Source organism: Pseudomonas lactucae, assembly GCF_016937615.1.
Taxonomy (GTDB): Bacteria; Pseudomonadota; Gammaproteobacteria; order Pseudomonadales; family Pseudomonadaceae; genus Aquipseudomonas; species Aquipseudomonas lactucae.
This window is the reverse complement of the sequence record NZ_JAFHKI010000038.1, coordinates 1-57,536: the sequence shown is the minus strand read 5'-3', so window position 1 is coordinate 57,536 and position 57,536 is coordinate 1. Positions and strand designations below refer to the sequence as shown.

General features: G+C 61.2%; 46 protein-coding genes, 4 tRNA genes and 3 pseudogenes. 20 read left to right on the top strand and 33 right to left on the bottom strand.

Features of this window, described 5'->3' with window-relative positions:
* Positions 1-120: 120 nt before the first annotated feature.
* A complete protein-coding gene (locus tag JWR98_RS08320; protein ID WP_205489733.1) occupies positions 121-1,104 on the bottom strand; it encodes a LysR family transcriptional regulator in 984 nt (327 codons plus the stop codon).
* 89 nt (positions 1,105-1,193) lie between these two features.
* Here JWR98_RS08320 and JWR98_RS08315 point away from each other — a divergent pair, with 89 nt between their 5' ends.
* On the top strand, positions 1,194-1,820 hold the full coding sequence (locus tag JWR98_RS08315; RefSeq protein ID WP_078732356.1) for an alanyl-tRNA editing protein: 627 nt from the start codon (positions 1,194-1,196) through the stop codon (positions 1,818-1,820).
* A gap of 27 nt (positions 1,821-1,847) precedes the next feature.
* Here JWR98_RS08315 and JWR98_RS08310 read toward each other — a convergent pair whose 3' ends face one another.
* Both JWR98_RS08310 and JWR98_RS08305 read right to left on the bottom strand, forming a co-directional pair.
* Entirely contained in the window at positions 1,848-3,422 is a 1,575-nt protein-coding gene (locus JWR98_RS08310; RefSeq protein ID WP_205489732.1) for an alkaline phosphatase D family protein, read from the bottom strand.
* Positions 3,419-3,973, bottom strand: coding sequence for a GNAT family N-acetyltransferase (locus JWR98_RS08305; RefSeq protein ID WP_078732354.1), 555 nt, complete (start codon positions 3,971-3,973; stop codon positions 3,419-3,421). The genes JWR98_RS08310 and JWR98_RS08305 overlap by 4 nt, the downstream gene beginning before the upstream one ends.
* A 190-nt stretch (positions 3,974-4,163) precedes the next feature.
* On the opposite strand from JWR98_RS08305, the gene JWR98_RS08300 reads away from it, so the two are divergent.
* The 6 genes from JWR98_RS08300 to JWR98_RS08275 all read left to right on the top strand — a co-directional run bounded on the left by JWR98_RS08300 (position 4,164) and on the right by JWR98_RS08275 (position 11,371).
* Positions 4,164-4,571: an ExbD/TolR family protein gene (locus tag JWR98_RS08300; protein ID WP_003172867.1), complete on the top strand. Its 408-nt coding sequence runs from the start codon at positions 4,164-4,166 to the stop codon at positions 4,569-4,571.
* 2 nt (positions 4,572-4,573) lie between these two features.
* Positions 4,574-5,299 carry an energy transducer TonB family protein gene (locus tag JWR98_RS08295; protein WP_205489731.1) on the top strand — a complete coding sequence of 242 codons (726 nt, stop codon included), beginning with the start codon at positions 4,574-4,576 and terminating at the stop codon, positions 5,297-5,299.
* Positions 5,300-5,323: 24 nt separating this feature from the next.
* Positions 5,324-7,603 carry a TonB-dependent receptor gene (locus JWR98_RS08290; RefSeq protein ID WP_078732352.1) on the top strand — a complete coding sequence of 760 codons (2,280 nt, stop codon included), beginning with the start codon at positions 5,324-5,326 and terminating at the stop codon, positions 7,601-7,603.
* Positions 7,604-7,621: 18 nt separating this feature from the next.
* Positions 7,622-8,269, top strand: a complete 648-nt coding sequence (locus tag JWR98_RS08285; protein WP_205489730.1) for a MotA/TolQ/ExbB proton channel family protein — start codon at positions 7,622-7,624, stop codon at positions 8,267-8,269.
* A gap of 50 nt (positions 8,270-8,319) precedes the next feature.
* On the top strand, positions 8,320-9,537 hold the full coding sequence (locus JWR98_RS08280; protein ID WP_205489728.1) for a phospholipase D-like domain-containing protein: 1,218 nt from the start codon (positions 8,320-8,322) through the stop codon (positions 9,535-9,537).
* A 94-nt stretch (positions 9,538-9,631) separates the two neighbouring features.
* Entirely contained in the window at positions 9,632-11,371 is a 1,740-nt protein-coding gene (locus JWR98_RS08275; protein WP_078732349.1) for a dipeptidase, read from the top strand.
* Here the strand turns inward: JWR98_RS08275 and JWR98_RS08270 are convergent, their stop codons facing one another.
* Complete coding sequence (locus tag JWR98_RS08270; protein WP_205489726.1) at positions 11,372-11,614, bottom strand: hypothetical protein; 243 nt, start codon at positions 11,612-11,614, stop codon at positions 11,372-11,374. It lies immediately after the preceding gene.
* Between the two features lie 76 nt (positions 11,615-11,690).
* Between JWR98_RS08270 and JWR98_RS29960 the strand changes: the two are divergent.
* A pseudogene (locus tag JWR98_RS29960) lies at positions 11,691-13,265 on the top strand (dermonecrotic toxin domain-containing protein); the annotation flags it as partial.
* A 2,841-nt stretch (positions 13,266-16,106) separates the two neighbouring features.
* On the opposite strand, the pseudogene JWR98_RS08265 reads toward JWR98_RS29960, so the two are convergent.
* The 14 genes and pseudogenes from JWR98_RS08265 to JWR98_RS08200 form a co-directional block, all read right to left on the bottom strand.
* Positions 16,107-16,372, bottom strand: a pseudogene (locus JWR98_RS08265) (type VI secretion system baseplate subunit TssG); the annotation flags it as partial.
* On the bottom strand, positions 16,336-18,105 hold the full coding sequence (tssF, locus tag JWR98_RS08260; RefSeq protein WP_205489725.1) for a type VI secretion system baseplate subunit TssF: 1,770 nt from the start codon (positions 18,103-18,105) through the stop codon (positions 16,336-16,338). The gene tssF and the pseudogene JWR98_RS08265, both read right to left, overlap by 37 nt.
* Positions 18,106-18,129: 24 nt before the next feature.
* Positions 18,130-18,855 (bottom strand): annotated as a pseudogene (locus tag JWR98_RS30130) (type VI secretion system domain-containing protein); the annotation flags it as partial.
* A complete protein-coding gene (gene tssH, locus JWR98_RS08250; RefSeq protein ID WP_425273167.1) occupies positions 18,822-21,119 on the bottom strand; it encodes a type VI secretion system ATPase TssH in 2,298 nt (765 codons plus the stop codon). The gene tssH and the pseudogene JWR98_RS30130, both read right to left, overlap by 34 nt.
* A 150-nt stretch (positions 21,120-21,269) precedes the next feature.
* Positions 21,270-21,761, bottom strand: coding sequence for an Hcp family type VI secretion system effector (locus JWR98_RS08245; RefSeq protein WP_073525664.1), 492 nt, complete (start codon positions 21,759-21,761; stop codon positions 21,270-21,272).
* 23 nt (positions 21,762-21,784) lie between these two features.
* Positions 21,785-23,503 carry an OmpA family protein gene (locus tag JWR98_RS08240; RefSeq protein ID WP_078732332.1) on the bottom strand — a complete coding sequence of 573 codons (1,719 nt, stop codon included), beginning with the start codon at positions 23,501-23,503 and terminating at the stop codon, positions 21,785-21,787.
* A gap of 7 nt (positions 23,504-23,510) precedes the next feature.
* A complete protein-coding gene (gene tssL, locus JWR98_RS08235) occupies positions 23,511-24,194 on the bottom strand; it encodes a type VI secretion system protein TssL, short form (protein ID WP_078732331.1) in 684 nt (227 codons plus the stop codon).
* Positions 24,191-25,546 (bottom strand): type VI secretion system baseplate subunit TssK, encoded by a 1,356-nt coding sequence (tssK, locus tag JWR98_RS08230; protein ID WP_078732330.1) that lies wholly within the window; start codon positions 25,544-25,546, stop codon positions 24,191-24,193. Before tssK ends, tssL begins: the two co-directional genes overlap by 4 nt.
* A gap of 23 nt (positions 25,547-25,569) precedes the next feature.
* The gene (gene tssC, locus JWR98_RS08225) at positions 25,570-27,108 is read right to left on the bottom strand and encodes a type VI secretion system contractile sheath large subunit (protein WP_078732329.1); all 1,539 of its coding nucleotides are present in this window, start codon (positions 27,106-27,108) and stop codon (positions 25,570-25,572) included.
* 33 nt (positions 27,109-27,141) lie between these two features.
* The gene (gene tssB, locus JWR98_RS08220; protein ID WP_078732328.1) at positions 27,142-27,645 is read right to left on the bottom strand and encodes a type VI secretion system contractile sheath small subunit; all 504 of its coding nucleotides are present in this window, start codon (positions 27,643-27,645) and stop codon (positions 27,142-27,144) included.
* A gap of 1,128 nt (positions 27,646-28,773) precedes the next feature.
* A tRNA-Gly gene (locus JWR98_RS08215) sits at positions 28,774-28,849 on the bottom strand.
* Between the two features lie 3 nt (positions 28,850-28,852).
* Positions 28,853-28,928 (bottom strand) — tRNA-Glu (locus JWR98_RS08210).
* A gap of 105 nt (positions 28,929-29,033) precedes the next feature.
* Positions 29,034-29,109 (bottom strand) — tRNA-Gly (locus JWR98_RS08205).
* Positions 29,110-29,112: 3 nt separating this feature from the next.
* A tRNA-Glu gene (locus JWR98_RS08200) sits at positions 29,113-29,188 on the bottom strand.
* A 356-nt stretch (positions 29,189-29,544) separates the two neighbouring features.
* Between JWR98_RS08200 and JWR98_RS08195 the strand changes: the two genes are divergently transcribed.
* Together JWR98_RS08195 and JWR98_RS08190 are read left to right on the top strand one after the other, a co-directional pair.
* Positions 29,545-30,315 carry a hypothetical protein gene (locus tag JWR98_RS08195; RefSeq protein WP_078732327.1) on the top strand — a complete coding sequence of 257 codons (771 nt, stop codon included), beginning with the start codon at positions 29,545-29,547 and terminating at the stop codon, positions 30,313-30,315.
* A gap of 131 nt (positions 30,316-30,446) precedes the next feature.
* Positions 30,447-31,265, top strand: a complete 819-nt coding sequence (locus tag JWR98_RS08190; protein WP_078732326.1) for an alpha/beta fold hydrolase — start codon at positions 30,447-30,449, stop codon at positions 31,263-31,265.
* Between the two features lie 36 nt (positions 31,266-31,301).
* On the opposite strand, the gene JWR98_RS30125 is transcribed toward JWR98_RS08190, so the two are convergent.
* The 4 genes from JWR98_RS30125 to JWR98_RS08175 form a co-directional block, all read right to left on the bottom strand.
* Positions 31,302-32,006: a methyl-accepting chemotaxis protein gene (locus tag JWR98_RS30125; RefSeq protein WP_425273168.1), complete on the bottom strand. Its 705-nt coding sequence runs from the start codon at positions 32,004-32,006 to the stop codon at positions 31,302-31,304.
* 221 nt (positions 32,007-32,227) lie between these two features.
* Entirely contained in the window at positions 32,228-33,256 is a 1,029-nt protein-coding gene (locus tag JWR98_RS30120) for a hypothetical protein (protein ID WP_425273165.1), read from the bottom strand.
* Positions 33,257-33,382: 126 nt separating this feature from the next.
* The gene (locus JWR98_RS08180) at positions 33,383-34,795 is read right to left on the bottom strand and encodes an aminotransferase-like domain-containing protein (RefSeq protein WP_078732324.1); all 1,413 of its coding nucleotides are present in this window, start codon (positions 34,793-34,795) and stop codon (positions 33,383-33,385) included.
* 195 nt (positions 34,796-34,990) lie between these two features.
* Entirely contained in the window at positions 34,991-35,752 is a 762-nt protein-coding gene (locus JWR98_RS08175) for an SDR family oxidoreductase (protein ID WP_205489722.1), read from the bottom strand.
* 227 nt (positions 35,753-35,979) lie between these two features.
* Between JWR98_RS08175 and JWR98_RS08170 the strand changes: the two genes are divergently transcribed.
* Positions 35,980-36,987, top strand: a complete 1,008-nt coding sequence (locus JWR98_RS08170) for an NADP-dependent oxidoreductase (RefSeq protein WP_205489720.1) — start codon at positions 35,980-35,982, stop codon at positions 36,985-36,987.
* 73 nt (positions 36,988-37,060) lie between these two features.
* Here the strand turns inward: JWR98_RS08170 and pyrF are convergent, their stop codons facing one another.
* Complete coding sequence (gene pyrF / locus JWR98_RS08165; protein WP_003172851.1) at positions 37,061-37,759, bottom strand: orotidine-5'-phosphate decarboxylase; 699 nt, start codon at positions 37,757-37,759, stop codon at positions 37,061-37,063.
* A gap of 259 nt (positions 37,760-38,018) precedes the next feature.
* Between pyrF and JWR98_RS08160 the strand changes: the two genes are divergently transcribed.
* Positions 38,019-38,783: a winged helix-turn-helix domain-containing protein gene (locus JWR98_RS08160; RefSeq protein ID WP_078732425.1), complete on the top strand. Its 765-nt coding sequence runs from the start codon at positions 38,019-38,021 to the stop codon at positions 38,781-38,783.
* Positions 38,783-39,820 (top strand): sensor histidine kinase, encoded by a 1,038-nt coding sequence (locus JWR98_RS08155; protein ID WP_205489718.1) that lies wholly within the window; start codon positions 38,783-38,785, stop codon positions 39,818-39,820. The genes JWR98_RS08160 and JWR98_RS08155 overlap by 1 nt, the downstream gene beginning before the upstream one ends.
* Here the strand turns inward: JWR98_RS08155 and JWR98_RS08150 are convergent.
* The 9 genes from JWR98_RS08150 to JWR98_RS08110 all read right to left on the bottom strand — a co-directional run bounded on the left by JWR98_RS08150 (position 39,817) and on the right by JWR98_RS08110 (position 47,661).
* Positions 39,817-40,878: an AI-2E family transporter gene (locus JWR98_RS08150; RefSeq protein ID WP_078732320.1), complete on the bottom strand. Its 1,062-nt coding sequence runs from the start codon at positions 40,876-40,878 to the stop codon at positions 39,817-39,819. The genes JWR98_RS08155 and JWR98_RS08150 overlap by 4 nt on opposite strands.
* A gap of 71 nt (positions 40,879-40,949) precedes the next feature.
* A complete protein-coding gene (locus tag JWR98_RS08145; protein ID WP_078732319.1) occupies positions 40,950-41,768 on the bottom strand; it encodes a DUF4892 domain-containing protein in 819 nt (272 codons plus the stop codon).
* Between the two features lie 102 nt (positions 41,769-41,870).
* Positions 41,871-42,725, bottom strand: a complete 855-nt coding sequence (locus JWR98_RS08140) for an alpha/beta hydrolase (protein ID WP_205489739.1) — start codon at positions 42,723-42,725, stop codon at positions 41,871-41,873.
* A complete protein-coding gene (locus JWR98_RS08135) occupies positions 42,722-43,525 on the bottom strand; it encodes an alpha/beta fold hydrolase (RefSeq protein ID WP_078732318.1) in 804 nt (267 codons plus the stop codon). The genes JWR98_RS08140 and JWR98_RS08135 overlap by 4 nt, the downstream gene beginning before the upstream one ends.
* Before the next feature lie 97 nt (positions 43,526-43,622).
* Entirely contained in the window at positions 43,623-44,066 is a 444-nt protein-coding gene (locus JWR98_RS08130; protein WP_003172843.1) for a hotdog fold thioesterase, read from the bottom strand.
* Positions 44,067-44,096: 30 nt separating this feature from the next.
* Positions 44,097-45,746 carry an AMP-binding protein gene (locus JWR98_RS08125; RefSeq protein WP_205489716.1) on the bottom strand — a complete coding sequence of 550 codons (1,650 nt, stop codon included), beginning with the start codon at positions 45,744-45,746 and terminating at the stop codon, positions 44,097-44,099.
* A gap of 85 nt (positions 45,747-45,831) precedes the next feature.
* Positions 45,832-46,281: a phosphohistidine phosphatase SixA gene (gene sixA / locus JWR98_RS08120; RefSeq protein ID WP_078732316.1), complete on the bottom strand. Its 450-nt coding sequence runs from the start codon at positions 46,279-46,281 to the stop codon at positions 45,832-45,834.
* On the bottom strand, positions 46,278-46,625 hold the full coding sequence (locus tag JWR98_RS08115; RefSeq protein ID WP_003172838.1) for a DUF4389 domain-containing protein: 348 nt from the start codon (positions 46,623-46,625) through the stop codon (positions 46,278-46,280). Before JWR98_RS08115 ends, sixA begins: the two co-directional genes overlap by 4 nt.
* Before the next feature lie 10 nt (positions 46,626-46,635).
* Positions 46,636-47,661 (bottom strand): NAD(P)H-dependent glycerol-3-phosphate dehydrogenase, encoded by a 1,026-nt coding sequence (locus JWR98_RS08110; RefSeq protein WP_078732315.1) that lies wholly within the window; start codon positions 47,659-47,661, stop codon positions 46,636-46,638.
* A 195-nt stretch (positions 47,662-47,856) separates the two neighbouring features.
* Here JWR98_RS08110 and JWR98_RS08105 point away from each other — a divergent pair, with 195 nt between their 5' ends.
* The 5 genes from JWR98_RS08105 to fabB all read left to right on the top strand — a co-directional run bounded on the left by JWR98_RS08105 (position 47,857) and on the right by fabB (position 54,805).
* Entirely contained in the window at positions 47,857-49,977 is a 2,121-nt protein-coding gene (locus tag JWR98_RS08105) for a TonB-dependent receptor plug domain-containing protein (RefSeq protein WP_341869763.1), read from the top strand.
* Between the two features lies 1 nt (position 49,978).
* Positions 49,979-50,908, top strand: a complete 930-nt coding sequence (locus tag JWR98_RS08100; RefSeq protein WP_205489712.1) for an ABC transporter substrate-binding protein — start codon at positions 49,979-49,981, stop codon at positions 50,906-50,908.
* Complete coding sequence (locus tag JWR98_RS08095; RefSeq protein ID WP_078732293.1) at positions 50,905-52,806, top strand: ATP-binding protein; 1,902 nt, start codon at positions 50,905-50,907, stop codon at positions 52,804-52,806. Before JWR98_RS08100 ends, JWR98_RS08095 begins: the two co-directional genes overlap by 4 nt.
* 250 nt (positions 52,807-53,056) lie before the next feature.
* Positions 53,057-53,572: a 3-hydroxyacyl-[acyl-carrier-protein] dehydratase FabA gene (gene fabA / locus JWR98_RS08090; RefSeq protein WP_003172830.1), complete on the top strand. Its 516-nt coding sequence runs from the start codon at positions 53,057-53,059 to the stop codon at positions 53,570-53,572.
* A gap of 12 nt (positions 53,573-53,584) precedes the next feature.
* Positions 53,585-54,805, top strand: a complete 1,221-nt coding sequence (gene fabB, locus JWR98_RS08085; RefSeq protein ID WP_003172829.1) for a beta-ketoacyl-ACP synthase I — start codon at positions 53,585-53,587, stop codon at positions 54,803-54,805.
* 139 nt (positions 54,806-54,944) lie between these two features.
* On the opposite strand, the gene JWR98_RS08080 is transcribed toward fabB, so the two are convergent.
* Positions 54,945-55,967, bottom strand: coding sequence for an amidohydrolase family protein (locus tag JWR98_RS08080; protein WP_205489711.1), 1,023 nt, complete (start codon positions 55,965-55,967; stop codon positions 54,945-54,947).
* 139 nt (positions 55,968-56,106) lie between these two features.
* Here JWR98_RS08080 and JWR98_RS08075 point away from each other — a divergent pair, with 139 nt between their 5' ends.
* Both JWR98_RS08075 and JWR98_RS08070 read left to right on the top strand, forming a co-directional pair.
* Positions 56,107-56,523, top strand: a complete 417-nt coding sequence (locus JWR98_RS08075; RefSeq protein ID WP_078732291.1) for an OsmC family protein — start codon at positions 56,107-56,109, stop codon at positions 56,521-56,523.
* Positions 56,524-56,587: 64 nt separating this feature from the next.
* On the top strand, positions 56,588-57,454 hold the full coding sequence (locus tag JWR98_RS08070) for a pirin family protein (RefSeq protein WP_078732290.1): 867 nt from the start codon (positions 56,588-56,590) through the stop codon (positions 57,452-57,454).
* The last annotated feature ends 82 nt before the right edge of the window (positions 57,455-57,536 follow it).

The following is a 57,536-nucleotide window of genomic DNA, read 5'->3' as shown; positions in this document are numbered from 1 at the left end:
GCCAGAGCAACAGCAACAGCGCAAGATCAGGCAGTCGTGTAGATACCTATGTCCGCTCTGGGCTGCGTAGCAGCCCGTTGCAAAAACCCTGTTCCTCCAATCAGGTCTCGGTAACTTGTTTTAGGGCCGCTTCGCAGCCCAGCGCGGGCGGTGCGACGATTCGACAAGCCCGCTCACCACACGCAATGTCGGCTCCTTCGCCATGCACGCCACCAGATAATCAATAAACACCCGCAACTTCGGCGGCAGGTAACGCGTGGGCGAGTGCAGCAACCACGCCTCGCCATGGTACGACGCAATAAAATCCCACTCCGGCAACACCTGCACCAACCGCCCCTCCTCCAGGGCATGGCGCGCGGTAAAGTACGGCAAGCTGGCAATTCCCACGTGCTGCAACACTGCGTCCAGCCGCACACCGGTGTGATTCGCCGCATAACGCCCGCGCACGCCGACCGTCACCGTCTTGCCGGCCTGACGAAATTTCCAGCGTGAGTCGCCAGGGGTTTCGCCGAGGTAGATACAGCTGTGCTCCAGCAAATCGTGGGGGTGCGCGGGCGCGCCCTGTTCGGCCAGGTATTGCGGCGTCGCACACACCAAATGTTCGATCGGCAGTAACTGGCGCCCCACCAGCCCCGGCGGTGGGCTGTCGGTGATACGGATGCTGAGGTCGACGTTGTCATCGATCAGGTCCACCTGCCGGTCCTCAAGGATCAGTTGCACGTCCACCTTGGGGTAACGCCGCAGAAATTCCGGCATATGCGGGTGCACCACAAACCGCCCGACCGCCTTGGGCACGCTGACCCGCACCAGGCCCTCGGCTTCGTGGGTGAACTGGCCGCCGACCTCCATCACCGAACGCGCTGCGTTGACCATCTCCTGACAGCGCTTGAACACCTCTTCACCGCCCTCGCTCAAGCACAATTTGCGCGTGGTGCGCTGCAACAAGCGGGTGGCCAGGGCCTTTTCCAAGCGCGAAATACTGCGGCTCACCGCCGACGGCGAAACGCTCAGTTGCCGTGCCGCTTCGGAAAAGCTGCCGGCTTCCACCACCTTGACGAAAATCGCCATTTCACCCAGCAGCGGCAAGGGAAGATTGATGCTCATGATGCACAGGTCCATTGATAATTGAGCGGATTATCACCCATCCAAGCACTATTTATACTGCCCGTAAAACCCTGATGCGGAGGTAAAGAATGACCGAGCGCCTGTTTTTCACCCACGACCACCTGACCGCCGAACTTGAAGTGCTCAGCTGCACGCCTCACGAGGACCAGTTTGCAGTGGTCCTGCAATCGACGATTTTCCACCCTCAGGGCGGCGGCCAGCCGTTCGACACCGGCACACTCGGCGATAGCAACGTGCTGCGCGTCATCCAGGAGGCTGATCGCGTGGTGCATTACCTCGACAGGCCCGTGCAACCGGGACCGATCAGCGCGCGCGTCGATGCCCAGCGCCGCGCCCTGCACACCCGCCTGCATTCGGCCGGGCACCTGATCGGCAATGTCGGCGAAATCCTGGGCTGGATGCCGATCAAGGCGCACCACTGGCCGGGCGAAGGCAAGATCACCTTTATCCGCGGCGAAACCGCTCAAGCGATGGACGCCGAGGCGATGCAGCAGCAGATCAACCAGTGGATCGCCGCTGACTGCCCACGCCACATGACCCTGGAAGACGGCAGCCGCGAAGTGGGCTTCGGTGACTTGCCCGCGTATGCCTGCGGTGGCACCCATGTGCAGACGCTGGGCGAGTTGGGACGGGTGACCATCCTGGCCCTGTCGGAGAAAAAGGGCGCGCTGTCGGTGCGTTACAGTCTCGACTGAATCACCGCTTGCTCACTCCCACAGGTATCAAACCGCAACCGCCCCCGCCCGCCCCGACTCCACCACAAACGACTTCAACGTCGACACCCCGGCCGCCGGATCACGCGGATCGCTGATCACCCGAAAGTGCGTGAGCATCTGCTGCTCTTTCAATTCCACCGACATATACCCGCGCTGGCGGCTGTCAAAAAACTTCACATGCGGGTTGAGCGGCAGGATCTTGTTGAACGCTTCATAGGGCGGGCCGTCGGACGTCACCGAGCTGCCGACGAACTCGGTGGCGACCACCGGCGAGTCCGGTTTGTCGGCGTCGGCGTGCAGGTCCGTCACCCAGAACGAATGGATATCGCCCGCCCAGAACACCGGGTTCTTCACGCGATTGCGCTCGATCGACGCGAGCATGCGCGTGCGGTTGGCCATGTAACCATCCCAGCCATCGGTCCAGCGTCCCGGTTTGTGGTTAGTCAGGTCACGCTGCGCCAGCGGGGCGACCAGCAGGTCCTGGGCGATCAGGTTCCACTGCGCCTTCGACTGGGCAAAGCCCTGGTCCAGCCAGGCCTCCTGCTGCCAACCGAGCATGGTGCGAGCGGGGTCGCGCAAGTCGCTGCACAGATTGGTGGCGATATGTCCTTGATGGCTGCCATTGGGCAGGACGCAGGGTTGCTCGGAGCGGTATTGGCGACCGTCGAGCACATGCAAGCGTGCAAGCCAGCCGTAGTCCAGACGCCGGTAGATGCGCATATCCGGGCCTCTCGGCAAGCTGCTGGCACGCAGTGGCATATGCTCGTAATAGGCTTGGTAGGCCGCTGTGCGTTGCTGAAGAAATTGCGCCACCGCGATCTTCGGGTCCTGGGACCAGCGGTTGGCATAGTCGTTCTGTACCTCGTGATCGTCCCAGGTTGCCACGCAAGGCGCGGCGGCGTGCAAGGCTTGCAAGTCGGGATCGGTCTTGTACAGCGCGTAGCGGTTGCGGTAATCACTCAGGCTCACCGCATTGCCGGCGCCGTGAGCACGCACGACCTTGCCGGAGTCGGCGGCAAAAGAGTTGTCGTAGATATAGTCGCCCAGGAAAAACACCAGGTCGGGTTGTTCCGCGGCGAGATGCCGATAGGCGCTGAAATAACCGCGCTCCCAGTGGGAACAGGAAACAAAACCCAGGCGCGCGGATGCCATGGCGTGCGCGGCGGGCGCCGTGCGTGACTGCCCCACCGGGCTCTGGGCGCCAAGCCCCTCGAACTGATACCAGTACGGCCGGCCCGCCTCCAACCCGGCGACCTCCACATGCACCGAATGCGCAAACCGCTCGCTGGCCGTGACCTCGCCGTGGCGTACCACCCGCGTCATCGCCGCATCAGTGGCCACCCGCCAACGCACCGGCACCGCGCGACGCAAGCCGCCGCGACCGTCAGCGGCATTGAACAACGGCGCCAGGCGCGTCCAGATCACAAAGCCATCCGGCAACGGATCGCCCGAGGCCACACCAAGGGTGAACGGATAATCCACCCCGGCGCTGCGGGCGAAGGGGCTGAGCAGCGAAAAAGTGGTGGCAACGGCCAGTCCGGCGAGTACGCGTCGACGGCTGTGGTCGATGTCGCCGCTCATGAGCGCAACGCCCAGTCTTTGCGCAGGGTGGCAAACACCAGCATGTCTTCATGCACCCCATTCTTTAGAAAAGCACCGCGCAGGCAGCCTTCATACCGCAGGCCGATTTTTTCCATGACCCGCGCCGACGCCTTGTTGCGGCTGAAGCACTGGCTGCCCACGCGGTACAGTCCCAACTCCGTGAAGCCGTAGTCCATCAACGCGCTCGCCGCTTCTGCCGCATACCCTTGATTGCGTGCCTGCGCCGCCACCCAGCCACCCAAGTTCCCGTAGAGATGGTCAGCCTTGACCCGCAGGCTGAGCACGCCGATCAATTCACCGCTGTCGCGACGATGCATACCCAGACTCAACACCCCCTCGGCGCGAAATTTTTCCTGCATACCTTCGATAAAATCCAACGCGACTTGCAGGGTGTAAGGCGACGGAATGCTCGCGGTATCGTCGGCAATCTTCGGGCCGTTGGCGAGGGTGGACAACGTCTCGGCCTGGTGCTTTTCAAGCGCACGCAATAGCAGTCGCGGGGTGGACAAACATGGCAATTCGCTACTCATTCCCGGGGGCCCTCGATGTAAAGTTTTCGAGAATGCCCCCTCCGAGTTGCAGTTCTGTGACACCCGAAAAATGACCGGTAAGTCGTCTGTAATACCCGTCCTAGAGCGCTCAAAACGTCAATTAAAGTTAACCAATCGGTCATTTTTCGTTGTTAGCGTGTTGCCCCTAATTCAATAACGGGGCAACGGAATGAGAACCTGGGACGAACCGAAAAAACGCAAGGCGCACATCGAACTCATCCCGATGATCGACGTGATGATGTTCCTTCTGGTGTTTTTTGTACTCGTGAGCCTGAACGTCATTCCGGCGCTCGGCATGAAGACCCAACTGCCCAGCGCCAGCAGTTCGCAACAGCTCAAACCGCAGAACAAATTCATCCTGACCCTGGGCCTTGCAGGGCAACTGCAGCTGGATGGCAAGGACCTTACGGTCGACGCCCTGGTGCCGGCGCTCAAGGCCGCTGAAAAGCCCGACGCCAAGTCGACCATCATCGTTAACAGCGACAAGGGCGTGGAGGTGTCACGCCTGGTGGAGGTGATGGATACCCTGCGCCTGGGTGGCTTTACCTCCGTGTCCATCGCCACGCGCAAGTCTTGATCATGTACGTCCTGTTTCGTGCGCGTCAGTTGCTGGGCGGTGTCCCGGCCGTGATCGCTCTGGTGCTGATTGCACTGGGTATCCAGTCACAGACGCTGAAAGTCGAGCCGGTGTACGACGAGTCGGCGGTCGAATTGGCATTGGTTGAGCCAGAGCCGGAAGTGGTCCCTGAGCCAGCGGTGGAGCAGGAGCCGCCACCGCCGGTGATCGAAGATCAAGAGGCTGAACCTGCGCCACCACCGCCACCGCCACCGCCCAAGCCGGTGCCAAAACCCGAGCCCAAGCCCAAGCCGGTGCCCAAGCCAGCAGTGGCCAAAACCGCGCCCACCCCGCCACCGGTGGCCGCGACCAAACCGGCACCGCCCGTGGCCGCCCCGGTCGCCCCGACGCCCGCATCACCCGCGCCGCCCAAGGTCGATGGCCAAGCGCTGGAGGGCGGCTATCTCAAGGGATTGCGCAACGAACTGGACACCTACAAGCAATACCCCACCGGCCGCCAGGCGTCTCTGGAACGCCCGACCGGCGAGGTGGTGGTGTGGCTGCTGGTGGACCGCCAGGGCCGGGTACTCGACTCCGGCCTGCAGACCCAGGCGTCGAGCATGTTACTCAACCGGGCCGCGACCAACAGCCTGCGTCGCATCAAGCAAGTCAAGCCGTTCCCCGAGCAAGCCTTCGGGGGCCGCAATGAGCAGCGCTTCACCGCCACCTTCAACTACAGCGTGCAATAAGCACCCGACACCAGGACGACACTGATGAGGCTCACAAGGATTCAGCTGGCACTCGTTGCCGCAAGCATGGGGCACGGCATGGCCATGGCCGACACCGGCGAAAGCGATGTCGGCACCATTGGCGTACAAGGCAAGGCCACCGCGGGTGGCGGCTACATGGTGCAGGAAGAAAGCATCAAAGGCCGCTCCACGGTGACCAAGGAAGCGCTGGATAAACAGAGCGCCACCGGCAACGCCATCGACAAGCTCAAGTACACGCCAGGGCTGAACATTTCCAGCGAAGACAACACCGGCTTGTCGGGTTTTCGCTTCACCATGCGCGGGCTCAACTCCGACCAGGTGGGGATGTCGGTGGACGGCATGCCGATCAACGACTCGGGCAACTACGCGCTGTATTCCAACCTGCTGGGCGACCCGGAAAACATTGACCAGATCTTCGTCACCCAAGGCTCCGCCGAGTCCGACGGCCCACACATTGGCTCCAGCGGCGGCAATATCGGCATCGTGACCCTTCGCCCGACCAAGGAAACCGGCGCGTTCGTCAAACAGATCATGGGCAGCAACGCCACGCGCAAGACCTTCGCGCGGCTCAATACGGGTGAAGTCAACGGCCTGAGCAACTGGTTGTCGGCATCCCACACCGAAGGTCAGATGTGGCGCGGTTCGGGCGCCGTGCGCGCGGACAAGGTGGAGTGGAACAGCTTCTTCGACGCCGGCAACGGCAACACGGCCAATCTGATCCTCAAGTATCACGAGCAGGACAACAACAGTTACAGCCAATTGACCAAGGGCCAGTTCCAACAGAACGGCCGCAAGTTCGACCCCTACCCCGCCACGCCGACCGTGGGCGGCAACGGCAAGCTCAACAGCTATTACGCCCTGGCACAGAACCCGTTCCAGACCTTTACGGGCGTGCTCAATACCCAGTTCAAACTGGCTGACAATCTGGCCCTGTCGGTGATTCCGTATTACTTCTGGGGTAACGGCAGCGGCGTCGGCTCGTCCAGCTACGCCCTCAACAGCGGCTCCAACGCAGGCGGTGTGTTCGACTTGAGCAACCTGCCCTCCGCCGCCCAGTACAACGCCGACGGCTCGTCCACCACCGGCGTCTACTACCGCCCTTCGCGCACGCAGACCTGGCGCCCGGGCATCACCACCAAGCTGAACTGGGACCTGGAAGAACACAGCCTGCAATTTGGCTATTGGTACGAGCGCGCGCGCCAAAGCCAGACCCAGCCGTTCATTGCCCTGAAGAACAGCGGCAAGCCCACCGATACCTGGCCCGATGGCGATGCCGTGGTCGATGCCAACGGTAACACCGTGCAGGGCCGTGACCGCTTCACCGTGACCCCGGCGCAGAAGGTCTGGGCACAGGACACGTGGTACATCAACCCTGACTGGACCCTGGTCGCGGGCCTGGCCTACATGAACGTCAAGCGCGACGGCACCAACCACGGCAGCCTCACCGAACAGGCGGAAAAACGCAGCCAGACCTACAACAAGCTGCTGCCCAACGTCGGCCTCAAGTACCAGTTGGATGAGCGCGATCAGCTGTTCTACAGCCTGTCGCGCAACATGCGCATCCCGCAGAACTACGTGCTGTACGACAAGGGCGCCGGCTCCATCGACGCCAAGCCGGAAACCAGCTGGAACCACGAACTGGGCTGGCGCTACACCGATGACGACATGACCGTGGCGGCCACTTTGTTTTATATGCAGTTCAAGGATCGTCAGGTTTCGTCCAAGGACATCAACGGCGACTTCGCCGACATCAACGCCGGTTCCGTCAACAACAGCGGCCTGGAGCTGGAGTGGAGCGGCCTGCTGCCCAACCACTTCAACTACTACACCTCCTACACCTACACCAAGGCCGAGCAGCAGGACGACCTGACCGTCTACAACGCAGGCCAGGCCATCCTGTTGCCCACCAGCGGCAAGCAGTTCGCCAACGTGCCGAAAAACATGCTGGCGGCCAACATCGGCTACGACGACGGGCGCTTCTACGGCACGTTCGGCGGCAAGTACACCAGCAAGCTCTATGGCGACCTGACCAACGATGAAGCTATCTCGGGACGCACCGTGTTCAACGCCGGCGCCGGTATTTACCTGCCCGTGGACAAGAAGGTGGTCAAGGACGCGACGCTGCGCCTGAACGTCGACAACCTGTTCGACAAGAAGTACCTGGACGGCGTCTATACCACCAAGACCAACGCGGCCAGCTACAGCGGTTTTCGCGACGGCGACCCGGCCTATATCGTCGGCCTGGAACGCACCGTGACGGTGTCCCTGGAAGCCAATTTCTAACCTGCGAGGTAATTGAACATGGACATGAACCTGCTCCACGACGTCACCTTCTATGTGATGTATGCGGCGATGGCCATCGCCGTCTTTATCGCCATCGAACGCGGCATTTACTTCGCCTATGTGCGCCGTCAGGCGCGCGCGCTGGCCGAGGTGCTCAGCGCCAACGTGCACAGCGAGCGCGACTTGCCCCAGGCACTGACGCGCCGTGACAGCCTGGCGCTGAACATGGTGTTGCCGGTGCTCGCACAGAAGGCCTCCCATGGTTCGCGCAAAGACCTGGATGACGTGATCGAGACCCAGTACCTGAGCACCCGCGCGCCGTTGGCCCGTAGCCTGTGGATCATTGAAACCATCACCACCGCCGCGCCACTGCTAGGCTTGCTGGGGACCATCCTCGGTATCATCGATACCTTCAAGGCGCTGGCCACCGCGGGCGTTTCCGACCCGGGGCAGATTTCCGGCGGCATCGGCACGGCATTGTTTGCGACCGGTCTGGGGATCGCCATTGCGCTGTTTTGCGTGGTGTTCCATAACTTCTTCCAGGACAGCCTGGAGCGTATCAACGACCAGTTGAAGATCCTGCTGATTCGCGCCGCCAGCGGTGCCCGTGAGCAAAGCGAAGTACCGCAACGGGTGCCGACGCCGTTGCACACCCGCACCGCGTGACCGTTTGGCGGCGCACAGGGCGCCCGCCACTTCTGCAATGAAGGGAAGCTATGTCCGTCTCGTTGAAAGTGTGCATCGCAGGCCTGGCAGGCTTGCTCATGAGTCCGCTGGTCCAGGCGGATTTTTCAATCCCGGGGTTTGAACTGGTGCATACCGTACCGGTGGATAGCGCGCTGGGCACCGACGATTTGCGCCAGCCGGGTCCGGTATGGATCGAGTTGTTCGATGCGGCCAAAAGCACGATCGATATCGGCCAGTTCTATGCGGTCGACCATCCGGGATCACGCATGGACGCTGTCCTCGAGCGCCTTGCGGCGGCGGGTAAACGCGGTGTGAAAATTCGTTTTCTGCTCGAAGAAAAAGGCCTGAAACTGTCGGAGCCTGCCACCCTTGAGCGCTTGCGCGCGATCCCCAACCTGACCTTTCGCGTACTGCCCTATGCGCGCGTAAGCGGCGGGATTATCCACGCCAAATACATGGTGGTGGATGGCAAGCAGGCGTTTATCGGCAGCCAGAATTTCGACTGGCGATCCCTCGAACACATCCACGAGACCGGCTTGCGCATCAGCGACCCAACGGTGGTAAGCCAGGTGCAGGCGATCTTCAACCAGGACTGGCAAGCCCAGGCGGCGCTTGGCGCCAACAAACCCGTGCCCCTGCCCGCCAAAGGCCAGGCCCCTGCACGCACCGGCAACTACCTGGTCGCCAGCCCGCAACGTTACAACCCGCCGGGCGTCGGTGATTCACAGCAGGAATTGCCGCGTCTGCTCAACGACGCCAAACACGAAGTCCGCGTGCAACTGCTCGACTACGCACCGCTGTCCTATGGACCGGACAACGCCCGGCCCTATTACGCGGTGATCGACAACGCGGTGCGCGCCGCTGCGGCGCGTGGTGTGTCAATCAAGTTGATGGTGTCCAACTGGAACACCGACGCGCTTGAACTGCCCTACCTGAAAAGCCTGGCCGTGTTGCCCAACGTGCAGATCAAAATCGTCACCCTGCCCCAGGCCAGGCAAGGTTTTATCCCGTATGCACGGGTGATCCACAGCAAGACGATGGAAATCGATGGGCAAGTGGCGTGGGTAGGCACCAGCAATTGGCTGGGTGGTTACCTGGATAATTCGCGCAACCTGGAGGTGGTGATGCGCAGTGAAGCGATGGCCAAGCGTGTAGGAGAGTTGCATGAACAGCTATGGGACGGACCCTACGCCAAAGCCCTGAACCTGACCGATGAGTACGCAGTGCCACACCCTGGCCAGCCTTGACCATGGCCACCTGAGTAATGGTAATGTGTGGAAATATTTCTGACATATCGATCAGAAATCTCCCACTTCATTTTGCAAAGGAATGCCTTCAGCGATGCACCTTCCATTCAAGCAATTGGCGGCGGCCACCCTGTTCGCAGCCGGCCTCTCGATCCTGACAACGCCCGCGTTCGCCAACATCACTCCAGAGCAAAGTACGGCGATTCTAAAGCAGTTCAATGAAACGTCCGTCACGGATTTCCGCGGTTTCCTCGGCACGTTGGCGAAAGGCGAGCTGGGCAAAACCACGGGCGCAGGCCCGGCGATTAACGCCTTTCTCGACAACAAAACCCTGGACGCCGAACAGCAGAACGAAATCCACCGCCTGCTGGGCATTTATACGCGGGTGAAATACGGCAAAGCCGCCCTCGATACTTTGCGCGAACTGGTGGAAATCCCGACCTTCAACGTGGACGGTGTGCCGCAGTATAAAAACCCTGAATTCATCAAGATCGCCGGCAAGATCGAGGCGCTGGCGAAGGCCTTCGACTTGAACTTTCGCAACATCGACAACCGCGTCTACGAAATCTCCCTGCAAGGCAGCGGCGACGAGGTGGTCGGCATTCATGCCCACGCCGATGTGGTGCCGGTGACGCCGGAAAATTGGGTATTGAAGGACGGCACCAAACTCGACCCGTTCAAGGTCACGCTGATCGGTGACCGCATGTACGGTCGCGGCACCGAGGATGACAAAAACGGCATCGTGGTGGCGATGTACGCGATGAAGGTGATCAAGGACGAAAAACTGCCGCTGGCGCGCAACTTCAAGCTGCTGATCGACACCACCGAGGAAACCTCCGGCGACGCGATCCCCTATTACTTCGAACGCAACCCGACGCCGCAGTACAACCTGGCGCTGGACGGCGGCTACCCGGTGGTGATTGCCGAGAAAGGCTACGGTACGGTGATGGCCACTTTCCCGCGCCGCAAGGGTGAAGGCGAAGGCGCAGAAATCGTCGCGATGACCGGTGGCATGGCCACCAACCAGATTCCATCGGCATCGGTGGCTACTTTCGTCAGCGATAAACCAGCCGAACTGGCCGCCAGCCTGCAAAAGGCCGGCGACGGCTACGCCAAGCGCAACGGCGGTGACTTTACCGTCGTGTCGAAGGTCGAGGGCAAGGACGTCAAACTGACCGTCACCGGCGTGTCGGCGCACTCGTCCGAACCGGAGTCGGGCATCAACCCGGTGGCGCGCATGCTGGAGCTGATTCACAGCGTCGACGGCAAGATCGCTCTCAAGCACAACCACATCACCGACGCCGCGCGTTACGCCGCCGACAACTGGGGCCTGGACTACCTGGGCAGCAAATTGGGCGTGGGCTTCGCCGACGATTTCATGGGCCCGCTGACCACTTCGTTGACCTTTGTCGGCCAGGATGACAAGGCCTTCAAATTGGCGGTGAACCTGCGTGTGCCCAAGGGCAAGTCGCCGGAAACCCTCAAGGCCCAAATCGCCGACAAACTCAGCGCCTGGGACAAGCAGACCCAGGTCGACGTGAATTTCACCTACTCCATCGCCGAACCGATGTACCGCAACCCGGAAGGCGAGTGGGTGAAGGCGCTGCTGGCGGTGGCCACGGAGAACCTGGGCATGGAACATAAGTTCGGCACCTCGGCCGGCGCAACGTCGGTGCACGAATTGCCCAACGGCGTGCAATTCGGCCTGGCGCGTCCGGAAGTGAAGTACACCGGGCATACCGACAACGAGTTCAAGACCGTCGACCAGTTCCTGTTAGACCTGCAGATCGTCACCGAGATGATGGGCCGTATCGGACAGTTGCCGAAGCTCTGATTAGTGGAGGTTATTGTTTACCGCCGGGGCGGGCGTTCGTTGCTCTAGGTTGCGGTCTTTGCCCGAGAAGACCCCACCATGAACGCCCACCCCGCGCCCGCCGATCAACGCGTCCTGTCGCAGGCTTACCTGCAAAAAGTATTCGCTGACAGACCCGGCCTGGAAGACGTCGCCAATGCCCTGCTTCAGCAGGGTTTGAACCAACGCTTCGCCTCCCAGGCGTTGCGCCGCCAACCTGGCCATTGGGCAACCCATCAAAGACAGCACCGGCGGCTACACGCAGATCCGCTCGGCGGCGGATGCGCTGATCAAACGCGTCATGCGGGGCGAAGCGGTCCACTACGCGCCCGACCGTCACGTTGTCCTCAATGTCAGCGGCACAATTCCCAAGGCGCTGAGCAGCGCGATGACGATCAATGACCTGGCGCAATTGATCAACCAGACCGGACCGTTGTTGGTCGCGCGTTTTCAGCAGCGCCTGGCCGATTATTGGAGTGAACCGGCCACACTGGTCGACCCCTTGAGCAGTCGCTGGCGCAGCGTGTCCAAACACCTGAACCTGTGCCTGAAAAAAGCGCCACAGGTGCCGCCGCTCAGCATCGAACACTCGCGGCGTGTGCTCGGCGACCTGTATCCCACGCGGGAAGAACGTGATACTGCTGCCGGACCCGACCAGTACCCCGTGTTCCTGATACACGCCGTGAGCGGTCCGGGACCGGGAGAATGGCTGACCCTGTTACTGCTCAAACGCCGCTGGCAAGGCCGTGAAGCCTACTACCTCTATAGCCCGGACGGGAGTTTGCTCAGCCTCGATTCGCTCAATAACGTGGCACCTTTGCTACCGCGCTACATGAGCGATCACCGCTCCGGCGAGGGCATACGCTGGGCGGTGTTCGAACCGGACGGTGATGTGTTCGACCGGCTGGCCCAAACGCTGCTGGAAAAGCAATTGCGCGACGTGGCGCAGATCAGTTGGTCCAGCTTCCCTTCGGTGGGCTATTACAAACAACTGTTCAATACCTTGACGGCGCCCGATGCTTGGTTCTCACCGCCCGACTCACCCCATGCCGAGCTTGACGAGTCCCGCTTACCGGCCTGGTTGCAGGGCGCCAGGCCAGAATTACGCCGGATCTACAGCCAGTGGCTGGATAAATTGGCCGAAGTGGAACGCGCGTCAGCCGGGGCCGATTACCTCGATGGCGTGGACACGATCAGCGTCTACACACGCAAAGCCCTGCAAAAACAGATGGCGCGGGACTACCCACAGGAAGTGGCGATCAATCCGGACGATTACGCGGTTGCAATCACCCGCACCCAGGGCGGAACCGTCGGCTGGACACACATCACCGAACGCAGTCTGACGGAGTGGGCGCTGGATAATCCCTTTACGTCGTCCTACGCCCACGCCGAGATCAAGAACCTCAAGGAGCCCGGCTATGTGCCGGATTGGTGGCTTACGACTGATTACCTCAAGACCTTGATCGAACAGGTCGATATCGGCCAACACTACCCGGCTTTTCTTGAGCAAACCCTCACCGGTGACAGCACCGACGTGCGCCGCCGGCAGCAGCTGTTTCATGACCATGCCCGTGTGCAGCTCCCATTGCTGGCGTTGGAACACCTGCTGCGCGGGCGCGCCGGGTTCACTTGGGAGAGCTTCAAAACGCTGCGCGCGTTGCTGGACCCGCAGACGGCCGCGCAACGGGTCAGCGACCACCGCCCCGTCGTCGCCCGGCCATTGGCCTTTCTGTTGCACGCCGGTGCCCGCGCGCGCGTGGCCGCCAATATGTTCCTGATCGGTGCGGCCAATGCGGCCAACTCGCCGCATATTCTCTATCGCCCCGGCGGGCCGCAGATCCTTCAAGCATTCGCCTCCCGGCAAGGCGTGCTGGACGCCATCGCACAAACGGGGACACCGTTGAATATCGCGGTACTGAACAGCCTTGATGAACCTTCGCGCGTGCTGTTTGGCAACGGCGGCTTTCTCAGTCCTCATACTCAGCGCCAACTGCAAGGCGATGAACACAGCCCGTCTACCGCTTCATCCCCGGCACTGCTCAGTGATGAACAGGTGGCCGGGGACTTTCTGCAGCATGTGTTCAAGGAAAATGCCAAGGCGCTGGTGGCCAAGGCCAGGCAACAAGCAGTGTCGACCCAGGCACAGCGCTGGGCCGCGTTTCGCAACGATCTCTGGCAGGTGTTCAATACCGTGCTGCCGCTGCTGCGAGGGCCACTGGCGACCACCGGGTGGCTGGTCCAACTGATGCGCAGCACCCAGGCGCTGGTGTCGGGCCAGGCACAGGATGCGGCCGCCACCAGCGCAGAGTTTATTTCGTCACTGGCCGGCCTGTTGCTGCACCACGTCGCCACGCTGGACGAACGCCTGGGCATCGCGCCGGCCAAGCCGCACCGGGTGTCGGCAGAGATCGGAGCGGTGCCGGCGCACAATACGCTGCAGTTGGAGGGCAATGCGTTGATGCGCGCGGTACCGCCGAAGGAGATCAGCCCGATCTGCACGCCTTCCTGGTCCAGTGCCACGGCCACGTTGTCGAAGTCCCAGCGCGAAAACCTGGCAACCTTCCGTTGGCGTGCGGAAAACGCGATGGCGTTTCAACGCAACCCGGTGCAGCCCGCTTTTGTCGAGACAAAAGGCCCAACCAAGGGCCTGTACCGAGTGTTCACCCGTGAGCAGCGGTATTACCTGCACGCGCACATCGATAAGGAGTTGTATCCGGTCACAGCGGTGGAAGACGGCTTTCGTGTCATCGATATTCACCAACACGCGCGCCTGGGGCCTTGGGTCAAAAGCGATGGCAACGGGGTGTGGTCGTTCGATCTGCGCCTGCGCTTGCTCGGCGGCATGCGCCGAAGCAGACAGCTGCCCAGTCGCGCCGATATCCAGCGCCGCAATCAGATGCTGGACCAGGACTATCAGCGTGCCCGCGCCGAGCTGGTCCAGTCTGAACGCAGCCTGGAGGCCGCTTTCAAGGTTTACAGCGCGATCCGCGATAACCCCGAGCATCCACGCTTCGGCTACGGCTTCCAACGCTACGAACAGGCACAGCAGGAGCAGGAGCGCTGCCAGGTCACGCTATTGGAGGCGCTCAAGCGTAAACATGAAAACCAGCCGATCAACCAATTCAACACCGAACTGATCGAACAACTGGATGACATGGTGAGCAACCTGCGCCAGCAAATCGCCCTGCAGGTGATCGCGCGCAACGCCGCCAGGGCCTCCAAGGAGGTGTTCGAAGGCTGGATAAACGATCTGGCGGCCACTGACGATGCCGTCGTCCTGCCTGCTCACCAGGCCATCTTCGAACATACGAACACCGCAGCCCGGTTCAACCGGCAACTGCTTGAATTGAGTCTTAAGGAACAGGCGCGTCTGCATGAACGGTCGTCGATTCCCAGCTACGACCCCGCCGCCTATCCGCCGGATGAAATGGCAAAAATGATCGGAACGCCGATGAATTGGCGCACCAAGTTGATCGAAAACTATCAGATCCTGATGCTCAAGCGGCCTCCGATCGGCGCCGAATATGAAAACTACGACCCTCTCTCAAAGACGTTGGACTTGTTGATCCGCGAAGTACTGACGCACGGCAATCTGTTGGCGGCAGACGAGCTGCCACGCGACAAGCGCATCGAACTGCTGGGAGAGGTGATCAAACAGTACACCGCCATCCAGGACCGCCTCGACTTTGTCGGCGCGCCGTCCTCCGACCTGTTCGACCTCAACGTTTTCGAGCAGTTGGAGCGCTTGATCACCGACGTGCGCGAGGAAGCCGAACAGGCACAGGCACAACTGCTCAAAGAGCAAGCCCAGGAACCCACTGCCAAGGCACCCACCCGGCGCCCTTCAGGCTCGCGGCAACGCTTGATCGTGACCCGTAACAAACAAGTGTTCAGGGGACAGGTACGCGAGCGCACACCGGAGCAGGACGCAGACATCGTCGACGTCGAAGAGCCCATTGACCATCAGCGACTGGGAACCTTCAAAGCCAGCGAAGAGACCGGAGTATGGGAAGAAATTTGCGCGCAAGCGCCACGCCCCCATGCACCTGCGCGCAGTGTAAAAAGCCTGATGGGCGATGCCGATATTCTGTTGGAACGCGCTCGGGACGCGATCAATGAGGCCGGCAGGATAGCCCTGGCCTCCAATTCGCCCATTACGGTCGAAGAAGAATTGACCCGGATTGCCGCAAACGCACGCGAGAAGGCCAGCAAACTGCGCCAAGCCATTGATCAACGCGGAAAACCCGCCAGCGCCCGGGAAGCGAGCCAGCTCAATGACCTGGAAACCACGGCAACCGCCTTGACGGAAGAAGGCCGCCTTCTGCGCATTGAAATCATCAAGCGAAACCCGCCGCAAGCTTCGCGAATTCAGTACCTCAAGGAGCAAGGCGAAATCGAAATCGTAAAGATCGAAGGCCGGGTCAAACTGCGCCGCGACGGCGACTACCTGCAGGAATACCTGATCCGCGACAACGACCGCACGCCGCTGGCCTACGCGCACTTTCACTACCGCACGGAACAGGCGCCCCTCGCGGAATTCACCGCCGGGCACCTGAAACGAACCGACCAACGTTATGTGGGCTTTGTCTCAACCGAAGGGCAACCGGCGCAGAATCTGTTGCAGGTGCATCGCAGCGTGATCGGGTCGCGTCTGGCCGAGGCGCTGTTTTTCGGCGTAACACGCACCGTGCCTCGCACTGGCAGGGGCAAGTATTGGTATCGTCGCCGGCTGTTCCGGATGAGCCTCATCGGTTTCAATCGACTTCAACTCGCTGGCCGGAAAGCCCATGCCCGGATCGGGCCGAAAGCGCACGGCGTCATCGGCCGGGTGCGCGGTACTGCCCAAGGGCGGGTGATCGGGCAATGCCTGTTCCAGCAACTGGCAAAAGCGGTACAGGTTGCCTCGGCCACCTGGCCCTGCAGGGCGTCGAGCAGACCGCCGGCTTTCAGCCGGGAATTCGCTGACTGTGGTTCTCGTTCCATCGCAGGCACTTTCCAGTAGGTTGCAGGATCAGCGTGAGCTGGGTGTACAAATGAATGTCGGCATACAAGGAGAAGAAGCGATTGAGCATCTCGCCGAACAGGCTGATGTCGCCCTCCCCTGAGAAGCCATTGGCATCCAGGGTGATTTCGATATCCACCCCGCGCAGCAGAAAGCCTTTCTCAAAACGCTGCACCAAATAATGTTTGACCTCGACAACCGCCGCCAGACGCCGGCGATTGAGTTCGCTGCCGGTCCAGTCGTACAGCGCCAAGGTGCCGCGCAGCACCTCGGCATTGTCGAGCATCGGCAGGAAGTTCGAGCCCAGGTGACTGAGCACCCGCCAGTGAAAGCGGTCGCGGTTCGGCGGGTAGCACGGCAAGGTCGGCGCACACAGGTTGCGCACGCGCAAACCGGACTGGGTGGACTGCACCAGCGTATCGAGCAAGGTGCTTTGCAGCGCCTTGCGCGGCAACTGGCCGTGGGTGCCGGTCAAGCGCAAGGAAAGACTTTCACGTTCGCGCAGGCGGTCCTTGTCGAAGCCCTCGCCGCCCAGAATCAGCCAGGTGTCATGCAGGCCATTCGCCGCGCGCTTCAGGCGCGTATGAAAGTAACGTTCCGGGGCCTCGTCGCGCAGCATGCCGCCCTTGTGGCGAAAGCTGGTGAACGGCACGTAGTCCTGGCGCTCGGCATTCCTCGACGCGGTGACCCGGTCCACCGAATAGATCTCCGTATGGCCGTCCTGCAGGCGCATGGGGCGCAGCAAGTAGTCGGTTTGCAAGGGCGCCAGGGTCAGCGGGTCGGCCTCCAGCGCAAACAAATTAATCACCGGTACCGCGTGCAGGCGGATGTGTTCGCTGTTCAAGTCGAAATTGGTCGGCCAAGGCTCCCGCAACACCACTTCAAGCTCGAACCAGGCGGTACCGGGTGCAATCTTCAACTGCTCCAAGCCACACAAGGTCACGAACATGAATTTTTCACGAAAGCTGAAATACTCCAGCAACAGTTGGTAACCGCTGAAGGCACTGTCACCCTTGGGCCACAGCCGGTCTTCATCGGCAAACCCCTTGGGCGCAAAATGCGCGGTCAGTGGCTGACGTTCGGTCTGTCCGGACCAGCGCACATACATCGCTTGCGCATTCAGGGTCAGCGCCTGATGCAACGCGCTGGCCAGCGGCGCATCGGCATTCAGGTACAGCGGCAAACGGCTGAGATCGATCAGGCTCCAGTCCGTCAACGCCCCACAGGCAAAGCGCAGGCGCAACACTGAGCGACCATCCATTTCATGACCGCGCCCCACCGACTCCAACGCCAGCGGTCGCAGGGTCACGTCCTGGGTGGTGGTGTAACGGCAACGGGTGCGTTGCGAGCCGATGGGTTGCGACAGCACCTCAAAGCCCTGGGCGATCAACTCGCTGCGCTTCATCTGCGCAAGGTCGGGCATCAGCTCAACGACCGACAGCGATGGGATCGTGCGCAGGTAATGCGGCCACAACAGGCTGACCAGCCCCTCGGTCAGCTCCGGCAGGTCATCATCGAGTTTCTCCCGCAGACGGCCCATCAGAAAGGCGAAACCCTCGAACAGGCGCTCCACATAGGGATCCTGCGCGCCCGGTTTGTCCAGGTTGAGCTGCGCGGCCCGATCCGGGAACGCGTCCGCGAACTCCTTGCCGGCCTCGCGCAGATAGCGCATTTCGGAATCGAAGTAGCGCAGTGTCAGATTGTCCATGCTCACAGAAAGAATCCTGATATTGGAGGGTTAGCCGCAGAGCACTGCGGCGCGTACCGGATCGATGGCCACCAATGCCGCCAGCAGGGCTTCCATGCGCCGCGCCAGAGTGGGTTTGTCGGCGTCGTTGCGCTGGGCTTTCACCCGCAGCAGTTTGAGCAGGCGCGCCTTGACCTCGAAATTCAGCTCGGGCTCCCACTCGGCCAAGGCCTGGCGTTGTGCGGTAGCGTCCAGCTCTGCCAACAGATGGATGGCCAGATCGCTTTTGGCATATTGCTCGGCAACGCGCGCCATCAGCAGGCGCAGCAGCCAGCGTTGGCGCCCGGTATGAATACCCGGACGCGCGGCCAGCCAAGCCAGCGCCTGGTCCACGCCGTCGCTGTCGGCCTGGGCGACGGCCTCGCCTTCCAGGGACAGGATGTCGGTATCGCCAGTGGGCGCTGTCATTGCAGGCACGGGTAACCATTGCTGGGGTTGGTTGCCGCTGACGTGCTGGGCAATCCACTCGCGGGTGGTCTCATCGGCGAAGGGGCTGCCGTCACTCCAGCACAGCACTTCCAGGCCCGGCAGGCGCTCAAGGAACATGCCCAGGTCACGCTTGGCGATATCGGCCCAGCGATCCTGCGGCGCGGGCTGCTTGCTCAGGGCCTGATACAGGTACCACTGCAGGTCGAGCCAGAAATGGTTCACCCCCTCGGCATAAATCCGCTCGACCTGCTCGATCAACTCCGACCAGTTCTGTTGCAGGTAAGGACGCATCGCTGGCAGTGGCTGTAAACGGGTAGCGGCTGTTCCTGCAAACAGGTTTGCAGCAGGTCGCTGCCGAGGTTGGAGGTCATGAGAATGACGGTATTGCAAAAGTCGATTTCGCGCCCTTCGCCATCGCGCATAAAGCCGCGATCGAAGACCTGGTAAAACAAACTGAGTACGTCGCGATGGGCCTTTTCCACCTCGTCGAGCAGCACAACGCTGTAGGGCCGTTGGCGCACGGCTTCGGTGAGCACACCGCCCTGGCCGTAACCGACATAGCCGGGCGGTGAGCCTTTGAGTTGGCTGACGGTGTGGGCTTCCTGGTATTCGGAAAAGTTGAGGGTGATCAGCGATTTTTCGCCACCGAACAGGCTGTCGGCCAGGGCCAAGGCGGTTTCGGTTTTGCCCACGCCACTGGTGCCGACCAGCAGGAACACGCCCAGCGGTGCCTTGTCATCGGTGAGGCCGGTCTTGGCTGCGCGTAGGCGCTGGGCCATGGCGCTCAGGGCCGGCGCCTGCCCGATGACACGCTCGCCTAACTGCTGCTCCAGCATCAGCAGATTGGTCTGTTCGTCCTTGAGCAAGCTGCCCAGGGGCACCCCGGTCCAATCGGCAATGACTTCGGCCACGCTACGCGCGTCGACATCCAGCGACAGCAGCGGCTGGTTGCCCTGGACATCGCTCAACTGCCGTTGCAACTGCGCGCAGGTCTCGCGTTGCGGCGGCTGCGCCTGACGCGCATCGATCAGTTGCTGGGTCAGGTCAAGTTCTTGCCGGTATTGCTGCTCCAGAGCGATATATTGGCGTTGCAGTTCGGCGTGTTGTTCGGCGATCACCGCCAGACGCTCATCGGCGCCGTGGCCGCCGAGGCGCTGATCCTGTTCCAGCGCCTGGCCCTCCAGTGCCAGGGCCACTTGCCGGGCACTCAGGCGGATCAACGCCTGCGGTTCGCAGTCCAGGCTCATACGCACGCGGGCGCTGGCGGTGTCCAGCAGGTCGACGGCTTTGTCGGGCAGTTGGCGACCGGTGAGGTAGCGCCGCGACAGGCTGACCGCAGCCTGCACGGCCGCATCTTGAATGTGCACGCCGTGATGGGTGGCGTAGCGCCCTTTGAGGCCGCGCAACATCAGGCTGGCGTTGGCATCGTCCGGCTCATCGACCTTAACCATCTGGAAGCGCCTTTCCAAAGCCGCGTCGCGCTCAAAATACTGTTTGTACTCGCTCCAAGTGGTCGCAGCGATGGTGCGCAGCTCACCGCGGGCCAAGGCGGGCTTGAGCAGGTTGGCTGCGTCGGCGCCACCAGCCTGGTTGCCGGCGCCGATCAGAGTGTGGGCCTCGTCAATGAACAACAGCACGGGTTGTTCGGACTGCTGCACGGCGTCGATCACGTTTTTCAGCCGTTGTTCGAACTCGCCTTTGACGCCAGCACCCGCTTGCAACAATCCCAGGTCAAGGGTACGTACGCTGACCGATTTGAGACTGTCCGGCACCGCGCCGTGGGCGATGCTCAACGCCAGGCCTTCGACCAGTGCTGTTTTGCCGACACCGGGCTCGCCCACCAGAATTGGGTTGTTTTTGCGACGGCGGCTGAGGACGTCGATGACCTGGCGGATTTCGTCGTCACGGCCAAACACCGGGTCGATCTGCCCTTGCGCTGCCTTGGCTGTGAGGTCATGGGTGAACCTATCCAGCACCGCCTGCAACGCCTCCACTTTTTTCGTTGCGCTGGGTGGGAATATGACGGGTTCACCTGAAGACGTTGCGGGGCTGTCCGACGCGGCTGAAGCTTGCACCTCGGGGCGCTCTTCGGACGATTGATCCAATAACACCAAGAGGCGCTGCAACTGAACCTCACTGAGGCTGAGCAAAGGCCAGGCGGCTTCACACACCAGTAAGCTGGGCGTTTCCATCAACGCGCTCAGCAGGTGGACAGAGCGCAGGCTGTCATTGTTGTCGTCCAGCGAGGCACGCAACCAGGCGTTCTTGATCAATTGCTGCAACGGCTCCGACAGCTGCGGCTTGCTCTGTACGCTTCGTGGCAGACGGTCGATATGCTCTAGCAACCCGTACCACAGCGTCTCCATATTCCACTCGTAACGACGCGCGATCACGGTCAGGTCACCGTCTCCCTGCCCCAGCAACTTGAGCAGCCAGTGTTCAATGGTGATCTGTGCATGCGCACGGTTTTGGCACAGCGAGGCCGCTGCACTCAATGCCTGGGCGCAGTAGGGGTTGAGGCGGCGAAGCAAGCGAGTGGAATTGGGTGCCATACGGTTACATCCTTGTTCGGGGATCTGGGTGTGTCGTCGATAGAGCCATGAATTTGAAACTCAATGTGTTTGGCTGAACGCCCGCAAACGGACGCTCAACCCAGCACACCGGGAGCCGAAGGCAAAAGACCACCTGCGGCTCCACACGCATCAGGCGCTCTGACGTTCATTCCACGAGTCGGAGTGGATGATGTTGCCGTCCTTGTAGGTCCAGGTGACCTTCTCGTAACGCAACTCAATCTGCTCAAGGTGGTTGTGCTTCTCTTTGCCTGGGTCTTTGACGTCGTGCATTTTCGGCGCGACTTTCACCACCTTGACGTTTTCCAGCTTGGTGACGAAGTACTCGACTTCCTGCCCGGCGTCGTCGATGCGGTACCACTTGAATTCAGCACTTTTGAGGGTTTGCCCGGTGGTCACGGCCTTGTAAAGGTAAGGGCTGGACGCATCGATTTCCTTGGAAAACAGAAACGGCGTGTGTACGCGCGTACCGGTCAACTTGCCGGTGTTGTTGTCGGTGGGGATGTACAGGCTGTGGTCCTGGGCCACCACTTCGATGCTGCCTTCGCGCTTTTGCACATCCACCGAACCCTTGATGTTTGCGCCGCCGTCGTCTTGCAGCCAGAGGTAAACGGGAATTGCCATGTGAAGCTCCTTTTCTCGGAAATTTAACTGTCGCGGGATGCGACTGGGGGTTGCCTGTCCGGCCCGGCGGTAGAGAGCGCACACGCCCCTGCCTCGGGTACCAGACGGATATCGACGCGGCGATTGGCTGCACGCCCCGCCTCGGTGTCGTTACGGGCGATCGGTTGGCTGGCGCCAAAGCCCTGCACGGCAAAACAGCTGTCGGGAATGCCGCCCATCTGCTGCATCCAGGCATGCACGGCCGCGGCGCGGGCGCGGGATAGGCGAAGGTTGTTCTGCGGATCGCCGGTGGCGTCGGTATGCCCGGCGATCACAATTAGCCAGCCGGGCTGCGCCTTGATATCGACCAGCGCATTGATCAGGATCTTGGTCGAGCCCGGCTTGAGTTGGGCGCTGCCGGTGGCGAACAGCGACAGACTGTCCAGCCGCACCGGATTGAAATTTCGGGTGGGCGGTGTGGCCGACGGTGGCTCAACGTGCGCGGCCAGCACCGCCAGCAGCGGCGCGCGCAAGCGTTCGCCACGGTACAGGCCCAAGCCGAACGCCAAGGGCACACCGTGGCGGTAGTAGGCGTCCAGGCGCTGGGCGTCCTGACGAAGGATGGTCACGGCGTCTTCACGCCAAAGGAATTGCCGCTGCTCACGCTGGGTCGGTTGGGGAATGGCCGCATAGCGCCGCAGATCGTCACTGACCTGGCGCACCAACAGGGTGTTCTGCCACGCCGAACTGGCGAGTGCGACTACACCTGCGACGGCGAACAACCACAGGGCAATGACGCTTGCACGGTGTACTGGGGAGCGCAGCGGGCCGAGGGGCAGCAGGCTGAGCACAGGGTCCGGGAATGGCAAAACCGCATCCATCACCACCGGTCTGTTGTCAACCACCGCCACTCTGCTGCGTAACCATTGCTGCCACAGGCTACCTTTCACGGCATGAGGCAATGCCGGTACCAACTTGACTGCACAGATCGTCGCCAAACCTGGAGAACTGCGGGTGCAGAGGTGTGGCAGCACGGCGTCATGCAGCCAGGCCACAATGCTGTTCAGCTGTATGCTCGCGTGCATCCGAGCCGCCTGTATGGACGAGCCAGTGGTTTGCTGCTGCCACTCATCCAAACCGACGCAGGCACCCGCATCACGCACACGGACGTGGGCCTGACCATTGTTCCAACTGAACCAAGGCGCCTCGCCGTGCAAGGTTTGCAGGTAGCTCACCAGCAACAGCGGCAGCGCAATGCCACGCTTGCGTGCCAAGGCCACCTGGTGTTTGAAGGCGCGCACTTGACCGGCGAGTACGGCGCCATCGCTATGGGCACCAGGGTTAACGGCGAACATTACGCCCAGTTGCCCGCCCCAGCCTGGGCGCAAGGCCAGGACGCTATCGGTGACGGTCGGCAGTTGCTCCAGGCTTGGCACGCGCACATAACAACCTTGCTCGGTGACACGCAGGGTCAACTGTTCGGTTGGAACTGCGCCGAACAGCCCCTCCAGGCCATCACCGCAGACCAGTACGACGGGGTGACGAAACGAAGCCGCAGGCAAGGCCATGTTATCGGCCATCCGTACCAACCCGCGCAGCCGCTCGACACGGCGGCGCAGTGATATCCAGGCCCATGCAACACAATACACCGCGATCAACACGCCGAAGACACGTACCCACATCGCGAGCGGAAGGATGGCCAGCAAGGCCAGGACCAGTGCCCCTGCCCACAGGCATAGAATTCGATGCAAGTTAAAGGTCATCTGGCCCTCACCCCTGATCAGGCAAGAGCGAAGCAATGGCATCGCTCAACAGGTGATCCAATCCCCACCATGTGGCCGTAAGCAACATCCCCACGGCCACTACATGAACCAGAGGTGATCGAAGCCAAGCCAGACCGGCGATCAGCTCACTGCAACCTACGTGCGTTATCAGGCTTTGATTGACCTGAAGTGGAGTGGTCCGTGCACTGAGGTCAACCAGTAGCTGCTCCCGCTCGGGGTCACTCACATCACGGTAGCGCCCACGGAAACCCAACATCAATACCCGTTGAAAGGCCGTCAGCACATGTCGATCGGGCGCAGGCTCGCGCAAGACTTCGCGCATGTCCTCGTACAGAAACTCACCCGCTTGATGGCGATTGAAAAACTTGGTCTGCAACGGCTCGCTGGCCCAAGAGGCGTGCGCGTCACCTTCGGCGCAAGTGAGGACGGTTTCATCGAGCAACGCGCATTGCGCATGACTGATGTGATCGATGCTGCGCTGGCTCAGGCCCGCGAGTTTGAGTCGCTGACGCACCTGTTCGACCTGTGCTACGCAAAGCTGCGACAACGCATCTCCACTCGGCACGGCTGCCCCCTGGCGCAACTCGACCACCAACAGGTAGGTGTCCTGCAACAGCACATCGATATCCATAGCCGCCGCTGTGTGTTCTTTGGAAGCCGTCAGGTTCATGAGCGCAGCACCGCAAACAGTTCAAGCTTCACGTCGGCCAAGGTACTTGGCACATAGAAAGCGCATACCCCTTCGTCCAGCACCGCCTGCCCCTTGGAGTGATCAAGGTCCAGCGCGAAATACTGGTTTTCCAGGCGCAATGGAATCGCCGCCGGCACATGGCTGAGAGATTGCAGTGGAACGCCGTCGAGTGCGGCGTTGACCAGGTAATTGACCTCGTCGGGCGTGCCGATCTTGCACAGGCGTGGGAACTGGTCCTGCAACTGCGCGGCGGGCAACCGGCACCGCACCGAGAGATAGAAATCAGCACCCTCACGCTCGCGCAGGCGGGGGTCGTTCAGCGTGACCTGCCAGCGATTGGCGCCCTGTTCTTCCAGTTCCAGGGCAATGACCCGCGACGGCAGGCTGGCTTCCAGCAGCAAGGAAATGGTGTGCATCAATGGCGGGAACACCGCCTCCAAAGACTCGTGCCGGTAGGCTGGAATCTTGTCGATATCGTGTTCCAAGGAGAACGTCAGCAGGCTGCCGGCCAGCTTTATCAGTTGCTGATAGACCTGCTCGGGGTGCCGTGCGGGAAACGCCTGAAGGTCCGCCAAGATGGGCTGATAGGTATTCAAGGCATTCAGCAACCAGAACAGCGACACATCGGCCACGGCAAAATCAGCCATGCGCTGATTGCTTTCCCGACGCATGCCCATCAGCCGTTGCCGCTTGGCCGATAATTGCGTCAACAGGTTGTCCAACTGGCTCACCAACCCCGCATGCGCAGCGAAGCTCAGCAACGGTGGCACATAGGCCGGGTCGAGGCTCCAGGCGCCCTGCCCGTCACGCACCAGACGCGCAATCGGGCAGGTCAGGTAATCGGCGTTGTCATCGCGATTCAGGCGCAGGCTCAGTACGTGCTCCATCACACCGATTGACTGAACCTCATCCGCATAGATGTCTTGTACCTCGCGCCATGCCTGACGGTAGCGCATCGGTCGATCAACTCTGCCCCCCTCAAACAGGCAGTTGTTGCCGTTGGCCTGCTCCAGTGGCAAGGCCAAGTGCAGCAACGCTTGCTGATCGTCGTCAGCCAACGACTGCGCCAGCTCCAAAGCGGGAGGCAGGCGGTCCACCTGCTCCGTGTCGATCCAGGTGCCATCCGGCATTCGTACACGCAGTTGAGTCACCTTGAGTTTGCCCAGCCGCAAAGCCTCCGGGTCAAACTTAACAACCTGGACACCCCAAGGATGGGCCAAGGTCAGACGAGCGAGCTGCTCGTTGGCCCAGGCCTCCCAGCGCGCCTGCTGCTGGAATTGCTGCGGGCACAGCAACGCCCCGGCAGCCCATAGAGGGCGATCGATCTTCATGGCATCGTTTCCCTACGACTGAATCAGGCTTTGGCCTTGGGCATCTGTGAAACCAGCGACAGATTCACGTCCATACCTTCGACCTGGAAGTGCGGTACGGCGTACAACTTGATGCGGAAGAAACCCGGGTTGTCCTCGATATCTTCCACCGTGACCTTCGCGTCCCGCAGGGGGTGTGAGGCTTGAAGGTCATCGCCGGGGTCGGTCATTTCGGTCACCAGCCCACCGATCCATTTGTTGAGCTCCAACTCCAGCAAACGACGGTCCTTGGTGGTGCCGATGTTTTCGCGCTGGATCACCTTCAAGTAATGAGCGATGCGCGATAACAGGAAGACGTAGGGTAAGCGTGCGTTAATGCGGCTGTTGGCGGTGGCGTCAGGGGTGTCGTACAACGCCGGTTTCTGGACCGAATTGGCCGAAAAGAAGCACGCGTAGTCACGGTTTTTATAGTACGAAAGCGGAATGAAGCCATGGTTGGCGAATTCGAACTCGCGAGTTTCCGGAATCATCACCTCAGAAGGGATCTTGACCTGATTGCCGGTGCCCAAGTCGTACAGGTGAATCGGTAGGTCCGTGACCGCGCCACCGGACTGAGGTCCACGAATCTGCACACACCAGCCATTGGCGATAAAGCTCTTGACCATGTTTGCGGCAAAGGAGAAGGCTGCGCTCACCCACAGGTACTTCTCATGATCAGGCCCTTTAACACTCTCGCCATAGTTGAAACTGCGCACAGGAGCAGTGTCCGGCCCGTAAGGCAAACGGCCCAGCACCCGTGGCGCGAGCAGACCGAGATAGCGCGCATCATCGCTCGCAGTCAAACTGTGCCACTTGATATATTCAGCACGATCCAGGTAGTTTCCAATGTCCTTGATGGCGGCAACTTCCTCCATGGTTTTCTTGCCGAAGAATGCCGGCCCGACGGAACCAATGAACGGCATATGTGCAGCGGCAGCCACTTTGGAAATATTGCGCAACAGGGTGATGTCCTGCGGCTGGTTATCGAACTCATAGTTGGAAATGGCTGCGGCAATCGGCTCACCACCTGGCGTGTCGTATTCCTGGGTGTACGTATGCGCATAGAGACCGCTCTGGGCAATTTCCGGCGCATCGTCGAAGTCCTGCACCAAGTGATCTTTACTGACGTCCAACAACTCAATTTTCACGTTCTGGCGAAAATCAGTCTGATCAATCAGCGACTTTGTGCCACGCCAGATAGACTCAACGCGCTGAAAATCCGGGTGATGCATCACTGCATCCAATTGTCGACTGATCTGCGCATCCAAAGATGCAATGTGCTCATCCAGCAGCGTCTTGTCCAAACGCTCAACCTTCTGCGACGACTCCTTAAGCACCTTCAAGAATACGCTGACCGCAGCGGTCACCCGCTCATCGGCAGAAGCCTCGGACAACGCCTCCGCACACTGAAACATGTCAATGTCACCTAGTTCTGAAACCGGGCTCAAGTTGATCTTACTAAACAGTGAACTGTAGACACCGTGACTTTCTTCAGGTAACACAATAGCGTCGCGCGATTGCACGTTAGAGCTTTCAACAGACATTTGATAACTTCCTTTTAAACGAACCGAGATAAATTAACGATCTTCGCTTAGCGCCAGCGCGGCCAGCTCAGCGCGCAGTTCATCGCTCAATGCGTCATCCTTCACAATGCTCTCCAACTCGTGACGGAAGGTTGCGTTATCCAGCAGGTTGGACTTGAGATCACGAAGCAGGTTGCGCATGGCCAGCAGGGCACGCAACTGCGGGATCTGCCGCACTACCTGCTCCGGTTCAAAATCTTTCATGCGCTGAAATTTCAGCTCGACAGAGGCTTCTGAATCGTCATGAGCCAGGGTGTTCACCACCACGAACTTCACACCAGGAGAAAACTCAGCCATTACACTGTCGAAGTTGTTTTTATTGATGTTGACCTTGCTTCTTTCGGACAGCGAGCGTTGTTCTTTGCCGTTGCTGTAGTCACCCAACACCATCAACTTAAGTGGCAGTTCAACTTTTCTCTGCGCTCCGCCCGTGTGCAGATCCAGCTTGATATTAACCCGTGCTTTAGGCACTTCATTCTGAAAGCTATTTGAAGCCATGACCCCACCCCTCCGGCTGCTGCTGCAAGTAAAGCAAGACTGAAACCTGTACTTTCAACCGGCTCGCTAGCAACCCAACCGGCCACAGTACATAAATTCCATTTCATGAGGTCAAAGTGCTACGTGCCGCGCACCTCTTTCCTTCCCCTTTACAATGAAGTATCTCAATCAACCTTGACCAGCCCCCAAAGTACGAGAGGGAAGTTTCGACAACGCATTAGCGATATTTCCTACATACGGCCCGGATTCACTTGATTCTGCCTATCACCACAACGTGCGCAGACGCACCGGAACATTCCCCGCTGACAGCTCGAACGGACCTTAACCTCAGCCCTACACGCGGCTCATGCCCCCTACCGCCAATCTAAAAGATGAAGGTTAGATTGACCGACCAACTTTGAACGACTACCTCTTACACCTTTGCCGACTATTTCTGACAGTCCCGCCTGAAAAACCTAACAGTCACGAAAAATGACAAGCCTATTTCTAAAATAAACGTTATTTATTCAATTGTTTTGGGCAAAACGCCCATGTCTCCATTCACACCATGAAGATCCAGGATCATGCCAAGCACTACACACTCTCCCCCACTGCGTACTGCCTCCGGTACATCCCTGCGACCTCGCCAGTTCAATGGAGAGGAAGCGCGGCTGGTACGCTACTACCGTTCATTATCGGATCAGGATCGTGAGGCGGCGCGCTGCCTGCTGTTTGCCTTCAAGGAGACCAGTCGATCCGAACGCCCTCCCCCATAAAGAGTGACGCCGTTATCTGTAAGCGAACAATGAAGAAACATTAGGGTTGGGACACGTTGCCGAGGGTGCAACCTTTGCCAGCAGATTTGACCTGCCGGACGGCAGCATCTGAAAGAACCATGCTTCCAGCCTCCTGAACGTGGGAATTCAGGGCTGGATGCTCAGCAAATGACTCGTCGGACTCCTGTAACAATCCGTTCTCGAAGCCCACCATTTTTATGGACTGGCTTCTGGACTAAAAACCTCCGGATACCCGTGGCTTTCGGTGGATTCTGACGGAACGAAAAAAGCCGTCGGCGCTTTCAAGCGCTGGAAACAAAAAACACGCACACACAAAAACGCGATCATCTCTGATCGGCGTTTTTGTTAAATATGGAGCGGGAAACGAGACTCGAACTCGCGACCCCGACCTTGGCAAGGTCGTGCTCTACCAACTGAGCTATTCCCGCAAATGGCGTCCCCTAGGGGACTCGAACCCCTGTTACCGCCGTGAAAGGGCGGTGTCCTAGGCCACTAGACGAAGGGGACACGCTACTGAAACACATGGTGTGTATTTCAGTGCCCAGAGGCCTGGTCCGAAGACCGGGTCCTGGTTTCACTCAGTGCCGCCCGAAAGCCACACTGTTTGTAAATTGGAGCGGGAAACGAGACTCGAACTCGCGACCCCGACCTTGGCAAGGTCGTGCTCTACCAACTGAGCTATTCCCGCATATGGCGTCCCCTAGGGGACTCGAACCCCTGTTACCGCCGTGAAAGGGCGGTGTCCTAGGCCACTAGACGAAGGGGACACACGTACAACCACTCCCTACCGCGTTTCGCTGTGTGCTTTACGCTGTAAGTGGCGCGCATTCTATGGATGGATTGAAAGGTCGTCAACCCCCAAGGATAAATTTATTTAAATCAATGACTTCGCCCCCGTTTACCGCTCCATGAGGGCATTCTGCCTGTCCAGACCCTGGCGCCTATATTCTGGCGCCCGACAAGACGCTATAGTTCACCCGAGCAAATGATGGCAATGTGCATCCATGCAGGGAGGCTACTTATATAGATAGAAGAAACTACCTGGCAATTGGTCGATCTATCCTATCCGACAGCCAGCGCAGTCACTACACTCCACTGTAAACCCTATAAAGAGGTCACACCGGTGACACCACTCATGATCACCCTGCTGGTAATAGCCGGGATCGCAATACTGATCGCCATTGGCTATATGAACCACGTGGTGGAAAACAACAAGCTGGAAAAGCAGCGCACCGAAATCGAGCTTAACGATCGCCTGCGTCGCTGCGGTGAAATCACCGAGACTTTCCCCGGCCAGTTCATGACCCCGACGCTCAAGCTGTTGTTGACCCGCCTGGAGCTCAACGTCAACCAGCGGCTGGCGAACCTGAACAAAACCAATGCTACATATAAAGCGCGCATCACCGAGTTGAGCGCACTGGTGGCCCAGGGCGAATCCATCCCGGTGAACAACCCACCCGCGCCGATCCAGACCGAAGCCAAGGCCAAGGATGTACGCTTCCTGCTCGAGGCCCTGCATGGTCAGGTTACTCGCGCCGCCCAGGACGGTTTCCTACCGACCAACGAAGCCAAGCACTGGATCAAGGAAATACGCCATATCCTGGTGCTGCTGCACATCGAGTTCTTCAACAACCTCGGCCAACATGCCTTGCAGCAAGGCCAGCCTGGGCAAGCGCGCCTGGCCTTCGAGCGTGGCGCGCAATACCTGCGCAAACAGCCGGAGCCGGTGCTCTATAGCGCTCAACTGCAGCAGTTGGAAGGCCAACTGGCCCGCGCCAACGCCACGGTACTGGTCAACAGCAAACAGACGATAGACGAGGCCAGCGAACTGACCGAGGGCATGAAGGAAGTCGACGCCGACGCCGAATGGAAAAAGAAAGCCATCTACGACTGATCATGTCATCCGGGGTCTGTGGGGTGAGCGAGCCGGCTCACCCAGAGAAGATGCCATCACTTTGCCCCTATCCCCTGCCCCCCGACTCGCGTAAAAAAGTGCCCCTCACTCCGTGAAGTTAGAGGCCTGCTATGCCTGTCGCCGTGATTGATGAACAACCGTTGCACTACACCGACCAGGGCACCGGTCCTGTCGTCCTGCTTGGCTCAAGCTACCTATGGGATCGCGACATGTGGGCGCCGCAGATCACCGCGTTGGCGCAAAAATATCGCGTCATCGTGCCCGAGTTGTGGGGCCATGGTGAATCAGGCCCACTGCCTGTATCGACCCGCTCCCTCGACGACCTGGCGCGCCAGACCCTGGCCCTGCTGGACCACCTGGATATCGAACATATCAACCTGGTAGGCCTTTCGGTCGGCGGCATGTGGGGTGCACGCCTGGCGCTGCTGGCGCCTGAGCGGGTCAACAGCCTGGTGCTCATGGACACCTACCTGGGTGCCGAGCCCGAGGCCACGCGCCAGTACTACTTCTCGCTGTTCAACATGATTGAAGACGCCGGCGCCATCCCCGCGCCATTGCTGGATGTGATCGCCCCGATCTTCTTTCGCCCGGGTATCGACCGCGAATCGGCGTTGTATCAGGATTTTCGTCAGGCGCTGCAGGCCTTTCCCCGCGAACGTCTGTTGGACAGCATCGTGCCGTTGGGCCGGTTGATCTTCAGCCGCGAGGACATATTGGCGCAGCTGTCGCGCCTGGATGCGGACACCACGCAAGTCATGTGCGGCGAGCAGGACAAACCCCGGCCGCCTGAGGAGTCCCGGGAAATGGCCGAGCTGATCGGTTGCGAGTTGATTCTGATCCCCGAGGCCGGGCACATTTGCGCTCGGGAAAACCCGGACTTCGTCAACGAAGCATTGCTGACCTTCCTCGCCAACAACACCAACACCTGAGCCCCCTCCCCATTGATCGCCGCACTCAAGCGGCGATCAAAGGCGGAAGTGCCCCACCATGCCCTTGAGCTCGGCCCCTAACTGCGCCAACTCGATGCTCGACGCGGCATTGCCCTGCATGCTCAACGCCGATTGATCGGCACTGGCGCGGATGCTGGTGACGCTGCGGTTGATTTCCTCGGCCACCGAGCTTTGCTCCTCGGCGGCGGCGGCGATCTGCTGGTTCATCTGCTGGATCAACGAGACGGCCGCCGCGATGCTGCCCAAGGCGCTTTCGGTTTCCAGGGCATCACTGACCGCCAGCTTCACCAGTTCGCCGCTCTGTTGAATTTGCTGCACCGAAGACTGCGCGGCGCTGCGCAAAGTGCTGACCAGTCGCTCGATTTCTTCGGTCGATTGCTGAGTGCGCTTGGCCAGTGCCCGCACCTCATCGGCCACCACCGCAAAGCCACGCCCTTGCTCGCCCGCACGGGCCGCTTCGATCGCGGCATTCAACGCCAGCAAGTTGGTCTGCTCCGCCACACTTTTGATGACGCTCAACACCGCGCCAATGTTCTGGATCTCCGCACTCAGGCTGTCGATACTCGTGCTGGCACTGGCACTGGACGTGGCTAACAACTCGATGCGCTGCAAGCTCTGGCGCACCACTTGCTGGCCGCTTTCAACCTTGTCATCGGCGGTCTGCGCGGCTTGCGAGGCCTCTTCGGCGTTGCGCGCCACGTCGTGCACAGTGGCCGTCATCTGGTTCATTGCCGTGGCCACCTGCTCGGTCTCTTCCTTCTGGCTGCTGACCTCAACGTTGGTTTGCTCGGTGACACTGGACAGCGAATGCGCCGAACTGGCCAATTGCTCGATTCCCGCCTGCAACCCGCTGACCATCTGGCTCAAACCGTTGCCCATCTGTTGCATCGCCTGCATCAACTGGCCGATTTCATCACGGCGGCTGACCTCCATCCTGCCGGTCAAGTCGCGGCGGCAATCTGTTGCGCTACCGCGATCACGCGGCGCAACGGGGCGACGATCAAGCGGGTGATCACCCAGGCCGCAATCAACCCCACCAACAATGCTAGCGCTGACGAGCCGATGATCAACACCGTGCTTTTTTTCAACTGTGCCTGCATCGACTGGTCTTCAGCGTCATACGCCTGGTTGACCCGGCTGACCACCTCGGCCGCACGGTCATGCAACTGTTTGTAGACCACCTTCTCCTGCGCCAGCAGGCCAGTGTACTCACCGAGTTTTTCGGTGAAGGCGGCGATGTGCCCCGAGACTTCGTTGAGCACCGTCTGGTAGCCAGGGTCCTTGACCGAGGTTTTCAGTTGCTCGACCTGAGCCAGGGCCTGGTCGGCCTGCTCGATCTTGCCTTGCTCGGCGTCGTCTGCATCGACCTTGCGACTCTGGTCCAGGCGCACATGCGCTTCGTTCATGGCTTGCAGCATCAGGCGCGATACCTGGCTGACCTGTCCGGCCTGCTCGATAAACTCGGCGCCCTCCTTGCCCTGGCTTTCCTTGAGGCCATAAGTACCGTCGTCCGACAGGCCGGCCTGCAACACATCGAGGTTATTGGCCACACTGGACACTGACCAACTGGCCATTTCCAACGCCAGGTCCTTGGTCTGAGTCAGCTCGACAAACTCATCGAATGCCTTGCGGTAGGCGGCCAGGGCCGACTCGACATCCGTCATGGCCGGCACGTTGGCGGCGGACTGCACCTTGAGGCTCGCCGCCAGGGCCGCCAGGGCATCGACGCTTTCATGCAGAGCGTCGACGGCCTTGGGGTCGGCGTGCAATGCGTAGTCCTGCTCGATCAGTCGTACCTTGAGCAGGCCACTGTTGAGCGACGACATGGCCTTGAGGCCTTCGAAGCGCTGACCAACGGTTTGCAGGGACCACACGCCAATGGCCGCTACCAGCGCGGTCAGCAGCAGCACCAAGGCAAAGCCCAAGCCCAGTTTTATCGCCATACCCAGGTTGGCGAAACGTCGTTGCACGCCCGAAATCATTGCACTTGATCCTCTTGCAATGGCGGATGCCATCAAGCCCGATAGACAAGCAGAGAGATTCGCAACGACCGGGCCATAAGCACAAGCCATTGGCGCCACAATAATGGCAAAAAGCTACACGCCCGTCGTTTTCAGAAAGGTCGAGGTCGATCTGGCGGGCCCCATGGCCCGGAACAATGCCAAGGCCCGTTGATCACCAGCATAGGCCACATTGATGCGCAGCCACTCACTGGTTTCGCCGGTCGGGCTGAATAACGCGCCAGGCGATAGCAACACGCCCAATCGCCGCGCACACGCCTGCAAACTCGATTGCTGCCCCGCCGCGGGCCGTGCCCACACAAACATGCCACCGGCGGGCACCGCGAAGACCTCCCATTCTTCGTCCTCCAGTACCTGCAACGTAGCGGCCATTTCGGCGCTCAGGCGCTTGCGCAGGCGCTGTACCCACTTGCGATAAGTCCCGTTGGCCAGCAACACGGCAACCACCGCTTCGGCAAACCGCGAGGTACCGAAGCCGGTCATGGTCTTGAGACTGACCAATTGAGTGATGATCGCCGTGCTTGCGCACAGGTAGCCCACGCGTAACGCACTGCTCAGTGTCTTGGAAAAACTCGCGACGTAGATCACCCGATCCGCATGGGGCAACGCCGACAGCCGCGTGCAACTGGCATGTTGCAGATCGGCATAGACATCTTCCTCGATGATCAGGAAGTTCTCGCGGTGCGCCAGCTCCAGCAAGCGCTCGGCCACCGCACGGCACAGGCTGGTGCCGGTGGGGTTGTGATACAGGCTTTGAGTGAACAGGCATTTGGGATGGTGCGTGTGCAGCAGCGCTTCCAGTGCCGAGATATCCGGGCCACTGCGCGTGCGCGGCACCTCCAGTAAGCGAACCCCCTGAAACGCCAATTGGCGATAGAGGTTGCCGTACCCCGGGGTCTCGACCACCACGCTGTCGCCAGGCTTAAGCAACGTACGGATCAATAGGTCCTGGGCATGGCTGGCGCCAGCGGTGGTGAGGATCCGATCCAGGCTGCTGGCGATGTGATTGCGGGTCAAGCGCTTGAGCAATTGCTCGCGCAGCACCGGCAACCCCAGTGGGGTGCTGTAGTTGAACAGGCCGGCGGTGTCGGTACGGGAGACCTCACGAATCGCGTAGCTGAGGTCATCGCTTTCGCGCCAGGCATCCGGCAACCAGCCACAGCCCAGCTTCAGCTCACCCAGAGGGTTATCGGCAAACGCCCCCCACACCTGCTCCGCACCTTCGTACCAGTGACCTTCATGGGCAGCAGGCGGATGGGCCACGATAAAACCCGCGCCTTGCCTGGGCGCCAGCACGCCTTGGGCAACCATCCGTTCGAAGGCTTCGATCACGCTGGACTGGCTGAGCAGGTTATCCAGCGCCAACTGGCGAATGGACGGCAAGCGTGTGCCAGGACTGACCCCGTTCTCGCGAATCCACTGCGCCACGGCACTGACGATTTGCTGCACCACCGGTACAAGGGCTTGTCGATCGATCCCTAAATCCATGAGCCACTCACTGTCTGATTTCAACCCGAAGAGTTAAGCACAGAAGCGCGCCGCGACCGCTCGCGAAAAATAATTAAATCGTTGATTTTATTGAATTATTTACCTACTGATACAATTCGATCACGGCGTTTTGCCAGCTCTGGAAAAGCCCCACACCCCCCCCTTATGTTTTCGAATAGGCGACGGGGCAAGGTCCTAGATAGCCGTCGCGCCGCCGTCCACGGCCAAGGCATGGCCAGTGGTGAACGCCGCACCGTCGCTGCACAGGTACAGCACCGCACTGGCGATTTCCTCGACGGTGCCAATACGCCCCACCGGGTGCATGGCGGCAGCGAAGTCGGCCTTGCGTGGATCGGCTTCATAGGCACGACGGAACATATCCGTATCGATCACCGCCGGGCAGACGGCGTTGACACGTATTTTCTTTTTCGCATATTCGATAGCCGCCGACTTGGTCAGGCCGATCACGGCATGCTTGGAAGCCGCATAAATACTCATCTTCGGCGCGGCGCCCAAGCCGGCCACCGAGGCGGTGTTGACGATGGCGCCGCCGCCCTGGGCCAACAGCAGCGGCAACTGGTACTTCATGCACAGCCACACGCCCTTGACGTTGACCCCCATGATCGCGTCGAACTCATCCAGGCTACCGTCCGCCAGTTTGCCCTTCTCGATCTCGATGCCGGCGTTATTGAAGGCGTAGTCAAGACGGCCATAGCCGCTGATGGTCTGCGCCATCAGTTGTTGCACGTCCGCCTCCAGGGTGACATTGCAGCGCACGAACATCGCCTCGCCGCCGGCTTGCCGGATCAACCCAACGGTGCCCTCGCCGCCGGCCACATCCAGGTCGGCGACCACTACTTTCAAACCTTCAGCGGCGAACGCCAGCGCGGTGGCGCGGCCAATACCGGCGGCGGCGCCGGTCACCAGAGCGACCTGGCCGGAAAACGTCATGCTCATGAGGGGTATCCTATGGGGGAAATAGCCGTTGGCCGAGTCTAGCCAACGCCGGGAATTGCGCGTCAGCACTATCAGAACCACGGTTAGCGCTGCATGAGCCGTAGTGATAACACCCCACGGCGTTGTATCAATGGCGCCTATCGATGGGCATTCGCCCCCTGCACTGGCCTTGCTCCCAAGCCCTCAAAGGTCTATCACTCAAGGTTCATTTCCAAAGAGTCTCTGCCATGACTGCCCAGACCAATCGTCAATTCCTGCTCGCCAAACGCCCGGTCGGCGCGGCCACGCGGGACACCTTCACGTACCAGGAAGTGCCGGTGGGCACGCCGCAGGACGGGCAAGTGCTGGTGCACAACGAATACCTGTCGCTCGACCCGGCCATGCGCGGCTGGATGAACGAAGGTAAGTCCTACATACCTCCCGTCGGTATCGGCGAAGTGATGCGCGCGTTGGGCGTGGGAAAAGTGATTGCCTCGAACCATCCGAACTTCGCCGTCAGGGACTACGTGAACGGTGCGCTGGGCGTGCAGGATTACTTCGTCGGCGAGCCGCGCGGCTTCTACAAGGTTGATCCAAAACTGGCGCCGCTGCCCCGCTACCTCTCCGCATTGGGCATGACCGGCATGACCGCCTACTTCGCCCTGCTGGACACCGGCGCGCCCAAGGCCGGTGACACCGTGGTGATCTCCGGCGCGGCCGGGGCGGTGGGCAGCATTGCCGGGCAAATCGCCAAGCTCAAGGGCTGCCGTGTGGTCGGCATTGCCGGCGGTGCCGACAAATGCAAGTTCCTGGTCGATGAACTGGGCTTCGACGCCGCCATCGACTACAAAAGCGAAGACGTACCCGCCGCGCTCAAGCGCGAATGCCCCAAGGGCGTGGATGTATATTTCGACAACGTCGGTGGCGATATCCTCGACGCCGTACTCAGCCGCCTGGCGTTGAGGGCACGGGTGGTGATTTGCGGCGCCATCAGCCAATACAACAACAAAGAAGCGGTGAAAGGCCCATCCAACTACTTGTCACTGCTGGTCAACCGCGCGCGGATGGAAGGCTTTGTGGTGATGGATCATGCGGCCAACTTTGCCGCCGCCGGACAGGAAATGGCCGGCTGGATGGCGCAGGGCAAGCTCAAGAGCAAGGAAGATATCGTAGAGGGGCTGGAGACATTCCCCGAGACGTTGATGAAGCTGTTCAACGGCGAGAACTTTGGCAAGTTGGTGCTCAAGGTCAACTGAACCACCCTGGAACCCCTCAATAGGGGAGCGGGCTTGGCTCGCTCCCCTGTTTTTTACCGCGTATGCGTCAAGGTCAGGCGATCTCGGCCACTACCGCCGCCAACGCCTTGGCCGGATCCGCCGCCTGGCTGATCGGACGGCCGATGACCAGGTAGTCTGAACCCGCGTCCAGTGCCTGACGCGGGGTCAGGATGCGGCGCTGGTCATCCTGGGCACTGCCCGCCGGACGGATCCCCGGAGTGACCAATTGCAGCGACGGGTGAGCGGTCTTCAGCGCCTGGGCTTCCAGGGCCGAGCACACCAGGCCATCGAGGCCGGCTTTCTGTGCCAGGGCGGCCAGGCGCAAGACCTGTTCCTGGGGCTCGATGTCCAGGCCGATGGCGGCCAGGTCTTCGCGCTCCATGCTGGTCAGCACAGTCACACCGATCAACAAAGGTTTAGGGCCGCTGCGCTGTTCCAGCACTTCACGGCACGCACTCATCATGCGCAGGCCGCCGGAGCAGTGCACATTGACCATCCACACGCCCATTTCAGCGGCAGCCTTGACCGCCATGGCCGTGGTGTTGGGAATATCGTGGAATTTGAGGTCGAGGAACACCTCGAAACCCTTGTCACGCAGGGTGCCGACGATTTCCGCAGCGCAACTGGTGAACAGTTCCTTGCCGACCTTGACCCGGCACAGCGCGGGGTCCAACTGGTCAGCCAGCTTCAGTGCGGCGTCACGGGTGGGGTAATCCAGGGCGACGATGATAGGCGTCTGGCAGACGGTCATTGGCATGGGCTCTCAGGCAAGTCGAAATCGGCGCGGATTGTAGCGCAAGCGGTGCCGTTGCGGGATCCGATGATCGGTAAATACTGACCAACCGCTGTCAGGCGGGTATTTTTTGCAATTGTTTCAAAACCGATACATTCACGACATGCCCCCAACATGCCCCGCCGCTAGCCTCGCTCGCACGACCCACCGACCAGCACTTCCAGCCATGGGGCTGGGCGCCTATGCTGAGCGCAACGACCAGGCAGATGATCGCACTATGCAGACCCCTTTGGCCCCAGTGAACGACGCACAAAAAGGCGCGATGATCACCGATGACAAGCGCTGGAATACGCGCGCGCTGATCGTCGATGACGATGTGCCGATCCGCGAACTACTTATCGACTACCTGGCCCGTTTCAATATCCTTGGCATCGGCGTTACCGACGGCGCCGCAATGCGCCTGGCCATGCATGCCGAAGCCTTTGATGTGGTGGTGCTCGACCTGATGCTGCCGGGCGAGGACGGGCTGTCACTGTGCCGCTGGTTGCGCTCGGAGTCGGATATTCCGATCCTGATGCTCACCGCCCGCTGCGAGCCCACCGACCGCATCATCGGCCTGGAGCTGGGCGCCGATGACTACATGTCCAAGCCGTTCGAGCCGCGCGAACTGGTGGCGCGTATCCAGACGATCCTGCGCCGCGTGCGGGATGACCGCACCGAGCAACGCGCCAACATCCGCTTCGATAATTGGCGCCTCAACAGCGTGCTGCGCCAATTGGTGGCCGACAATGGCCTGGTGGTGCCGCTGTCCAACGCCGAGTTCCGCCTGCTGTGGGTGTTTATCGAACGTCCGCGCCGGGTGCTGAGCCGCGAGCAATTGCTGGATGCGGCCCGTGGGCGTTCCATCGAAGCGTTCGATCGCAGCATCGACCTGCTCGTCTCGCGCCTGCGCCAGAAACTCGGGGATGACCCCAAGGCACCGCAGTTGATCAAGACCGTGCGCGGCGAAGGCTACTTGTTCGACGCACGGGATATCGGTTGATGCGTGCTCCCTTCAACACACTGTTCGGTCGGTTGTTCGGCGTGTTGCTGGTGGCGATTGTGCTGGCCCATGTGTTGGCGTTCTTCTGGTTTCACCATTACGGGCCCCCACCGCCGCCACCGCAGGAGACTTTTGTGGAGCAGGCGGACGGCACGTGGGTGCCGCAGCACAAGGAGCATCGCCGCCCCTGGTTTGGCGGGCCAGTGGTACCGCTGACGTTCCAGTTCATTTCGCTGATCATCGCGGCCTGGTACGGTGCCAAGTTGCTCAGCCGGCCGATCCAGCGCCTGAGTGAAGCCGCCGAGCGCCTGAGCCTGGACCTCGATAGCCCGCCCCTTGACGAGTCAGGGCCCCGAGAGGCGCGCCAGGCCGCATCGACCTTCAACCTGATGCAACGCCGGATACGCGAACAAGTCAGCCAGCGCGCACGCATGCTCGGTGCCGTCTCGCACGACCTGCGTACCCCGCTGTCACGCCTCAAGCTGCGCCTGGAACAGATCGAAGACCCGCGATTGCAGGGCCAGATGCGCCAGGACCTGGACGACATGATCGACATGCTCGACGCCACCCTGAGCTACCTGCATGAACAACGCACCAGCGAAACCCTGCAGTGGCTGGACGTGCAGGCGCTGGTGGAGTCCATGAGCGAAAACGCGCAGGACCAAGGCTCGGATGTGCAATTCGCCGGCACTTGCGCCCCACTGCAAGTGCAGCCCATGGCACTGCGGTCGTGCCTGAACAACCTGATCGACAACGCCCTGCGCTATGCCGGCACGGCGCGTATCGAGTTGACCGACAGCCGCGAGGCCCTGGTAATCCGCGTTATCGACCATGGCCCCGGGATTGCCGCCGACAAGCGCGAGGCCGTGTTCGAGCCGTTCTATCGGCTTGAAGGCTCGCGCAACCGCAATTCCGGCGGCGTCGGCCTGGGCATGACCATTTCCAAAGACGCAGTGGAGCGTCTCGGCGGCCGCCTGCGCCTGGAAGAGACACCAGGCGGCGGCTTGACCGCGGTGATGTGGTTGCCCAGAGCTTAAAGAGGCTTGTCTTCGGGGCGACTCGGCGCGTGGCTCGCGCTCCAATCCATCAGCAGGCTGTACGCCACCGCCAGCAGGGTCGGGCCGATAAACAAGCCGATAAAGCCAAAGGCGATCAAACCGCCGAACACCCCGAGCAACACGATCACCAGCGGCAGGTTGCCGCCACGGCTGATCAGGTACGGCTTGAGCACGTTGTCCACGCCACTGATGATGAAAGTGCCCCACACGCCCAGGAACACGGCGTAGGTGTAGTCGCCCTTCCATGCCAGCCAGGCCGTGGCCGGGATCCACACCAGCGGCGGCCCCATGGGAATCAGGCTGAGCAGGAAGGTGACGATCCCCAGCACCAGTGCGCCCGGCACTCCGGCGATCAGGAAGCCGATCAGCGCCAGCACGGCCTGGGCGGCAGCGGTGCCGATCACGCCGTTGACCACCCGTTGCACCGTACCGGCCACCAGCTCGATGTAGTAACCGGCGCGGTCACCGATCAGGCGCTCCAACAGTCGGTGCACAAACATCGCCAAGCGTGGGCCATCGCGATAGAAAAAGAACACGAATACCAGGCTCAGGGTCAGCTCAAGGATGCCGCCTCCGATCTGCGCACTGCGCGCCAGCAACCAGTTGCCCACCTGCCCCAGGTAAGGTTTGATACTGACCATCAGCGCCGCGCCCTGCTGGTCGATGCTGTTCCACATGCCGACCAGGCGCTCCCCCACAAACGGGATCGACCCCAGCCAGGTCGGCGCCTCGGGCAGGCCGTCGACCTGAATATCCTTGATCAATGCCACGGCGTCGCGCACATGGTCCGCCAGATTGAACCCCAGCCACACCAGCGGCACTGCCACCAGCAACATCCAGCCCAGGGTCAGGATGCCAGCCGCCAACGATTCACGCCCGCCCAGCCAGCGCGTCAGCAGCACCATCAACGGCCAACTGGCGAACGCCAGGACCGCGCCCCAGAACAGCGCCGACCAGAACGGCGCCATCACCCAGAAGCTGGCACCAAACAGCACCAGCAGCAGGATTTGCACCAGCAGGCGATCGTTATTGAGCATGGGGTCTCTCGAGAAGAAGTCCGTAGGAAGAAAGCTTAGGCGAACGGCGCGGGTCCGTTCGCCCGAGATGGTCAGCGTATCAGATGCAGGTGCAGGCCTTTGGTTTCACCGGTGCCGGTTTCCAGCCGCGCGGCGCGTACGCCGTTGTCGACCAGGGCCTGGCGCCAGGCTTCGGCGTTCAGCCCGGTCAGGCTGACGCGTAACGTGGTGTCGAGGTTCAAGCCGCGTGAAATCAAGGTGAGCCAGGTGACGTCAGGCTCGGCGCCCAGTGCCGGGAAGTCCAGTTCACCGGTGCTTTTCAACTCGCGCAACAGGGTCGCCGAGGTGGGCAGCAGATCGCCCAGCGGCGCACTGGCGTCCATTTGTTCCACATGCAGGTAGGCGCGTCGGTTACCGCGTGTAATGCCATACAAAGCGATCAGGGAATTGGCTTGTGGCTCGGCCAGGCGCAGCAGCAGGTATTCCTGCTGTCCATCGGCGCCGACCAGCTTGGCGTTGCCGAACACTTCATTGGCCCACAAGCTGCTCTCGCCGCAATCACGGGCCTTGCACCAGAACAACAATTGCGCGCCGTTGGCCTGCAACGCCTCGCGGGTGGCGGTAAACGCCGCGCTCGAGCTGTGTTCGGCAGGCATCTCGTAGGTGATCGCGGTGGTCTGGCCGCGCGCGGTGGCCTGGCCTTCATAACGCAACTGGCCGCTGATCTTGCGAATCGCGCCCATGGGGTAGATGCGTTCTTTTTCTTCAGCGGGGCGGTAATCGACGATTTGCGCATCGACCTGACGGGCCACGGTGGGCAGGTCCTGGCTACCGGGTACATCGGCGGCAAACACCAGTGGGCTGAGAAGGCTCAGCCCGAGGACACGGATACATCCGTTACGCACGCTCATAAGATCAACGCGCCTTGGCCATCGGAGGTCGCAGCGGTGTTGAGATCGTTCATGGTTGACTCCCTTTCAATCCGCCCAGCCTCGGCAGTTGACCGCGCCAAGTCAAGGCGCGGAGAAGAACCGATTGAAACAGTCTGCAACAAGGATCGCGCCAGGCTCGTCGTTCAGGTGCAAATGATGGCCACCCGGCAGCGTCGTCACGGTAAAGGGTAGCTGAGAAAGCAATTCGGGATGTTTCGCCAGCATCCCGTCGGCAGCCACCACCAACTGCGTAGGGCAACCCACTCGTCGCACGAAGGCCAAGGCTTGTTCATCGGTCAGACGCATCGGCGACGCCAGGGTCAAGCGGCTGTCGGTACGCCAGGTGTAACCGCCCGGCACCGGCATCAAACCGCGCTGGGCCAGCAGTTCGGCGGCTTCGCGGCTGACCGCCACCAAGCCTTTCATGCGCGCTTCGACTGCACGATCCAGGGTGCTGTAGACCGGCTTGCGCTTGTCCCGCAGGTTCAATTGCGCCTGCATGGCCATGCCCAGCCGCTCGGCAGCGTTGTCACCGCTGGCAGTGGGCGGGATGACGCCGTCGATCAAACCCAGGTGCGTCACGCGTTCCGGTAATGCCCCTGCCAACACCAAGGACACGATGGCGCCGAGGGAGTGGCCGAGTAATGCAAAACGTTTCCAGCCCAGTTGCTCGGCCACTTGCAGCACGTCAAAGACGTAATCCCACAAGGCGTACCCGGCACCCGCAGGCCGATGCGCCGAATGCCCATGCCCGGCCATGTCCAGCGCGACGATGCGCAATCCCCGCAGTTTCGGCGCCAGGCGTGCAAAGCTGTTGGCGTTGTCCAGCCAACCATGCAGGGCGATCACCGGCAAGCCGTCTTCAGGGCCGAACAGGTGGGCGGCCAATTCGATATGCGCCAGGCTCAGGCGGACTTCTTCGACCGGCGTGCTCATGCGCAACTGCGCTCGCGGGCCTGCCATCGGGCGAACAGGTTCTTGATCAAGGCCGCAGTGTCCTGAGGGCGTTCAAGCGGGAACATATGCCCGCCGGGCATGGTGAGCATTTCCCCCATGGGCAGGCGGTCGACGCCGCTGGCATGGTGACGCATCACCACCCGGCTCTGACGACCGCGCACCACCGCCAGCGGCACTTTCAACTGGCGCACCTGGCCAGGGCTGGTATGGGGTACGCCTCGGTAGATACTGATTTCGGTGGCCGGATCGAAGCGCAAACGCAGACGGTCGCCCGCCTGGTACAAGCCATGTTGCAGGTAGGCTTCGAAACAGTCCGGGTCGAAACCGCGAAACAGGGTCTTGCCGGCGAAGTAGCTGCGCGCAGCGTCCAGGTCGCTGAATTCTTCCCGACGGCCCAGGGTGCGCCCGGCCGGCGTCAGGCGGTCGATGAAGCCCAGGCGCTTGGCGGCGCGGATCACCCAGCGGTCGGCACGGGTCAGCACCGGCGAGTCGAGCATCACCACGCCGCGATACAACTGCGGGCAACGCAGGGCCGCGTGCAGATGCAACACGCCGCCCAGGGAGTGGCCCACGCCCCACACCGGTTCCGGCTGCTGCTGCAGATGGTGGATCAACTCGTCCACCAGGTTCTGCCAGTTATCGTCCACCGGAAACCTGGGGTCGTGGCCATGCTGCGGCAAGTGGGTGACAGTGTACTGCGGCGACAACGCGGCAAACAACTTGCCGTAGGTGGCCGAAGGGAAGCCATTGGCGTGGGCGAAAAACACAGGCTGCGACATACAGGACCCATCACTGAAAACAGAAGTGAATTGTCACCATGCCGGGTCGATGCAGCAATGACTGTAACTGCCAGGAATGATGACACTCACGCCACACCTATCGCGCCGGCGGGTTCTCGCCCAGAGGCACCACCGCCATGGTCAGGCGCGAGACACAGCTGGCCTTGCCATCCTCGCTGGTCAGGCGGATGTCCCACACCTGGGTAGTGCGGCCGATATGGATCGCCCTCGCCACCGCCGTCACCCGCCCGCTGCGCACGCCGCGCAGGTGGTTGGCGTTGACTTCCAGCCCCACGCAATAGAATTTGCTGGTGTCGACGCAAAGGTAGGCCGCCATGGAGCCGAGGCTCTCGGCCAGCACCACCGAGGCACCGCCGTGCAGCAGACCGTAGGGCTGATGGGTGCGATGGTCGACCGGCATGCTCGCGGTCAGGGATTCGTCGTCAAAGCTCTCGAAGCGAATATCCAGCAATTCACCAATGGTGTTTTTCTGGACGGCGTTGAGTTGTTCGATATTCGGTTGGGTGCGCCACAGGCTCATGCGATTGTCCTTATTAATTTTATTACGCCCCTAATCCTGCCACACAACCGCCTCGGAACGCTCGCTCCAGGCTTGAAAATATCGGCCGTAGGTCGACTCGATCATGTTGCGGCGGATCTTCAGGGTCGGCGTGAGGAAGCCGTTTTCCACCGCCCAGTTGTCTTTGACCACCACCAGTTGGCGCAGGCGCTCATGCTTGTCCAGCGTCTGGTTGACCTGTTCCAGCCAGCGTTCAAGGCTGCTGCGCGATGCTTGCCGATCGTGCTCCAGCGCCGACAGCACGCACAAGCCGATCGGCGCGGGAAGGCCATCGCCGACCACGCATACCTGTTCGATGCGCGCATGTTCGGCCAGGCGATTTTCGATCGGCGCCGGGGCCACATATTTGCCTTTGCTGGTCTTGAAGATCTCCTTGAGCCGCCCGGTCAGGCGCAGGCGGCCGTCGGCATCCTGCTCGCCTTTGTCACCCGTGCGCAGGAAACCATCGGCAGTGAGTGTCTCAGCGGTTTTTTGCGGGTCTTTGAAATAGCCCAGCATGGTCGCGTCGCTGCGCACCAGGACTTCACCCGACGGCTCGATCCGCACCTCGACGCCCGGGCACGGCTGGCCGATCCAACCGATTTTCTGCGCGCCAGGGCGGCACACATGGGAGTAACCGCAGCTCTCGGTCATGCCGTACACCTCAAGCACGTCCAGGCCCAGGCGCCAATACCAGTGCAGCAGCGCTTGCGGCACCGGCGCCGCGCCAGACAGTGCAATACGCAACGCATCCAGGCCCAAGCCGACCAGCACCTTGTGGCCCACGCGCTTGCCGATAAACGGCAGGCGCAGCAAGGTGTCGAGGCGCTTCTGCGGGATCTTGGCGTAAACCCCCATCTGGAATTTGGTCCAGATGCGCGGCACGCCAAACAGCGCGGTCGGCCGCGCCCGGCGCAAGTCCGTCAGAAAGGTGTCCAGGCTCTCGGCGAAAAACACGGTTTGCCCGGTGTAGATCGAGGCCATCTCGACAAACATCCGTTCCGCCACGTGGCACAGCGGCAGGTACGACAGCAAGCGGTCGTCCTCCCCCAGGCCAAACAACTCAGCGCCGTGGGTGGCGGCGAAACCCAGGGCACCGAAACTGTGCATCACGCCTTTAGGCAGGCCGGTGGTGCCGGAGGTATAGATGATGGTTGCCAGATCGACGGCCGCAGGCGCGGGGTTGTCCTGGATCGCGGAACAGGCCTGCAGGTCGGCCCAGGTGAAGTCGAACGCGCCCGCCGGGCACAATGGCAGGCTGATGGTCGGCACGCCGTCAGGTACGCCTGGGGCCATGGCGGGCCAATCGTCGAGCTTGCCGACAAACACCAGCGCCGCCTCGCAATGCCTGAGTACATGGGCGACCGAGTCAGCGGTGAGGTTGGGGTAAAGCGGCACCGAGACATGCCCGGCCATCCAGATCGCCAGGTCGGCGATGATCCAGTGCGCACAGTTTTTCGAGATCAGGGCAATAGGCGAGCCCTGGGGCAACCCCTGAGCGCGCAGCCAGTTCGCCGCGCAACGGGCCTGGTGGCCGACATCCGCCCAGCCAAGGCGTTGCACCTCGCCCCCGCCCACCGGCTGGACCAGAAAGGTCTGGCGCGGGTGGCGCGCCTCTCGCTCGAAAAAAACCTGCAACGGCAAACGAACAGCGACGGGCATGGGACGCGCTCCTGTGTGGTCCGACCATAGCCAACCAAGCACTTGCTTGGTTGACTGTATAGCACACACAAAGCCGCGACATCGATTATGGGTTTTTCACACTCACCAGGCTCATCAGCCCTGCCAGCAGGAAGTCGCCTTCCAGCTCCGCCAGGCTGGCGGTGTACATCGGTTGCGGTTGGCGCTGATGACCATGCTGCAGAAAGCTGATCAGGCTGCCGACCAATGGTTGATGGCTGACCAGCAGCACATTGTCATCGGTGTCGAGCTTTTCCAGCACCTGCACTGGGTTGCCGTCCGGTGTCAGCCACGGCACGGTGCGGATCTCAGGTTCAAAACCCAGCGCTTTGCGCACCAGTTGCGCGGTCTGCTGCGCCCGTACGTAGGGGCTGGCAATGATGGCGCTCAGCGGCTGGCCGATCAGGTGCTGAGCGCTGCGCAACACTTCGCCACGGCCATGCTCGGTGAGGTTGCGTTCGGCATCCGTACGGGCATGCCCTTCGGCCTCACCGTGGCGCAGTATCCACAGCTTCACAGTTTTGGCTCTTCATCGCGCACCGGGTGCGGCGCCGGCGGTACGCTGTGGGCGGCTTCGCCCTCGGGTGCGCGCGGGGTTGGCCAATCGGCGAACGGCCAAGGCTTTTGCTCGCTGTGGAAGCTGCCGAAGCGGCCGATCTGTGCGAGGAACTGGCTGAGGCTGTCGCCGAAGTTCATCAGGCCCAGGTTCGGCGCACCGTAGACCAGGCGGTAGATCAATTGCACCACGACCAGCGCGCCAAGCAGGAACTGCGCCACTTGCCACACCAGGGCAAACACCAGCATCCAGAGGACGCGCAGCACAATGGACTCGTACTTGGGAGCTGCTTTCGGATCGTTCATGAGGCGTTCCTCAGTTGAAACCACTGGTGGAAATAAAGTCGACGTCGGTTTTCGGCTCGGCCCGCATCAGCAGTTCGATGACCTGGTCCAGCGTGCGTCCCTCAAACAGGATCGCGTGCAGCCCGGCGACCAGCGGCATGTACACGCCGACTTCCTGCGATTTGGCCTTGAGCACCTTGAGCGTGTTGACCCCTTCGGCCACCTCGCCCAGGCGCGTCACTGCATCGTCCAGGCTCAAGCCCTGGCCGAGGGCGTACCCGACCTGATAGTTGCGGCTTTTGGGCGACGAACAGGTGACGATCAAGTCGCCCACGCCCGCCAGCCCCAGGAACGTCATGGGATTGGCGCCCTGGTTCACCGCGAAGCGGGTCATTTCCGCCAAGGCGCGGGTGATCAGCATGCTCTTGGTGTTTTCGCCCATGCCCAACGCCACCGCCATGCCGGCGATGATCGCGTAGACGTTCTTGAGCGCGCCGCCCAGTTCGACGCCAAAGCGATCGCCACTGGCATACACCCGGAAGGTGCGACCATGCAGCACCGCCTGGACGCGCTCGCACAAGGCCTCGTCTTCACTGGCGACCACGGTGGCGGTCAGCGCATGTTCGGCCACTTCCCGCGCCAGATTAGGCCCCGACAGCACGCCAATGCGTGCCTGGGGGGCGATCTCTTCAAGGATTTCGCTCATCAACTTGAAGGTCTGCGCCTCGATGCCCTTGGTCAGGCTGACCAGCATTTTGCCCGCCAGACGCTCAGCGTGAGGCGCCAATACCGAGCGCAAGGCGCTGGACGGCAGCGCGACAAAGCACAGGTCGCAATCAGTCAGGGCGGTTTGCAGGTCGGTGACCGGCTCGACCGCCGGATGAATCTTGATGCCTTTAAGGTAACGAGGGTTTTCCCGATGCACGCGGATGGCCTCGGCTTGTTCGGGATCACGCATCCACTGGCGTACCGGGTGACCGTTCTCGGCCAGCAGGTTAGCCACGGCGGTACCAAAACTTCCGCCTCCCAGGACCGCAATAGGGCGCTGTTCAGTCATATGCAATCCGTTAATCCATACCAGTGGCGATGGCCGCATTATACGGAGCGGCCCGCTTGCGGCCAGCCCCTGTGTCAATTCGCGCGCCTGTCGGAAAATGCCATGCCTGTGTGAACTAATTGCAAGGGCGCTGACTGGCAAATAACCCCGCCTCGGTTAACATGGACGGCTATTCGTCATTATCAAGGCCGTGTCGTGTATCTGGGCCCTCCTCCCCGTTCATCCCTGTTGCTGATGCTGCTCTGCAGTGGCGCCGCGCTGGCCGACGATTTGTTCCTCGACAGCCAGCCACTGCCCCAGGTATTGACCGCCACGCGCCTCAAGCAATCTGCCGCCGCCGTGCCCGGCAGCATGACCGTGATCGACAGCGAACTGATCAAGGCCAGCGGCGCGCGGGACATCAGCGACCTGCTGCGCCTGGTGCCGGGGATGATGGTGGGCTACACCACCGGCAACCAGGCCGCGGTGAACTACCATGGCACCAGCGCCAGCGATGCGCGGCGCATGCAGGTGTTGATCGATGGCCGCTCGGTGTATCGCGCCGGCCTGGCCACGGTGGACTGGAGCGACATCCCGGTGGCCATGGAAGATATCGAGCGCATCGAGGTCTTCCGTGGCCCCAACACCGTCAGCTATGGCGCCAATGCGCTGATGGCGGTGGTAAATATTCTGACGCGCTCACCGGCCAACAGCCACGGATCGCGGGTCAAGGTCATTCGCGGTGAACGCGGGATCAACGACGTCTATGCCAGCCAGGGCGTAGGCTGGGAAACCGGTGATTTGCGCTTGTCGCTGTCCGGGCAACAGGACGATGGCTTTGACAGTGATGCCACCGGTGCCGACCGGCGTGACAGTCGCCGCATCAGCCGCTTCAGCCTGGCGGTCAGCCAGACGCTGAACGAGCAGCAAAGCATCGACTGGCAACTGGATGCCAAGGAAGGCACTAACCAACGTCCTTATACGTACATCCCTGTATTCGCCGGGATTACCGAAGGCGGCGACAATTCCGATGTCGCTGCCAAGGACTACGCCGGCTCACTGCGCTGGAACTTCGACTTCAACCCCGAACACAGCCTGTACATCCAGGGCTCGGCCCAGCAATGGGACCGCCGGCAAACCTGGAAAGCCTGCGACGCCAAGATCTCGTTCAGCCCCGAGCTGACCCAGTTGTGGCAGCTCAACCCCAATTACGCCGAACGGCTGGCGCGGCACATGGACACCTACAGCCAGGGCACCGCGCCTCCCGGCAGCGCCACCGAGCAGGCCCTGGCCAACCAGGTGCTGGACCAATGGCGCAACGGCGCCAACCAGAGCGTGTGCGGCGACATCGATCAAAGCACCCGCGAAAGCCGCTATGACCTGGAGATCCAGGACACTCTCAGCCTCTCCGACAGCCTGCGCCTGGTCAGCGGCATGAACTACCGTTACGACCGCGCCGATTCCGACACCTACTTCAACGGCACCCTGGACGACACCACCTGGCGCCTGTTCGGCCAGTTGGAATGGCGCGCCAGCGAACATTGGCTGTTGCAGGGCGGCGCCATGTATGAGGACACGCACTTGAGCGGGAACTCGCTGACGCCAAGGGTCGCGGTCAACTACCTGATCAACCCGCGCCACGGCCTGCGCGCGGTGTACTCCGAGGCGATCCGCTCGCCGGACATGTTTGAGAACAACGTCAACTGGAGTTACCGCGTCAACCGCCTCAGCTCGCCGACCTATGGGCAGGATTCCGGGCAGTATTTCGTGAAGACACGCGGCCCGGGCAACCTCGATAAAGAACTGATGCGCTCGCGGGAGTTGGGCTACAACGGGTTCTTTGCCGACAACGGGCTGAACCTGGACGTGAAACTGTTCTACGACGAAATCACCGACATGATCAGCTCACCGTTGCGCAACAACCAATACATCGCCAGCAACGCCAACAGTTCGCGGTTTACCGGCGTCGAGTCGCAAGCGGACTGGCGCGTGAGCAACACCGACCGTCTGCGCCTGACCTACGCTTACGTCGACGCCACCTCCAGCAACCCGCTGGACAAAGCGCAGACGGCGCGCAACAGCGGCTCGGCCGGATGGCTGCGCGAATGGGGCCAGGGCTGGTCCAGCGCGCTGTTCTACTATGGCGACGACGCACTCAACGACTATCGCTTCGAACGCGTCGACCTGCGGGTGGCCAAGCGCATCGCCCTGGGCAAAGCCAATGTGGAATTGGCCGGCATGCTGCAACAACGCCTGGATAACCAGCCCACCACTTGGGCGGATAACAACTACGACCATCGCCATGTGCTCTACTTCAGTGCGGAGTTAGAGTTCTGACATGGGCGCCTCGTCACGGATGACCTTCTTCTTTATCTATCGGCTTTGGCGCTGCAGTGTGCTGCTGGCCACCTTGCTGTTGATGGCGCCTGCGTGGAGCGCCGACATCCTGCTGACCGCCGCCGAAGACGGTGACGGGGTGCGCGCGTTTACCCAGGCCCTGGCCAATCAACGTCCCGAAGACCGCGTCACCTTCACGCCCCTCAAAAACCTGCCGACACCCAGCCGACTGCCGGCCACTACACGCCTGATCCTGCTGGATTTGCCGGGCCTGGACTGGCGCCTGCAGGAGACCCAGGGCCCGCCCACCCTGGTCATGCGCATCAGCCGGCTGCAAGGCCATCAACACCTGGGCAGCGCGCCGCACGCACAGGTCAGCCTGCTATGGAGCGACCCGCCGCTTGCGCGGCAACTGCACCTGATCGCCAGCATCCTGCCGCAGGCGCGACGCATCGGCGTGCTCTACGGCGCCGAGAGTGAATTCCTGCTGCCGGAGTTGCGCCGGCACGCAGCGGCGCTGGAGCTGGAAATCGTGCCGCAACGCTGGGACAACACCAACGACAGCCGTCCGTTGCAGAATCTGTTCAGGAACAGTGACGTGCTGCTCGGCCTCGACGACCCGCAGCTGTACAACCCGAAAACCGCGAAAAACCTGTTACTGAGCAGCTACGCCCAGCAACTGCCGCTGGTGGGCCCCAACGCCGGCTTCGTCAAGGCCGGCAGCCTCGCCAGCACCTACAGCGACCAGGCCGACTGGCTGGCGGTGCTTGACCGCTTGCTGGACCAACCCCCGGCCACCTGGCCGCGCGCGCTGTACCCGGAACACTTCAAAGTCGTGGGCAACCCGCAGGTCGCGCGCTCACTGGGCATCGAACAGGTCGACGAAACCAGCGTCGCCGCCCGCCTGGCCGAAGGAGAAAAACGCCCATGACCTTGCGTCGTCGTTGGGACATCAACACCCGCACCCAGCTCATCACCCTGGGCCCGGCACTGTTGCTGACATTGCTGTTGATCAGCTTCTTTACCTTCGTGCGTATCCAGGACCTGCGCCAGGAACTGGACCACACCGGCCAACTGATCGCCAACCAACTGGCACCCGCCACTGAATACGGGGTGATCTCCGGCAACAACGATGTGCTCGAAAGCCTGCTGCGCGCCACCCTGGCCACGCCCCATGTGCGCTTCCTGGAGATCCAGGACAGCACCGAAAACATACTGGTCTACGTCGAACAACCGTCGGACAAACACGACCGTTCACTGTCGGTGAAGGTGTTTCAGGCGCCGATTCGCCTGCAGCATATCCAGCTGGGTAATGACTTTTTCCAGGACAACCTCAGCGAACCCAAGGCACCGCGTGCCGACTATCTGGGCCGGGTGATCGTCGGCATGTCCAATGATGCGTTCAGCCAACGCCAGCAGGAGATCCTGTTCAAGGCCGGGATCCTCGCGTTGTTCGCCCTGTTGTTCACCTTCCTGCTGGCCCGACGCCTGGCGGCCAGCCTGTCGCAACCGATCAGCGCCATGGGCCACGCGGTCAAGGCCATCCAGAAAGGCGAATACAAAACGGCGCTGCCGATCGTGGATGACTCGGAACTGGGCGATTTGTCGCGGCATATCAACAACCTTGCCGAAGGCCTCAACCAGGCCAGCCGCGAACAGCAGCAGGCCATGGCCCAGTTGATCCAGACCCGCGAAGAGGCCGAGCGCGCCAACAACGCCAAGTCGGACTTCCTGGCCATGATGAGCCATGAACTGCGCACCCCGATGAACGGCGTGCTGGGCATGTTGCAGTTGCTCGAAACCACCGAGATGACCGAGGAGCAGACCGAATATGCGGCCCTGGCCTCCGAGTCCACCGAGCATTTGCTCAAGGTGATCAACGACATCCTCGACTTCTCGCGCATCGAACGCGCAGCCCTGGAACTGGAACATATTCCATTCAACCTGGCCGACCTGATCAACAGCTGCGCCCAGGCGTTCCAGCACAGCGCCCAGCAGCGCGGGCTGGCGCTCACGCTGGGGGTTGCGCAGGGCTTGGAAGCGCTGAGGGTGCAGGGCGATCCGACGCGTATCCGACAGATCCTGGTGAATCTGATCGGCAACGCGCTCAAATTCACCGAGCACGGCACGGTCAGCGTCGAGTCTGATTGGCAGCCCCTTGACCATGAGCTGGTGTGGTTCACCTGCATCGTGCGCGACAGCGGTATCGGTATTTCCACTGAGCGCCTGGAGCGGATGTTCGATGCGTTCCAGCAAGCCGACAGTTCCATCTCAAGACGTTACGGCGGCACCGGCCTGGGCCTGCCCATCGCACGCACCCTGGCCGAGCGCATGGGCGGCACCCTGCGCGCCGAGAGCGAAGAAGGCCATGGTTCGGTGTTTACCCTGGAAATCCCGCTGGCCATCGACCAGCACAGCCTTCCGGCAGTCGCCGCCGACGCCGGCGGCAAAACCGGCGCGGGGGATGGTCGCCATGTGTTGTTGGTGGAAGACAACCCGGTCAACCGTACGGTGGTCGAGGCCATGCTGCGCAGCCTGGGGTTTGAAGTGAGCCTGGCCACCGACGGCGCCGAAGCGATCCGCAGCGCCGAGAGCCTGATCTTTACGGCGATCCTGATGGATTGCCGACTGCCCCTGATCGATGGCTACGAGGCCACGCGCCGGATTCGCCAGCTGCCGGGATGCGCCGACCTGCCGATCATCGCGCTGACCGCCAATGCCTTGCAGGGCGACCGGGAAGCTTGCCTGGCAGCGGGAATGAACGATTACCTGGCCAAGCCGTTCAAACGTACCGATTTGCAGCAAATCCTGCAGCGCTGGGTGCAATAGCTCCTCGCCATTATGCCAACTGTGACTGGCGTGAAAGGCGAAAGTGCGGCAGTCTTAGGCACCCAAACGGGTCGACAGACAGGCCCGGTTTAAAATTTCAGTGAACAAGTGTACATTCAGTGCCTTGACGCTGTGACTTTCACTACAACGCAATAGTCTATGTGTAGGCTGCCGACATGAGGCATGAACGCTTCATTCGGTTCGGGAAGATTTGCCCTACCCTGCCGCATGGGATTATTGAGGAGCTCGCATGACCAAACAAAACGCCTTTACCCGGGAAGATCTGCTGCGCTGCAGTCGCGGTGAGCTGTTCGGCCCAGGTAACGCGCAACTGCCCGCCCCGAACATGCTGATGGTGGATCGCATCACCCATATCAGCGAAGAGGGTGGCAAGTACGGCAAAGGTGAATTGGTCGCCGAGCTGGATATCAATCCGGACCTGTGGTTCTTCGCCTGCCATTTCGAAGGCGACCCTGTGATGCCGGGCTGCCTGGGCCTCGACGCCATGTGGCAACTGGTCGGCTTCTTCCTCGGCTGGCAAGGCCTGCCGGGCCGCGGTCGTGCCCTGGGTTCGGGCGAAGTGAAGTTCTTTGGCCAGGTCCTGCCGACCGCCAAAAAAGTCACCTACAACATTCAAATCAAGCGCGTCCTCAAGGGCAAGCTGAACCTGGCCATCGCCGATGGTTCGGTGAGCGTCGACGGTCGCGAGATCTATACTGCCGAAGGCCTTCGGGTCGGCGTATTCACTTCCACTGACAACTTTTAAAGGGTTATCCGCATGCGCCGCGTCGTTATCACTGGTCTGGGCATCGTTTCTTGCCTGGGCAATGACAAAGAGACCGTCACCGCTAACCTGCGTGCAAGTCGCCCTGGCATCCGCTTCAACCCGGAATATGCCGAAATGGGTCTGCGTAGCCAGGTTTCCGGCTCCATCGACCTGCCTCTCGAAGAACTGATCGATCGCAAGATCTATCGCTTCGTCGGCCACGCTGCCGCCTACGCCTACCTGGCCATGAAGGATGCGATTGCTGACTCCGGCCTGAGCGAAGACCAGGTGTCGAACGTACGTACCGGCCTGATCGCCGGCTCCGGCGGCGCATCCACCCTGAACCAGATGGAAGCGCTGGACATCCTGCGCGAAAAAGGCGTGAAGCGCGTTGGCCCGTACCGTGTAACACGGACCATGGGCAGCACCGTTTCCGCCTGCCTGGCCACGCCATTCCAGATCAAGGGCGTGAACTACTCGATCTCCTCCGCCTGCGCCACCAGTGCTCACTGCATCGGTACCGCTGTCGAGCAGATCCAGTTGGGCAAGCAGGACATCGTGTTCGCCGGCGGCGGTGAAGAAGAGCATTGGAGCCAGTCGTTCCTATTCGACGCCATGGGCGCACTGTCCACGCAATACAACGAAACCCCGGAAAAAGCCTCCCGCGCCTACGACGCCAAGCGTGACGGTTTCGTCATCGCCGGCGGTGGCGGCATGGTGGTGGTCGAGGAGCTGGAACACGCTCTGGCCCGTGGCGCCAAGATCTACGCGGAAATCGTCGGCTACGGCGCTACTTCCGACGGCTACGACATGGTTGCGCCAAGCGGTGAAGGCGCCATCCGCTGCATGCAGATGGCGATGTCCACTGTCGATACCCCGATCGACTACCTGAACACCCACGGCACTTCGACTCCAGTCGGCGATGCCAAGGAAATGGAAGGTGTGCGTGCGGTATTCGGCGACAAGGCTCCGAAGATCAGCTCCACCAAGAGCCTGTCCGGTCACTCTCTGGGCGCCGCCGGCGTTCACGAAGCAATCTACTGCCTGCTGATGATGGAAGGCAACTTCATGGCCGGCTCGGCCAACATCGACGAGATCGACCCGGTCGTCGCCGATATGCCGATCCTGACCAAGACCGTTGAGAACGTCAAAATCGACACCGTGATGAGCAACAGCTTCGGCTTCGGTGGCACCAACGCCACCCTGGTACTGAAACGCTGGCAGGGCAAGTAAGCCCTGTAGCTTGATCCATGAAAAAGCCCCGACTGGTTCGGGGCTTTTTTATGGGCGACCCTATCTGAAACGTGCGTGCCGATGCGTAGCAGCTGTCGAGCCTTGGCGAGACTGCGTTGGCGGCATGCCTGACACTCCGCTAACGTGCCGAGCTATCACGCGCAGTCTTCGGCAGCACCGCCAGAAAGTTATCCCGCGCCACCTTGCGGGCAATGTCCTCGGGCAACGCGTCAAGGAACGGGTCAAAGCGGCGCATTTCCTTACCCAGCTTATTGAAACGCCCGACGACGTCCGAGCCCAGCATGAAGCGGTCCGGGAAGCGCTCCACGAGCTTTACCCACTCCGGCCGAGGCTTGCCCGCCTCGTCCAGCAAATACGGCGTGAGCATGCTCCAGGACAGGTCAATGTATAGATTGGGGTAAGCCTCCAACAGGCGGTCCAAGGTGGGCAATAAAAAATCCAGTTGCACCTGATGCCGGTGGATCTCCTTGCTGGTGCCCGCATGCGCCCAGATAAACCGGGTATGTGGATGGTTGCGCAGCGGCTGCTCCACTTCGGCCAGGTACAGCGGGTTGCGCTCGCGCTTGGAGGTGATGTTGGAGTGCAGCATCACCGGCAGGTCGTTTTCGGCAGCCAGGTGATAGATGCGTGTCATGGCTTCGTTGTTGGCGCGCGGGGTGTCGCCGGATGTCAGGGCCGTGAGGTCGTCGTGCCGAGTGAAGACCTCGCCAATGCCCTGCCACAGCCCTGGGTTGAGGTCGAGCATGCGCTGGATATGTGCGTCGGAGTTCTTGTCATTGGGGTTGAAGCCGCTCAGAAACGGATGGAAGTGCTGGCGCTGCTCGGCGGTGAGCTTGTTCACGGCGGCGGCGACGATCACATCCGTGGCGCTGTACCAATAGGCATCGGCGTCATCACCCGCGTAATAGCGCGGACGCTTGGGCTCGTCTTCGTGCCATTTCTTCGCCACGGGAATGCCGGAAATCATCACATGTTCGATGCGATGTTCCTGCATGGCCTTGAGCAAGTTGTCCATGCCTGCCGTTTCCTGGAAAAAATCCACGTAATGCAGGTGCGCATCGCTGTAGGCATAGTCGCGGGCCTGCACGGCAAGGCTGCTGGCGCCCAGTAACAAGGCGAGACTCAGGCGGGTCCAGGGCACGGTGAAACCTCGATAGGGGCTGATACGGGTAGACCTTCAGCGACCCGCCAGGGTTCATCGAGGGAAAACACGGAACACCGGCGTGCCCGCATGCTCTATAACTGCATGACCTTCATCCCGCCACTCCATGGGGTTCGCCATGCCTGTTACCGTGAATACGCTGAACGCTGAAAACTTCCGCCACAGTGTCAACATCAATAACCACGAGCTGTTTACCGACCTGCCCAAAAGCCTGGGCGGCGACGATTCCGCGCCCTCCCCCCATGATTACTTCGATGCCGCATTGGCGTCGTGCAAGGCCCTGACCGTCAGGCTGTATGCGCAGAAGAAAGACATCCCGCTCACCGGTGTCACCGTAGAAGTCACCCACGATGCCGCCGAGGAGCAAAAGGGCAAATACACCCTTAATGTCAAACTGACCCTCAAAGGCGTGCTCACCGACGCGCAACGTGACGAACTGCACCGCGTGGCCGACAAATGCCCGGTGCACAAGCTGATGACCACCGCAGAGGTCAACATCCAGACCACGCTGTCGGAAGGGGCGTTCAGTCAATAGCAGCAGTCTCTCGCCGAGCGGGTTATGCTCAAGCCTAACTAACCCGCTCAGATTGGGACGCACCATGCCCCCCCTCACCGTGATCCGCCCTCGCCAGGAAGACGTCGAAGGCCAACCGATCCTGCGCCCGCTGCCATCGCGAGAATGCCGCAGCGTCGGGCCCTTTGTGTTTTTCGACCATATGCTGCCAACCCGCTATGCAGCGGGCAGCGGCATGAATATCCGCCAGCACCCGCATATCGGGCTGTCCACCCTCACCTACTTGTTCGAAGGCGCGCTGCAGCACAAGGACAGCCTGGGTTCCGATCAGGTGGTACAGGCCGGTGATGTCAGCTGGATGACCGCCGGCAGCGCGATTGCCCACGTGGAACGCACGCCCGAGGCGCTCAAGGCCAGTGGTTTCAACCTGCATGGCTTGCAAGTATGGCTGGCCTCGCCCAAGGACCATGAAACGGGACCGGGGCATTACAGCCATCACCCGGCGGCGAGCCTGCCGGTGAGCGATAACCTGGGCGTGCACATTCGCTTGATCGCCGGCAGTGGGTTCTGCCTCAAATCGCCGGTACCGGTGCTGTCGCCCACGCTGTATGCCGAGGTACGGATGCAGACGGCAACCACCCTGCTGATCCCGGACGAGCATGAGGAACGCGCGCTGTACGTGCTGGCAGGTGACGCGCAGCTCGACGGCGAACCGTTGCAGGCGCAGAGCCTGGTGGTGTTGCCGAGCGGACAGGCGATGACCGTGTGTGCCGACTCCGATTGCCACCTGGTGGTGTTTGGCGGCGCGCCGCTGGATGGACCGAGGCGGATCAATTGGAATTTTGTCGCGAGCGATCCCGCGGTGATCGAGCAGGCCAGGCAGCGTTGGGCGGCTGGGGATTGGCCGACGGTGCCGGGTGAATCCGAAAGAATTGAGTTGCCTGTGAAATAGTCATCGGGGGCAAGTCGAATCGTCGCACCGCCCCTCCCACATTTTGATCTGTGAACACATTCAAGGTGGGAGGGGGCTTGCC

Excerpts from the sequence above, each read along its gene's own strand:
- tssK (WP_078732330.1), bottom strand. The coding sequence starts at position 25,546 with ATGAAGATCGATCGCCCTCTATGGGCTGCCGGGGCGTTGCTGTGCCCG.
- JWR98_RS08240 (WP_078732332.1), bottom strand. The coding sequence starts at position 23,503 with ATGACCTTTAACTTGCATCGAATTCTATGCCTGTGGGCAGGGGCACTG.
- tssC (WP_078732329.1), bottom strand. The coding sequence starts at position 27,108 with ATGTCTGTTGAAAGCTCTAACGTGCAATCGCGCGACGCTATTGTGTTA.
- JWR98_RS08180 (WP_078732324.1), bottom strand. The coding sequence starts at position 34,795 with ATGGATTTAGGGATCGATCGACAAGCCCTTGTACCGGTGGTGCAGCAA.
- fabA (WP_003172830.1), top strand. The coding sequence starts at position 53,057 with ATGACCAAACAAAACGCCTTTACCCGGGAAGATCTGCTGCGCTGCAGT.
- JWR98_RS08070 (WP_078732290.1), top strand. The coding sequence starts at position 56,588 with ATGCCCCCCCTCACCGTGATCCGCCCTCGCCAGGAAGACGTCGAAGGC.
- JWR98_RS08175 (WP_205489722.1), bottom strand. The coding sequence starts at position 35,752 with ATGAGCATGACGTTTTCCGGCCAGGTCGCTCTGGTGACCGGCGCCGCC.
- JWR98_RS08320 (WP_205489733.1), bottom strand. The coding sequence starts at position 1,104 with ATGAGCATCAATCTTCCCTTGCCGCTGCTGGGTGAAATGGCGATTTTC.
- JWR98_RS08135 (WP_078732318.1), bottom strand. The coding sequence starts at position 43,525 with ATGTCGCAGCCTGTGTTTTTCGCCCACGCCAATGGCTTCCCTTCGGCC.
- JWR98_RS08100 (WP_205489712.1), top strand. The coding sequence starts at position 49,979 with ATGGGCGCCTCGTCACGGATGACCTTCTTCTTTATCTATCGGCTTTGG.
- JWR98_RS08285 (WP_205489730.1), top strand. The coding sequence starts at position 7,622 with ATGGACATGAACCTGCTCCACGACGTCACCTTCTATGTGATGTATGCG.
- JWR98_RS08160 (WP_078732425.1), top strand. The coding sequence starts at position 38,019 with ATGCAGACCCCTTTGGCCCCAGTGAACGACGCACAAAAAGGCGCGATG.
- JWR98_RS30125 (WP_425273168.1), bottom strand. The coding sequence starts at position 32,006 with ATGACGGCCACTGTGCACGACGTGGCGCGCAACGCCGAAGAGGCCTCG.
- JWR98_RS08190 (WP_078732326.1), top strand. The coding sequence starts at position 30,447 with ATGCCTGTCGCCGTGATTGATGAACAACCGTTGCACTACACCGACCAG.
- JWR98_RS08290 (WP_078732352.1), top strand. The coding sequence starts at position 5,324 with ATGAGGCTCACAAGGATTCAGCTGGCACTCGTTGCCGCAAGCATGGGG.
- JWR98_RS08110 (WP_078732315.1), bottom strand. The coding sequence starts at position 47,661 with ATGACTGAACAGCGCCCTATTGCGGTCCTGGGAGGCGGAAGTTTTGGT.
- JWR98_RS08270 (WP_205489726.1), bottom strand. The coding sequence starts at position 11,614 with ATGGCCAGGTTGGCGGCGCAACGCCTGGGAGGCGAAGCGTTGGTTCAA.
- tssH (WP_425273167.1), bottom strand. The coding sequence starts at position 21,119 with ATGGCACCCAATTCCACTCGCTTGCTTCGCCGCCTCAACCCCTACTGC.
- JWR98_RS08245 (WP_073525664.1), bottom strand. The coding sequence starts at position 21,761 with ATGGCAATTCCCGTTTACCTCTGGCTGCAAGACGACGGCGGCGCAAAC.
- JWR98_RS08095 (WP_078732293.1), top strand. The coding sequence starts at position 50,905 with ATGACCTTGCGTCGTCGTTGGGACATCAACACCCGCACCCAGCTCATC.
- tssB (WP_078732328.1), bottom strand. The coding sequence starts at position 27,645 with ATGGCTTCAAATAGCTTTCAGAATGAAGTGCCTAAAGCACGGGTTAAT.
- tssL (WP_078732331.1), bottom strand. The coding sequence starts at position 24,194 with ATGAACCTGACGGCTTCCAAAGAACACACAGCGGCGGCTATGGATATC.
- JWR98_RS08280 (WP_205489728.1), top strand. The coding sequence starts at position 8,320 with ATGTCCGTCTCGTTGAAAGTGTGCATCGCAGGCCTGGCAGGCTTGCTC.
- JWR98_RS08140 (WP_205489739.1), bottom strand. The coding sequence starts at position 42,725 with ATGAGCACGCCGGTCGAAGAAGTCCGCCTGAGCCTGGCGCATATCGAA.
- JWR98_RS08145 (WP_078732319.1), bottom strand. The coding sequence starts at position 41,768 with ATGAGCGTGCGTAACGGATGTATCCGTGTCCTCGGGCTGAGCCTTCTC.
- JWR98_RS08130 (WP_003172843.1), bottom strand. The coding sequence starts at position 44,066 with ATGAGCCTGTGGCGCACCCAACCGAATATCGAACAACTCAACGCCGTC.
- JWR98_RS08170 (WP_205489720.1), top strand. The coding sequence starts at position 35,980 with ATGACTGCCCAGACCAATCGTCAATTCCTGCTCGCCAAACGCCCGGTC.
- JWR98_RS08300 (WP_003172867.1), top strand. The coding sequence starts at position 4,164 with ATGAGAACCTGGGACGAACCGAAAAAACGCAAGGCGCACATCGAACTC.
- JWR98_RS08155 (WP_205489718.1), top strand. The coding sequence starts at position 38,783 with ATGCGTGCTCCCTTCAACACACTGTTCGGTCGGTTGTTCGGCGTGTTG.
- fabB (WP_003172829.1), top strand. The coding sequence starts at position 53,585 with ATGCGCCGCGTCGTTATCACTGGTCTGGGCATCGTTTCTTGCCTGGGC.
- JWR98_RS08275 (WP_078732349.1), top strand. The coding sequence starts at position 9,632 with ATGCACCTTCCATTCAAGCAATTGGCGGCGGCCACCCTGTTCGCAGCC.
- JWR98_RS08125 (WP_205489716.1), bottom strand. The coding sequence starts at position 45,746 with ATGCCCGTCGCTGTTCGTTTGCCGTTGCAGGTTTTTTTCGAGCGAGAG.
- JWR98_RS08305 (WP_078732354.1), bottom strand. The coding sequence starts at position 3,973 with ATGAGTAGCGAATTGCCATGTTTGTCCACCCCGCGACTGCTATTGCGT.
- JWR98_RS08115 (WP_003172838.1), bottom strand. The coding sequence starts at position 46,625 with ATGAACGATCCGAAAGCAGCTCCCAAGTACGAGTCCATTGTGCTGCGC.
- JWR98_RS08310 (WP_205489732.1), bottom strand. The coding sequence starts at position 3,422 with ATGAGCGGCGACATCGACCACAGCCGTCGACGCGTACTCGCCGGACTG.
- JWR98_RS08315 (WP_078732356.1), top strand. The coding sequence starts at position 1,194 with ATGACCGAGCGCCTGTTTTTCACCCACGACCACCTGACCGCCGAACTT.
- JWR98_RS08150 (WP_078732320.1), bottom strand. The coding sequence starts at position 40,878 with ATGCTCAATAACGATCGCCTGCTGGTGCAAATCCTGCTGCTGGTGCTG.
- JWR98_RS08295 (WP_205489731.1), top strand. The coding sequence starts at position 4,574 with ATGTACGTCCTGTTTCGTGCGCGTCAGTTGCTGGGCGGTGTCCCGGCC.
- pyrF (WP_003172851.1), bottom strand. The coding sequence starts at position 37,759 with ATGACCGTCTGCCAGACGCCTATCATCGTCGCCCTGGATTACCCCACC.
- JWR98_RS08075 (WP_078732291.1), top strand. The coding sequence starts at position 56,107 with ATGCCTGTTACCGTGAATACGCTGAACGCTGAAAACTTCCGCCACAGT.